The sequence below is a fragment of the Vibrio sp. LB10LO1 genome, assembly GCF_010092875.1.
In the GTDB taxonomy this organism is placed as follows: Bacteria; Pseudomonadota; Gammaproteobacteria; order Enterobacterales; family Vibrionaceae; genus Vibrio; species Vibrio campbellii.
On record NZ_JAADJW010000013.1, the window covers coordinates 57,672 to 115,342 of the forward strand.

Genomic DNA, 57,671 nt, shown 5'->3' on the forward strand with positions numbered 1-57,671 from the left:
TGACAATATAACCACCGAAGCAGAACCCTACCGCCCCCAACCTACCGTTCCCATCCTCGTGCTGTTTGATGAAATTAGCTGCGGCAATAAAGTCTTGTTCAATCTTGGCTCTGTCCATCTCTTTCTGCATGGCGCGACCCTCATCATCATTCCCCGGATAGCCACCAAGTGGGTATAGGCCATCTGGGGCAAAAGCAATAAAGCCGTCTTTCGCGAGTCGTCTTGCGACATCTTTGATATAAGGGTTCAGACCTCGGTTTTCATGAATCACCAACACGGTCGGCGATTTCAAGGTCTTCTTCTGTGGCATCACCAAATAACCACGCCCTTCTCCATGCCCATTTGGAGATGGAAAGGTTTCGTAAGTTGCTTTGATGTCAGGATCGTTAAACGAAACTTGTTCTGCGAGTGCGTAATTCGGGGTTAGTGCATCGACCAGTGCCGTCATGCTAAAACCCAGCACCGCAAGGCCACCCAGCCTATTAAGGAACTCGCGGCGTGAGATCTTTCCGTGAGCGTATTCATCGTACCAATCGAAGGCTTCTTGCGGGATAGGATGAGAAGCCTTTTGTTTGGGAGGGGTATGCTTTAGAACCATTATCCATGTCCTCTACGTCTTACCATATGTTTATTTCAAACTCTCAGCGGCGAAACGAAGTTGAACGCGACTGATTCTTGAACGGTGGTTTCACCCCTGATAAGGAACGCAGCGGTGAAACACACATTGGCGAGCTAGGATCTTTTACCTTCTTCAAACAATAGATAATGGATTCAGATTCAACAACTTTGCGTCGTTGGTTTTACATTCATTGACAATAGTACGTTATTGCTGGCCGCAATAGGCTTGCCAGTAAGAGAAGGCGCGTTCGAATGCTTTTTCTCTGTCGTGCATTTGTGCAAACAAGACCACTGTCATGGTAGCGAGAACCGTATTTGCCATTTGGTTCATGTCATCTTCTGACGTACCAAACGGGCAATTTACTGACATTGACACCTCAGACAACATTTGCTCCGTCCAGTAGTGCGATGTCACGCCGCTTGTTTGGCTTAACCATACCGTTTGGCTTACTTTCGGGTTGTATTCTGACTCACCCGATTGTCCTTTAAATGACACAACGGCGTGAGCGGTTTGACCAATCTCATATTCGACTTCAGCATGAAGTTGTTGGAATCCAGGATGGAAGCTACCACGAATACCGACGGTCGCCTGCCCCGGGTTCAGTGCTCGAACCACAGTATTAATCGGCGTTCTAAGCCCATAACGATTCTTCCAACCAATCATGGTTTCTGCTTGAGGTGCAAACGAACTCAGCGGCAGATACACAATGTTTTGTGTTTCTAACACACGCTTCGCGTCTTCTGCTGATTCCGCTTTGTTGATATCAAACTTGTCGAGGTAATCTTCTGCGTGTAAACGACCAGATTGACGATCGTGATAACCATGCATCAACACTTTATGACCATTATCGGCGAGGATCTTCGCTGCCAACAGGTGCCAAGGTTGACCTGCCGCTTCACGTTTGCCTGCGTAACATGGCCAATCAATGTCTGCACCAATAGCTGGCATGCGGGATTGGAATGCTTTAACAAAGCCAGCGATTTCTTGTTGAGTCTCGTTCTGTACGCGGATCAGCATCAACAGCATTGCCATCTGATCGTCGTCGCACTCACCGTTTAGGTATTCATCCATAACTCGAAACGCTTGGTCAAAGTTCAGTGGTTTTCTGCCACGTTCGCCACGACCGACTGTTCTAATACATTCCAAAATGCTGCTCATATTCCCTCGTATTCCGTCACTGACTGTACGGTTTCTATTAGTTGTTCGCGCAGTTTGACAACTTCTCCCATCACAATCAATGCTGGGCTCACGCCTTTAAGTGTAATCGATAAATCATTGAGCTGATTGAGTTGGGTAACATGAACTTGTTGTTGAGGACTGCAACCATGAGTGATGATCGCGACAGGGAAATCTACTCTCAAACCGGAGCCTAATAAACCCGTTTGTATTTGCGATGACTTTTCTAACCCCATATAGAAGACTAACGTTTGTCCGCTTTGCATCAGATTGCTCCAAGCCTCAAATGCGCCTGTTACCACTTGCCCTGTCACAAAGGTAACGCTGCGAGCAACGCCACGATGAGTCAGCGGAATCAAGCTGTTTGCTGAACATCCAATCGCAGCGGTAATGCCGGGAATGACTTCGTACGCGATTGAGTGTTTGACGAGCGCTAATGCTTCTTCGCCTCCACGGCCAAATACGAAAGGATCTCCCCCTTTTAAGCGCACAACTCGCTTTCCTTGTTGAGCGAGCGACACCATCAAATCACAGATTTCTTCCTGAGCAATGCTGGGTTGTCCGCATCTTTTGCCCACGTAAATCCAATCAGCTTGTGGCGAAGACAACTCCAAAATATCTTTGTTAACCAAACGGTCGTACAGCAGAACCTCTGCCGACATAATCGCTTTTACAGCCTTTACCGTTAACAAGTCAGGATCGTGCGGCCCTGCTCCGACAATCGAGACAAAACCTTTGTGGTTCGCGTCGAGGTCTACTGAATGGTCTTCTAAAAGTTGGGTCAGTTTGCTTGCTTGGTCATGCTTAGAAAAGCGAGACGAGCGTTCTTGATTCTGACTCGCTTGTCCTTTCTTAAACCAAGACTTTTGATAAGGCGCTTCCATGTGCTTATCCTCTTTATGACTTACTTTATTTGAATAGCCAGACTTTGCTGGCTCGCTTGCTGTTTGCCCTTTTGATGCTGATGGCTGTCGACCATTTGTTTGATTTGAGAAATGCACGAGCCACAGTTAGTACCGCATTTGAGTTTGTTTTGCAGTTGAGTCAATGACGTGCAATCTTGTTTCTCCATCGCGTCATGTATTTGTTTATCGGTGACGCGGAAACAACTACAAACCAGTTTGGCACTGCTTTGCGATTGAGTGATGGTAAGCAGTTGCGATAGCTCCATCGGTTTGCCAATCAAGCCGGTAAAGTTGGTGTAGTCGGTTTGAATCGGTTCACTAGACACCACCAAAACAGAGCGAATGATACGAACGTCTCCAACAAGGTCGTAATCCACCGCTAGCCAACCTTGGGCAATATCTATCGTAATTCTGCGGCTCTTTTCCGTTCGACAAAAACTCTGCTTCTTTGGCCGCTTATCGTGTGCAAAGCGCCAAATGCCCAAATTGCTTTCTGCTTGAAATGCGCTGTAGAGAAATTTACCGGAATCAAACTGTGTACCGATGAACATACCGTAGGTTTTTACCGCCGCATCTTGCACTTCAACATAAGACGACTTAAACGCAGGCTGCCCGGAAATAGGGTCTTTTGCGCTGTTTACTATCGCGTTAACACTGCTTTCACCGCCATATCGACCCGCCCAGTGCATTGACATAAATAGCTCTTGAAAACCTAAACCTTCATCAATGGCAACTTTGGCATAAATACTGGTGTTTGAAGTAGGCTGAAACAGCTTGGTGAGTTGTCCTGCTTTTAAGCGATTTTGAGTAGCAGAGAGTGTGTTCATGTACACGGTTGGTTCTAACTCAGAGGCGGCAAGGTGTGCGATATGACCTGTGCGCGTCATGGTATGCCATTGGTCGCGTTGTCTGCCCGTATTGAGCCACCAGCCTTTTGTTCTCTCTAAACGCGTTGGAGATTCACTGGTCACGACAAAACGCGCTTTACCATCTGGGTGCGAATAGATGCCATCAGCAAAAGGGCGCTCTCCTCCCCATTGTGTCGGTACCCACTCTTCGTATTCTTGCTCGGTTAAGTTCGCGTGTTGAGACAGGTCGAGCTTCAATGGCGAATCGGCATTCATGCCTGTCATCGCCGCATATTCCCTGAATACCGACCGCTCAGAAGTAAATGCAAAACCATTTTGTGTCTTTTCCAATGCACACAGAGCTTGTCCGACTTGGCTTATCGCCCACCAATCTGATTTTGCTTCACCCGGAGGCGTTTGAAACTGGCGCTGCCTTGAAAGTCGACGCTCAGAATTGGTCACCATGCCTTGCTTCTCCCCCCAGCCAGCGGCGGGTAGCAATAGGTCCGCGTAATGCGCTACATCCGAATCCGCTGTGATATCGGAAACAATCACAAACGGACAAATCTCTAGTGCTCGTTTTACCAATTGGTTATCTGGTAAAGAGACAACGGGATTGGTTGCCATGATCCACAGAACTTTAATCTCACCACGTTCTACCGCCTCAAACAGCTCAACGGCTTTTAAACCGGGCTGAGTGGCAATTTCTGGTGAATCCCAAAACGCCTGCACTTGCTTGATAGACTCTGCGTCAAAAGCACGATGAACCGCTAACTGATTGGCCAATCCACCTACTTCTCGTCCACCCATCGCATTCGGCTGACCTGTAATAGAAAACGGCCCGCAACCTGACTTGGCAATTTTACCTGACGCCAAATGTGCATTAATAATGGCATTGCCTTTATCGACACCATTTTCGGCTTGGTTAACCCCTTGGCAAAACAACGTGATTGCGGTTGGGCTTTGTGCGAACCATTGGAATAATGTCGTAAGTTTTTCTTCTGAAATACCAATGGAAGACGTTAGATTAGTGACATCGTAACGCAAATCATAAACTTCTTCTGCAAGCGCATCAAACCCGTCGGTATAGGAGTTTATGTATTCAGAATCAATACATTGCTGCTCGATAAGAAACTTGAGCAGCCCATTAAAAAGTGACACATCCCCATCGTTTTTAATCGGTAGATGCAAATCCGCTTGCTGCGCGGTGACCGTTTCACGCGGGTCAATGACCACCAGCTTGAGGTTAGGATTGTTTTCTCTCGCTTGTTGAATACGTCGAAATAAAACAGGGTGCGTCCAAGCGGTATTCGCACCGCAGATGATCAACAGCTCGGTATTATCAATGTCATCGTAATTGACGGGAACGACATCTTCACCAAATGCTCGTACATGAGCCGCAACCGCCGAAGACATACATAGACGGGAGTTAGTATCGATGTTTGCGCTGCCAACATAGCCTTTCATAAGTTTGTTGGCGACGTAATAGTCTTCCGTCAACAACTGGCCTGACACGTACATCGCGACGGAATCCGATCCAAACTCCGCTTTCGCTTTATGAATCTTTTCTGCAATTAGATCTGTGGCTTGTTGCCATTGTACTTCTTGCCCTTGAGGTCGCTGCTTGGTGACAAGCTTTGGATACAGCAAGCGCGAAGGCATATTCAAGCTCTCTGCCAGCGCGACGCCCTTTACGCACAGTGATCCCGCATTTGCAGGATGACACGCATCCCCAACGATTCCTTTCGCATTGACCTCGACACCACACCCAACACCACAATAGGGACAAGTGGTTTTTTTGCATCCTTGCGACATTCCGCCCCCTGATTCTTTCCTTAGAATGACGAGCTACAAGCGAAAAAAAACCTCTCCCGAAACGAGAGAGGCTGCATTGCCTATAAAAGCTCAAAAAAGTAATACCCTATCCGCTTAACCGCCTGCTAAGGGAAAGCGGCGCATCGAGTTAACGATGAACATAATCTAAGTTGCAAACCCGATGCCAATTTCATATTAATCTATATTTCAATAACTTAACAAAACCAGCTTTAACTTTATAATTGGCAATGCACTGATTAGGTGCGAGTTTGAATCACAGAAGTGCAAGATTAATGGGCTAGTGCCATGACTAGTCTCGGTTCTCCATCACCGAAATAATCTTCTTCTTTTTCCAGAACCTTAAAGCCTAGCGAAGTGTACAACTTGCACGCAGGCACATTGTTCGGGTCGACAGTCAGTTTGACAACAGAACCCGCGCTGGCTTTAGTTAGAACCGCTTGTACAAGTAAACGTGCAATCCCTTTGCCTCTATGTTGGCTATCAACCGCAAGTGACAAGATCCAATGTGTGTTTCGCTCATCGCTTGTCGCCATCAGTACATAACCCGTAATTTGATCTTCTTCTTTGGCAATCAACAAACCTTGCGGCCAGCAATCAAATGCTTGTCGAAAGAAAAAGTGAGGGTAAGCGTGATGACCAAACAATACGTGTTCAAGTGCGTGTACTAACGCCAAATCCTGTTTTCCTGCTGGGGTAATCTTCATTAAAACGGTTCCTTTTGAACTTAAGAAGCGGAATATAGTAGCGAAAAGCGATAAAACCTAATGATTTCATACCTTTCCTAGCAATCTGTTAGAATAATCACACTCAGTAGATTGGTAAGACCACTTCTCATTGATGAGAGGTAGTTTTGATTAATGGAACGTCGTACCAGTTTTTATTTGATTGTTGCTTGTTTTTTGTAGAATAATCGCCGCTCTCATAAGCAGAAACAATAACAACAATAAGGGCGAACTCGCCCACCATGAGCCATTGCGCTCCTTTAGCTAGGCGAATCATTATAAAAATGAGGCTCTCGCATTATTAGTGCAGAGACTTCAATTACGCTGTCATAATTAGAGTTGAATAATGTCGATGTCTGGACTCGAGCAAATCAGCCCTTTGCTCGATTATAAAAATAAAAAGTGGTGGCAGTTTTTAGGGACTCAGATCCTAATCTTTTGCGCAATACAAGTTAGCTATAGCCTCTCCAATTTCTATGTGATTGCGCAAGACCGCGTTCACGTGATCTCTTTTACGGCCGCTTTCGTTGTTGCAGTTACGCTCAGATACAATTTTAGGGTACTGCCCACGATCATCGTGAGCTTGCTGTTTTACTACACCATTTGCTCTGAACGCCCATTTGATATGGCGCTGATGTTCGCTCTGTTTCTTCCTGCGCTTCCATTATTGTTCTGCCAGCTCTATCGCTCGGCTTTGAAACATGTTGCGGCCTACAATTTTACTGTAAAGCTAAGCTATTTCGCTCTGTTTATCGGTATTCTTTACCCAATCGCCAATACGGCATTATTATTGTTAATCAGTGTGCTACTCGGCGGTAGCCCCAACTTTTCATTTGAATTTATCGCCTATTCGGTTTTAAGTGCGGTTCTGACACAGATGGTACTAACTCCCTTATTGAGTCTAGGGTTGAGTTACGTTCTCGATGGAGAAAATGCGCCATACCTAAAGCTCGACCGTGCAATGATGAACGCACACTCCAGTCCATTTCACTTTCGTATATGGGTGATGATTTGTGCATTATTCCTAGTCGGATGCATATCTACAAATAACCCACTCACACTGAACACGCTCAGTTTGATATTGCTCTGCTTGGTTGGTATGGGATTAGGTAAGTTTGGACTGATTCGCCCTATGTTAGTTGGTGCTGCAACATTGCTGATTTGTGTTTTTAGCATCATTAATCGTTTTAATGCCGAACTACTTTCACGTGAACAAGTTTATGCGATGCTTCTGGTGTTGTTCGTTCTCACCATGCTCACGTTTATGTTGGGCGCGCACACGATCAAAAACTATGTCACGACACGTAACGCCATTCGCAAAGAACGTATCGACAGCTTTACGGGTTTATATAATCTCGCCCAGCTAAAAGAGGATGTTGCCAAGCAAGCCAATGCAACCGTGATATATATCGACCTAGAACCAACGCTATCCAAACTCAACGGTCTAGGCCACCAAGGTAGGGCTCAGCTAATGAAACAGCTCAGCCAATATCTTGCCTCCAACACTGAGCATTTAAAACGCGCCTATTTACCTCCGTTTGCCAGCGGCTTGCTGTGTATCGCTCCGCGCCTACCTGATATGGACGCTGAGTTAGAAACCCTTATCGCTCTGTTAGATCGTTTTTACTTTTACTTTGATGATAAAGCGATAAGCTTGGTAAAACGTACCATACAGTGTGCTTCGGTTTACGGAGACAAAAGCCTAGATCCATTAATTTCTAAACTGTGCGAACAGCAAGGTCACGAACATCGCTGTGTGAACTGGATTACTCAGGATCAAGAGCAAAAAAATACACTTGATCAATTAAGTTTTATTCAGCAGTGTTTTCGCAAAAACGAGTTCGAGCTCTACTGCCAACCTTACCGCGCACTTAGTGAGGCACACCAAGCAGCGAACTTTGAGATACTTTTACGTCTTAGACCCTGCGAAGGTACGTTGATGTCACCGGGAGAGTTCTTTCCGCTGATTAACGAATTTGGTTTAGAACTTGAACTGGATAACTGGGTAATTGAGCACACCTTTCTCTCACTAAAAGCACAAATTCACGATTGGCGTTCAGTCGGTCGTTGCTCTATTAATCTAACGGCAAAAGCGCTCAACTCAGAAGGTTTGGCAGAGCAGATACAAACAAAAGCCACACTGCACGAAATTCCGATGAATAAGCTCTGCTTTGAGATCACAGAATCTGATGCCCTTTGTAATGAGCCGATCGCCATCCAGAACCTGAACTTACTACGCAAAGCGGGCTCAACTATCGCACTTGACGACTTCGGTACAGGGTACGCGAGCTTTGACTATTTACGTCGCCTTCCACTGGATGTACTAAAAGTGGATGGTTCTTTTGTCAAAGATATCGTTGCTAGTGAGAACGACAGAATTATCGTCCAAGCCATTAGCCAAGTAGCAAGGAGCATGAACCTCGTGACTGTTGCTGAATTTGTAGAGTCAGAAGCTCATATAGAGACATTAAGAGCATTAAATATCCAGTTTGCTCAAGGGTTTGGCGTTTCTAAACCGATTCCGCTCTCTGAACACCTTACAATGTTATAGAACAAAGCTTAACCGCAACATCTAAAACCATAAAATCATAAAATTTCGCGATATTATTTCAATTAATACACACCAAACTGAAACTATATATCGCTTTTTTCAAATTTTCATGGTTCGATAGTTTACACCACCGCCTTTTCACTAGCACGATTCACCACAAACTCAATGTGATAACAATCACTAAAACATATACCATCCGCGCGATTATTATTTTTATAAAAGCGAGTTTTAAGTGAAAGAATCTCGAGATACGTTAAATTTTAGTGAATTAAACACCACAAATACTTGGACAAAGCACGATACACACTGGCTATTAAGCTTGTTTGGTACTGCTGTTGGTGCAGGTATTCTATTTTTGCCGATTAACCTTGGTATTGGCGGCTTTTGGCCTCTAGTTGTCATGGCGTTTCTTGCATACCCAATGACTTACTTAGCTCACCGTGGTCTTGCCCGATTTGTCCTGTCCTCAAAGATCAAGAACGCTGATTTTACCGATGTGGTAGAAGAACACTTTGGCGCGAAAGCGGGTCGTTCAATTTCGCTACTGTACTTCCTCTCTATCTTCCCAATCCTACTAATCTATGGCGTTGGCATTACCAATACTGTCGACAGCTTTATGGTCAACCAAGCGGGTATGGAGCCATTACCGCGTGCTCTGCTGTCTGGCGTATTAGTGTTTAGCTTAATTGCTATCATGATGGCGGGTGAAAAAGTCATGCTGCGTGCCTTTGCCATCATGGTTTACCCGTTGGTGGCGATTCTGGCATTTCTATCATTCTACTTAATGCCAAACTGGAGCATGCCAGTAATGGACGCGCCAGAAATGTCGTCTTTTGCAAGCACCATGTGGCTGGCGATTCCTGTCGTCATTTTTTCTTTCAGCCACGCAGCAGCAATCTCAAGCTTTGCCAATGTTCAACGTCGTCACTATGGTGAGGCAGCGGATGCGAAGTCTGAGCTTATTTTACGTCGCACTAGCATCATGCTGATCGCTTTTGTGCTGTTGTTTGTCTTCTCTTGCGTGCTTGCGCTATCTCCGCAGCAGCTGGCAGAAGCAAAAGAGCAAAACGTATCTGTGTTGTCTTACTTAGCAAACGCTACGGACAATCCTTTTATTGCAACGTTAGGTCCACTTGTCGCATTTGTCGCGATCACCTCTTCTTTCCTTGGTCACTTCCTTGGTGCACGTGAAAGCTTGAATGGTTTGATCACTAAGCATTCTGATATGCCAAAGCAACGCGTAGATCGCATCAGTGTTGTTGTACTGTTTGTGTCTATTTGGATTGCTGCGATCATGAACCCTAGCATCTTGGGGATGATGGAAGCCCTGTCGGGACCTGTCATCGCAATGATCTTGTTCATTATGCCAATGCTAGCGGTATACAAAGTAAAAGGACTGCAGAAGTATCGTGGAAAAGCATCGACCTACTTTGTACTTATGACGGGAGTTATCGCAGTAAGTGCGTTGGTTTTTAGCTTGTTGAGTTAAGAATAGAGACTTAGATAGGATTTTCAGGGGAATACCTTATTTTTTGTTAAGGTAATTCCCTGAATTTTGCTATGTTTTCTTAGCAGTACTGATGAACTACCGTCTTATTACATAAGAGCGAAAACACCTGCGATCATAAGTACTGAAGCGATACAAGTACGACCGATAATACCAAAGCGAGAAGGTTGAATCATTTCGTTGTGCATAGGCAATCTCCTTTTTAGTTGGAACAGCCAGTTTTTCATGGCTTAATAACACTATGTCTAAAAAGATGTTTTTTCACAAGACATACCAATATTAAATATTTATGACAGCTAAATGAAATTTTAGAGATCGAAGGATTTTTTACGAGCTGTTACCCCATCGTTTATCCTCTTTATGAACAGAGTTACCTACTCATCTTTCCCCCTACTCTATTGTTAAGATTCTTATGGCAACAGCCTTTAACGAGAAAAGCTGAAAGACATCCGTCCAACCGGGTAATTTTGAGCATTTTGTGTTAAAAACGCCGGTATTTCAGTGGCCTATTTTCACTCATTGAACAGTTACTTTTAATGTACAGATAAAACAACTAAATCTGTGGTTATTCATAGATGAGAAATGATAGACTTCTTGCGTGTTTCACTTTGAAGAGTTCGCTTTTATCAACCGTCTAAAGCTTATACCGTTTAAAACGTTACGGTATCTATTTCCGATTGTGTTTGGCGCGATGTGTTCAACCAGCAGTTTCTCTGCAGACCACGCGAACAAAGAAAGTTACCTCAGACACCATATCTCGATAAAAGACGACCCGATGTTGGAATTTTATTTCGACTCTATCGGTAAGCCTCGCTCAATCAAATCAAGCGACTTCACATTACCCGCGGATGCGTCTCCGGATTCACAAGCACTTTATTACTTCGCACATATTTATCTTGAGCGTTACGAAGGCGTTCCAATTCCAGAGCTCCCTGACCTCGTTGAATTCGGCAAACAACATGATTTGCCTTGGGTGATTGCTGAAGCAAAGTTAAACCAAGCGGTCGAACTGATAGAAGCAGACGAAGTTTGGCAAGGCGAGCTTCTTCTGCACGATGTCATCAATATCTCTCGCCAGATTGGCTATAACTCTCTTCAAGGTCGAGCTTACCGCTGGCTTGGAAATGCAGAGGTTCAACGCGCTCAAGTACAAACCGGTTTAAAACATTATCGAACCGCTTATGATTTGCTTGAAGGATCTGAGTTTGAAATCCAGATTGCGATGACACTCAACAACATCGCCTCACTTTATATGGAACTGTCGGATTGGGATCGGGCAAAAACCTATCTCGACCAAGCGATTAACGGCTACTTAAACAGCGATAATAAGTATGACAACAGCTTGTTCCTTGCCATCATGTATGCGAACTTAAGTGTCATTAACTATGGCATGGAAAAGTACGAAGAATCAGAACGTTACTTTGAGCAAGCTGCCCAACTCTCCATGGCAACGGGCTCAGTCAGAATTAAGCATAACTCCGTTTCTAACTTATCCCAACTTCTTAGCACACTAGGTAAGATGGAAGAATCTTATCAACTTGCACAGGCATGTTTAGAACTTCCGAACCCGCAAAACTTAAAAGGCCTAAAAGCCGCCTGCCACGAAGCTTTTGCCGAAGCCTACCTTAAGGATGGGAAGTATGAGCAAGCAATTGAGAGTGCAAAAACTGCATTAGAAGGCCTAAGTGAAACGGCAAGTGCAGAGACTAAGCAGCAAATGGACCTGTATTTAGTACTCGTGCGCGCCAACCAAGAATTAAAACATTTTGAAAAAGCATTCGATAATTTGGGTCGTTTACGTAACTTAGAAAAAAGCTTTGATAGCCATGTTCATGGCGATGAGATGATCAATATCAAACTCGACTTAGAGGCGAAGCTGGCTCAGAAAGAATTGACCCTTCTCGAAGCGAAGAATGCGCTCCAAGCTTCTGAGCTTGAATCCCAACGCTACCGCGAAATCTTCTACTTCCTTATTGTTGCCGCTATCGGTTTTTGGCTTTTCCGTTACATTCGCCAAATGAACAAGATCAACGAAGAATTGGCGCAGCAAAATACCACTGACCCGCTAACGAAGGTACATAATCGTCGCTATCTGCCTAATTGGCTGGATCAAATGGCGCGTCGAAGCCCTGATCGTAAGTTCGCCCTTGCCGTTATTGATATTGACCACTTCAAAGCCTTCAATGACCAGTATGGCCATGACCTAGGCGATAAAATGCTGTTGCACGTTGCACGCGTCCTCGACGAGGCAACGCGCGCTGGCGACTTACTCGTCCGTTGGGGTGGCGAAGAGTTTGTGCTGCTGTTCGAAATTAGACACGCTGATGACTGTGCAAAAACGTTAGATCGTTTGAGACTTGCAGTTGAAAACAACAACCTTGAGGTTGACTCTGAATCGCTAGGCGCGACAATCTCACTCGGCGCAGTTAACGAGCTAAGTGCGCAAAGCATCAAACAGGAGTGGGATCAATGGTTCTTTGCCGCTGACCAAGCTCTGTACGATGCCAAACAATCTGGTCGAAACCAGTACCAAATTCACTCGACGTCATAGAAAAACACAATGAAAAAAACATGGATTCTCGCTGCACTGTCGCCCTTAGTATTGGCCGCGTGCAGCAATCAGCAAGCCGCGCAATTAGGAATGAGAAGCAGCAGTGTTAATGTGTACGCTCAGCAGATGAGCAACATGCAGTTATGTGAAACCCTGTATTACAACCGCGCATCAAATCAAACCCGCGTGGCAATTGGTGCCGAATTCAACCGTCGCGGTTTGAACAAGCGTTGGTGTGATAAGGAGTATAAGAAGTTTTATGTAGAAAAAGTGGTTGACGGTCTGCTGTCTCGTAAAGAACAAGCCCCTACAGAACCTGAGGCAACCATACAACCTGCCATATAAATCATCCCATTCCATAAAAAGCAGAAAAATTCTCTAGTTTTTCTGCTTTTTAAACATGCAATCTTTCCTGCAAATATCTAGATTCTAATGTGACTTCAAGCACTTATTGTCAAGAAAATGTCGTGCGTCGAAAAACAAAAGTAAATAAGATGTAAACAGTTTTCGTTTCCATTCTAAGCCGCTAGCTTTGTTTAGACCTGTTTAAAGGAGTATCGAACAGGGACAAAAATTCCAAACAAAGACATGAGGTCACAAATGGAAACACGCATTAATCGCCTATTCGCTGCAATGTTAGCAGTAGGCCTTTCACCTGCCGTCTCGGCTTATGATCCGCTCTACTCTGAGCAATGGCACCTAGACAACACAGGCCAAACTGCATTTGCAGCAAACCCTGCCGTTGCGGGTAATGACTTGAACACCAAACTGACACAAGCGATGGGCATTGCTGGTGTTGGTGTAAAAGTTGCCGTTATTGACTCTGGCGTACAGATCGATCACCCAGACCTTGCAGGTAACGTAGTCACAGGTAGTAGAAACTTCGTTGAAGACTCTTCATTCCCAGCCGATTACCCAGTTGATACAAATGGCCACGGTACCGCTGTTGCTGGCCTAATCAGTGCAGTTGGTAACAACGGTGAAGGCGTTCGCGGCGTAGCTTCTCGCTCTTCTCTAATGGGCTTTAACTGGCTCGCGAACCAAACACTGGAAGGTTGGTTGATTTCTCACGGCGTGGACGCTGCAACCAGCGATGTTCGCGTTTTCAACCAAAGTTATGGTTTTAGTCCAATCTACCCTATTCCATTCGATGAGAACGATCCGCAGTTCAAGCTTGAAATGGATGTAATGAAAGACGTCAGCGAAGGCAATGCTTGGGGTCGTGGTGCTGTCTTCGTAAAATCTGCTGGTAATGGTTACCGCTACTTCAACACTGGCCGTTTCTTCGTGCTTCCTAGCGACTTCTTCGCAGGCGGTGGCAATAAAGGCCTACCAATGCATAACGCAGCACAGTCTTACGACAATGCGAGTTACTACAACCTTGTAACCAGCGCACTTCGTGCTGACGGAACTCGCGCAAGCTACTCATCCGTTGGTGCTAACGTGTGGGTCGCAGCACCAGCAGGTGAATACGGTCAAGACTTCCCAGCAATGGTCACGACAGACCTAGTAGGCTGTGAAGAAGGTCAAAACACCAGTGCAGATTTAGGTATTAACGGTCTTCACGGCGGTACTGAGCAAGATCCGAACTGTAACTACACCAGCACAATGAATGGTACGTCTTCAGCGGCGCCAAACACTTCTGGTGCAATTGCGGCGATTATGTCAACCAACCATGCGCTGACCGCTCGTGATGTCCGTGCGTTACTAGCAGAAACAGCAAGCGTAACCGACAAAGACCACCCAGGTGTTCAACTTGAGTTCGTTAATAGCCAAGGAGACTTGGTAAGCTACGAAGCGATTTCACCATGGCAGACAAACGCAGCTGGCGTTGACTTCCATACCTTCTACGGTTTTGGCGCAGTCAACCTAGATGAAGCAATGAAACGTGCTCGTATGACAAACAAAGTTCTACCTGCACAAGTTATTACACCTTGGGCAAGCAATGGGACGGCAGTGAGTGTTCCAGACGCAAGCTTGGCGGGTGGTTCTTCAGCGATTGCTGTTACCGATGACATTACTGTTGAGTCAGTACAAGTGAAACTAACACTTGAACACTCGCGTCTACCAGATTTGGCAATTGAGCTGATTTCTCCATCAGGTACACGTTCAGTTCTGCAAACACCGCGTAATGGTCTTGTTGGCCAATCTCTTGATCCAACAGTAGCAGGTTATGAAAACCAGCTGATGCTTTCTAACCAATTCTACGGTGAAAACGCGAAAGGCGAATGGACATTACGAGCGATCGATACCAACGGCGATGAAGTGTTCTCATTCATTGCATATTTCAATTCTTCAGCTATCTATGATGTACCGATGGCTAACAACGCAAAACCAGGTGTTATCAAAAACTGGTCTATGCGTATCTTCGGTCACTAAGGAGTCATTCACATGAAATTTATGACATTTTCTATTCTGGCTCTATCGACAATGGCAGCGGCTGTACAAGCAGAGCAACAATTGGCTCAGCAGCCTACACCTGAACTGTTTGTCGCATCTGATGCCGTACAAATTAACGGCCAAGATTACCGTAAGCTTTCTGTTGATAGCCTTGCCGAAGCGGCAGAGCTACACGCTGGTGACGAGGTGTTTAAGAATGCGTTTAGTAACGTATCTAAAGCAACGGGCCTTATCTTTGTTACGGTGAAAAGCCCAGCCGATGCTAAGGCAGTAGCTAAAGAGCTCAAACTTGACGTCGTCTTTGCACAAGGTGAATCAGCCGTATTCAAAGCTGCGGAAGGTCAAGATCTACTGGGTATCAGCGATTACCTAAATGCTGACAGTCGCGTAAAAGCGTCTAAAATTGAACTAAACAGCGGTAAATACCGTGCACAATAATTCTCTAACAAGAGAAGTTGGCCTATAAAAAAATGCCTCAGCACATGCTGAGGCATTTTCTTTTCGCTTACGAGAAACGGACAGTTTAAATCTATGAAGTTGAGAGCCTACTGAATAAAACTGATTAACTTCTTCGCGATGTCAGTGTTATTTTGCGAACCAACAAACTTATCCGCACCTTGCCCATAAGCAAACACTTGGACGTCAACGGCAGTATGGCCTTTTGTCGTCCAACCGGTGTAGCTCTTCTCATTAATGATCGCTTTCACCTCCTTGTAGAGGGCTTTAGCTGGCTCTTCACTCAATTTAGCGTATGCCAGCTTTCGACCTTGCTCTTTAGATAATGGCCAATCGACCGACTCATTCCATGTCGCGATCATGTCGTGGGATTGCGCAAGAGACATCGCCAAAGGCCATGCCGTTTTGTGAACCCCCTTAATCACCTCAGTGTCCCACTGATACTGCCCATTCGCACCAATTGTTAAGCCGCCAGTTGAGTGATCAGCGGTGATCACCAATAAAGTATCAGGGTGAGCATCGACATACGCTTTAGCCAATTCAATTGACTTAGCAAAATCATTCATCTCCGCCATCGCACACGCAATATCGTTCGCATGCCCACACCAGTCGATCTGGCTACCTTCAATCATCACGAAGAAGCCATTGTCTTGACGTTGTAATAGAGAAAGCGCTTTGTTGGTCATCTCTTCTAGGCGAGTGGGGTTTTCATCTAGTGCGAACGGAAATGCCTTATCCGCGAACAAGCCTAAGGCGGGTAAAGTTTGTAGTGCAGGAAGCTGACCAAAGTCGGCAACGTATTGGTAGCCTTGCTGCTTGAACTCGTCAACTAAATTACGGTCTTCACGCTCGAAATAGCGAACACCACCGCCCAAGAGTAGATCGACTGGTAATTTCTCACCCACTTTATTGTCGATGTAATCATTGGCGATATCGTCATAGTTTCGGCGAGATTCATTATGAGCGGCAAAACTTGCAGGCGTTGCGTGGTTAATTTGCGATGTGGCCACCAAGCCTGTGGTCATGCCCTTCTCTTTCGCCATCTCTAACATCGTTTTGATCGGCTTCTTATCCGTATCCACCGCGATAGCACCATTGTAGCTTTTGATACCGGTACTCAGAGCGGTAGCACTTGCAGCACTGTCAGTAACGTAAGTCGCATCATCAGGATACGTCTTCGCCATACCAACCAAAATAGAATCAAAAACCGTCGGCTCTATTTCATCTGTGTTTGGATCATCATGATAATAGCGATAAGCGGTCGTAAAGGCTGGCCCCATGCCATCACCGATCATATAGATAATGCTCTTCGGCGCGTCACCTGCGTAAGAATGGGTAGCCAAGAGGCTCGCGGTAATTAGGGAGTATTTAAGTCTCATATCTCATCCATGACATAGTGCGATGGCACCATAAAGGCGCACATCAACTTGAGTATCGTTCTAATTTGTATGCCAATACTATCATGCACTTAGGATGAAACATGGCGTTGCTTCATAGTTTTACAACGCACATCATTTCTTGAACACAATCACCTCAGTCAACAAGTCTGCTTTGTCAGTGTCATTTGGGTTATTAAGGTAACGTTCGATGCCCAACGGTTTGGTCTTCACTTTGATGCCATTGTGCCGAGTAAGATTCATCGCATACGACCATGCATTCCCCAAAAATTGATACTCTCCCTTGTGTTCAATCACATAGGTGTCACTTTCAGGAATGGTTCCGGCAACAAACTCACCAGTCGCGACAACGCCAGCTTTGACAGGCAAACAAGTAATGAACTCAAAGTATCCTTGCTTCATGTCCATTGATAGGTAGTAGCAAAATAGCTCACCAGTGACAGGCAGGTTTTCTTGCTCTGCCATCTCATACAATCGCGCCACATGCGATTGCATCATGGGGCCAAGATCAGGAATCGTACCCGCACCGGATAATCCAATGTAGCTGACTTCATTTTGCTTTCGGGAACCCAAATCAGTCAGCAGGGATAACACTTGCCCTGTTTCCAACTGGCTTTTCAACATACGTAAGCCACGGTCATAATCCATTTCGATCATGGACTTAAACACGTTTTTAAGAAAAAACAAGAACCAAGGTACACGTGATTGCATTAGCCACTCGACGGTACAACCAGCTTGTGACGGCGTCACGATTAAAGTAACTTTCGCATGAGTTTTTAAAGGCCGAAAGAAGTGAAGTTCCATGTCCAATCGATGCTCTTGAGTACTTTCGAGAACCATAGCACCAGTACCAATTCGTTTTCCGTTCCATTGATAACCTGCCCCTACCACACCTTGCTCATCACTGTAAGTGAGTTCGCAGTCCGGCTCGAGAATGATCCACGGCGACCACTCAGGCCAACGAGTAAAGTCTTTTAGGTAGTTGATGATTTCACTTTGTGTTTTTTCTATCTCGATACTTCGATTGACCTGATATGAGAGCATAGCCACTCCTCTGAATTCACTTTGACTCTTTTGAGTCTAATCGATATCGAACTTATTTCTTGTTTCACTGGCAGTTAGATGCAAAAAAGCCAGAGTATGTTCTCTGGCTTTCAAAACATGCACACAAGGTTTAGGAATAAAAGTCGACCTTGGCAGTAAACCTCATACCATCATCATTGAGTTCAAACGACCAGCTCATGCGTTCACAAATACGTTCCACGATCACTAAGCCACATCCATAGCCGGCGTTGTAGGTCTCATTGCCATCGTGACGGTTCACTATGGTCAATTGAGTTCCATTAAGGACAATTTCGATATCTCCGATACTGTAACTGAATGCGTTCTTGATCAGGTTGTTGATCACGATCGTCACAAAGCTTTCAGGCGCATGCACCACACCGCTATTTAGCTCATCCAGTTTGTACTCTGCACCCTGTTTAGCAAATAGTGGTGCCAGTTCCGCTAATTGTTGATTCAAGCACCCTAGTAAAGCGTGATCCGCGTAATGTTGAGCTTCAACTTTCTCTTTGCCCAACAAGAGGAACGCTTCAGTTAACACTCGCATCTCTTCACAAGCCGTTTGCATGCGTCTCACCGCCTTTTGAGCCACCGGAGGCTGATCCGGCACGAGAGCTAAAATATCGGCAGAGCCTTTGATTACCATGATTGGCGTGCGTAACTCATGAGAGGCAAAGCGGCTAAACTCTTGTTCACGACGGAAGTAACCTGCAATCTCATTTTTGCTGTCGAGCAACGTCTGCTCAATATGGCGAGTCTCGCTGAACTTGGTATCAACATTAAACGTCGGTTGATCCGGGGGCATGTGACCAATTTTGTCTTCGATCTTAGCTAAAGGTCGAGACAAAATCCGTACCATGTATACGCCATACCCGACCATGATAATGGAGAACAAGCCCCCTAAGAAAAAGGTAAACTGATGCAACGAGCTTTCGTATTCATCCAAATAGTCGTCTGAGTCATCTTGGAAGACGATGTACATCAAACCTTTACCAGAAGGATGCTCAAACACCACGAAGTGCTTATCCTCTTCCCCTAAAAGATACTCGTAGAATCCAGGAAACTTAAACGACAACAACCAATCCGGCGTTGGCGCTTCACTCCAATAAGAATCAAACTCCAGCACATTGGGCAATGGTGCGTCCCACCCCTGTTTTTGGTAGTTTTCTTTATAAAGCTCAACTTCTGTGTCTAACCAATGGTGCAAGCTCAATACTTCAAGTTTGTTCTCAGCAACGTAGATCAACGACCAAAACAACGTAAACATCGCAAAGGTCATCAAGCCAAAACCCCAGCGGATCTTACGATATATGCTTGGGTATTCTTTATGCTTTGAGTCGGTAACCTTGTCCATGAATCGTCTCTAATCTGGAATCATCAAAACCCTTGTCGAGTGCCGTTCTTAAACCATAAATGTGGCTTCTCAGCGCATCACTTCCCGGCGGCTCATCACCCCACACGTTGTCAATCACTTCAGTACGAGAAACCGCTGAAGGAGCACGTTTCAATAATAGCTTCAGGATTTTGGTTTGAATGCGACTGAGCTTGATGTGTTTACCCATCCGAGTCACTTCATCAGTGCGGGCATCCAAGCTAATATCAGCAAACTTCAGCGTGCCGATGTCTTGTCTTGGGCCTCGATTAGCCAGCGCGTGAACTCTCAAGCTGAGCTCTTGCATCGCAAAAGGCTTCATCAAATAGTCATCGCCACCCGCATTAAAAGCAGCCACTTTGTCATCTAAGGTATCTTTGGCGGTTAAGAATAAAATTGGCGTTCCACATAAGAATTCTTGACGCAGTTTCTCAACCGTACTAATGCCATCGAGTTTTGGCATCATGATGTCCATAATGATGACATCATAATAATTTTCTTGAATTAAATTTAGCGCAGCCTCTCCATGGTAAGCGCAATCTATCGTCATCCCTTCCAGTTCTAGATAATCAGCAATAGTTTCTGAAACATTGTGATTATCATCGACAATTAATATTTTCATAAGCTCACGTTTCTTCACGAACACTTCACGATACGCGTCATAAGATACAACCAAATTCATAAATAAGCTTTCAAAAATAGGTCGATATCATGAAAAAATTAGCGCTTGTAGCGGCAGTGGGTTTGGCATTATCTGGTTGTGGCGGTTCTGGAGACGGTGGTAGTTCTTCACCTCAACCGGCGGCAAAACCAAGCTCTGCAATTGGTACGGTTGAATCAGTCAACGAAGCGAAAAGCACCATTACAGTAAACGGCTATACCTATCGTGTTTCTGAAGTCATGTATGGTTCAAAAGAAACGAATCTAGGTGCTGTTCAGCCAAATATGATGGTTCAAGTTGGTTCTGGAACAGAGAAATCGACAGAGGAACCAGTAGTCGTTACGCTAGAGCCAACCATGACTGGCACAGTGACGGCAATTGATCATGTAAGCAAAACCTTCACTGTTAACGGTGTCGAACTTCATTTTGAAGGTTTGAGTAATGAAATCGACCAAGGCGATTGGGTTATGGTGTCCTCACTACCAACCGCTGATGCTGGCTACAAAGTGCTATCCGTTGTGAAGTTTGACTTCGACTACAACGGTCCTGATGAAATCGAAGGCCGTATCTCAAGCATTGATGCAAATAACAGCACCTTCAAACTGGGTGCAAACACGACCGTTTCTTACGACCGTGTTGATGGCTTAGAAGTTGGTCAATGGGTTGAAGCTGAAGGCTCAATGCAAGGCGACCTGTTTGTAGCAACCGAAGTAGAAGTTGAAAACTATGACAGCCTTGTTGGCGATAATGATGTGGAAGGCATCGTAACATGGGTTGCGAACGATTACAGCCAATTCTCATTAAACTACCGTGGTAACTTCGCTGTCGATAACGCAACACGCTTTGAAGATGGTACCAAAGCAGATCTTAAACAAGGCCAAGAAGTTGAAGTGACATCAGTAATGAAAAATGGTGTTCGCACAGCGACAAACGTTGAAATCGACGGCCCTGATTTTGATGGCGACCACGACAGCAACTGGCAAGGTAAAGAGTTTGAATGTGAAGGTGTGGTATCCAACTACGATGTCAACACTGAGACTTTCCAAGTAACGCGTTGTGAGAATGACGCTGACCAAACTATGTCGAACAACACGGTTGTGATTGACGCTCAAACTCGTTTCGAAGGTTTAAGTCAACACAACCTAAATGGTTCTCGAGTTGAAGTGGAAGGTGTGATCATCAACAACCAAAACATCGCGCGTGAAGTGGAAGCAGAAGGCCACGACGACTAACGCAATGTAAATACACGCAAATATTTAAGAAGCATCACAGTTTGGTGCTTCTTTTCCTTCCGTATCGACTTTTCTTCTATCCTTTTTTAAAACAGATACGTATGACCAAATGAGGGATTAATAATGCGTAAAATAACACTACCTCTAATTATGCTTTTCGGTGCTTGTGTTTCAGCAAGCAGTTTCGCTGCGACAAATGCTCAGGATGCACCAGAACGACTAGAGTCTTTTGAGTGTACAGGCCTTGTAAACAGTTACGACGCAAACTCCCGAACTTTCGTACTGGCTTGCCAAAACGAACACGGACCAGACTTCCAAACCAAAACTGTCGTGATTGATAGCAATACTCAGATTAACGGGGTGCAAGAAGCGAACCTAGACGGGGCAACCATCGAAGTTGATGGCGTGGTTATGAATGATCAAAATATCGCAAGAGAAATTGAGCTCGCTAACGACTAAACTTCCGAAAATACAACAGAAACTCTCAAGTGTCGCGTCGGCGGCACTTTTCTTTTCCTGCAAACTCACATCACTCAGTTACACTTAATTCATGTTTACACGAAGACGGTAACTGTAATGAACAAACGTAACCTTGCCCTACTTCTTCTCCTATTCGGCGCAACCTCTGCGCACGCAGGTGTGTTGGGTCCAGACTGTGATGCAGAAAAAGCAGCTAAAGCAACAGCCACTAAAGCGGTTGTGGGTGTCGGTGGACGATGCACACCAAAAGAAGCCTTAAAAGACACGACGGTAGAAGCTGGTAAAAAAGCACTACCAGACGAAGGGCTTGCTGGGAAAGCCGTTGATGCAGCCATGCCAGAGAAAGAAAAAAAACCAATTAAAAACACGACCAAGAAGATCATCACAGATTAATCTCAGCCTGATGTGAATCGATTTGTGTCTACTTGTTTGAAGTGAATATAGGTATAAAGTGGCTGTTGGTTTAAAGTGACCATTAGTTTAAAGTAAATAAAAAGAGCGTCCATCTGGACGCTCTTTTGTTTTTCGTTCGCTATGCTTAAGCCGCTTCGGCCTGACCAATCCAGTGGTAATGGTGGTTGGCTTTCTTACCGACTAAACCAAGTTCGGCGAGCTCTTCAAACACTTTGTCGACTTCTTCTGCCGAGAGCCTGAACTGCTTTGCCACCGCTTTTTTGGTGCAAGTAATTTGGTGACCTTTTAACGCATCACTCACTTGCTCTAATAACGTTTTTGGCTCTTCTGGTTCAAGCTCTTGTTGCGCTTCAGGCTCAGCTTCCTCTTTGATATGAGGCAAGTATCCCGCTGGCTCTGGGTCAATATCTCGAACGTTTGCTAGCGTTATACCATCGTTACGACGGAAGAAATGGCGGAAGCGGTTCTCTTCACCAATCAAACCTACAAAGAAAGCAGCAAAGAAATCTAACAAGATAGATAAGAACACCACCAAGCCCAACTGCGCTTGAGAAGAGGTCGTTCCAAATGCTTTCGCTAAGCTGTCGATCAGACCAATTACAGAACCTTGTGCCACTGGCGGTAAGCTATCTCGCTCTGTTGCCAAACGTTGCTGCTCTTCACGTAGCTTTTTGTTCTGCTCTTGAATGCGCGTTACGCCAGTCGCGATACGCTCCATCTCGATGTACTTTTGCGCCGCCATGTTGTTCAGTTCAATCTGCTTATCGATTGACGCAATCTGACGGTTGTACGCTTCCACTTTCGCTTGTTCTACCGAGATATGACTTTGGGCACTGTTGGTCGCACTGTTGATGCCACCGATACTGCCGCCAATAGAAATAGCAGCGAGCACCAAATAGAACACTAACGCCGTTAGGGCTCCTGTGTAGTTTCTGTGTGCGCGACGCTCACCGTATTCATACCAAGCGTAAAACTTGCCCGCTTCAAAGATGATGGCCAGACCGCCAAATAGCGCCTGCATCATTGGGTTTTCGTCAATCGACAAAAACAGTAAAAGAGAAAAAATAGTCGATGCTAAAATCGCAGCGCCAGTAAACGCGTACACGCTCACCATAGCAAATCGACCTTTAGGATATCGATATCCGATCTGTTGTTCGTATTTCATTGGAGAAATTTCTTAAGATTCCGCAGCCCTTATATGACGGGCGCTTCAAGCAACTACAAAGGTGCGGAGAATACCGTATCCTTTATTAAATTACTGTCATAATTCCGTTAATGGAAAACAAGTGAGGAATAGATAATCAGTTTGAATTGAATCAGTGCGATTCTAGCACGCAAAATCACCAGCTCAATTTGCGACATTCAGCGCACCAATAGGTTTGAAAGCTTTCCGAACGATAAATCTTTGCGATATGTGTTCTCAGAATAAAAAACCGCAAAACAAATAAAACACACTCACATCACCGTTTTATAAACTCGCGATTACAATTTGATGTTCGTTTGTTACTATCCTGCGCCGAAACATAGTCTTACAGCCAATTGGCGTATCTCCGCTTCATAATAAAAAGTCGTATGGACACACTCAGAACACAGCATGGAAAGAAAGCGATAAGCGCAGTCATGATCATCATTGCTGTGCTGTTTCAGCTGTACCTAACGTCGACTGCGGCACTGAACCCTACGCAAATCCACAGCGAAAATTGGCTAAACCAAGTTCAAGATGAAAAGGTGTTGCTGTGTACCGCTGATGGCTTTAAATGGGTGGATATTAACGAACTGATTGAAGCCAACGCACTGCCCAATTCTGAATTTGTTCAAGACCTTAATCTGCACGATGGCTTTCAGTTTGAATGTCCATTATTACAAGCGGCGCAATTCTTTATCGCTATCGCGTTCGGTCTGTATCTGACTACGCTCTCTTGGTTAAGACGCACCAAGCACGTTTTCACTCCCTATCATTTCGCAGCTTGCGGAAGAAAAGTTTACAAGTACGTAGCGCCCAAGCAGTCTCCGCCGTGTGTTTTCCACGCCTAAATACTCAACGAAGTAGTCGGTAAATAAACATAACGTATTAATCCTATCGAATAATCGATAGAGAACAGCCAGAATTAAAAAGGAAAACACAAATGATCAAACTGATGAAAACCACAGCCATCGCCCTTATCGCTTTTATGCTAAGCCCACTCAGCCTTGCTCACGAATACGAAGCAGGCAAGATTCACATCGATCATCCTTGGAGCCGTGAAGCGCCACCAAATGCCCCTGTGATTGGCGGTTTCTTTCAGTTAAGCAACCTAGGTGACGCTGATGACGCGCTGATTGCGGCTTCAACACCGATTGCTGACCGTGTGGAGATTCATACTCACACGAAAGAAGACGGCATGATGAAGATGATTAAGATTGATGAAGTCGTGGTAGAGCCTCAGCAAAAAGTGGAATTCAAGCCAGGTGGCTTCCACCTAATGATCTTCAACCCAACCCAAACGCTAAAAGAAGGCGACCGTTTCCCTGTGACTTTGACGTTCAAAAAAGCAGGTAAAGTGGAAGTCGAAATGGCGGTTGAGAAGAAAGACCACATGGAAAAGCACACGCACCATCACTAATCGCTTAAACGAAAAGAGCTCGCTACTTCAGCGGGCTCTTTTTCTTTTGGTACCTATGATTCTAGCCGTGTGCACCTTTGGTTGTACTGATGTGCACTTTAGAGATTCCCTACTCGTTCGTTCCTCGCTCTAGGGAGTGACCCTATTTAGTCTTCTGTCAAAGTTTGAGTGGCTTAGTGCTCGCCACATCAGCCAAACTCCCCCCCTCGTCATTCCGACGAGCCTAGGCGAGATCAGGAATCTAACAACAGCTAACTCGGTCTTACTTAAAGCAAACCTCTGCCCAGCGCGCTAGACCAGCAGTGACCGAACCAAAGTAGTTGCCACTCACCACTGGAATGTTTGGCAATACTGTCTGCACTGCATCACGCAAAATAGGTGAACGTGCCGAACCGCCTGTCATAAAGATCGCATCCGGTTTCACACCTGCTTGCTCTACCGCTTCGGTAACCAAAGCCGTCATTTTATTCTTCGGTGATTCAATTGCTTCAATCATCTCATCACGTTGAACATCGACTTCAATCAACTCAGACAACAAGTTAATGCCCGCACGGTAAGACGCTTGGTCAGACAACGCGACTTTGGCTTCTTCTGCGCGACGCACGATGTTGTAGCCCAGTGACTCGTGGTAAACCTCTAGCAAACGAGCCAGCTTCTCAGGCTCTTGCGCTTGCTTGTGCAGCAGTTTCAACGCCGATAAGTTTTCACGTGAGTAGAAATCGCTCTGCGCTTCCACATTGTTGATCGCAATTGGGTTCCAGAACTGCGTGGTTGGCATCATGATGCCCGATTCCATCTTGCTCTCCATACCGAATGGGAACATCAATTGTTTGAACGCCAAGGCGATATCCAAATCGTTACCACCAATACGTTGACCACTGTGCGCTAACAGACTTGCGGTACGGTCGGCTTTACCTCGCCAAGATGGCCCCATCTGAATCAAAGAACAGTCTGTCGTACCACCACCGATATCGACCACTAGTATGGTTTTATCTTCGGTTAGCGTTGCTTCGTATTCCAGACCTGCGGCTACTGGTTCAAATTGGAATTCGATGTTCTGAAAACCAGCGCGTTTTGCTGCTCTTAAAAGAATGCCTTCTGCTTGAATGTTCGCCGTCTCACCGCCACGACCGTGGAAGTTGATTGGACGACCAATCACCGCATCAGTAATGATTTGCTGTGCGCTGTTCTCTGCTTGCGATTTGATGTTGTCCATCATGGCGCAAACCAGATCTTCAAAGAAACTCAGCTGAACATCACGCAGACCAGAAGCACCGAGGAAAGACTTTGGTGATTTCACATAGTAGATATCGCGAGGATCTTCCAAATAGCGATTCAGTGCCGCTTGGCCAAACGCCATGTCTTCTGGCTCAAGCTCAATACTCTCTTCACGATTGAGGTTGATAGCGCGACGCAAAACCTGCTCACCAACCTGATCGAAAGGTTTGATGCTGCGATGGCGGAACAAGTGTTCAGACACCGACTCACGCGTTGGTGCAGCAAGGGTGGAAGGAATGTAAGGGCTATTCCCTTCAAGGTTTAAAAGTTGCGGCTCACCTTGTTCCATTTTCGCCACCGAACAGTTCGCGGTGCCGTAGTCAAAGCCAATATACATAAGTCCTCCCACTGACGAAAAAAGGTCGGCGATCCTACCTCAACCTCAGTGGAATTACTACCGCAACTCAATGAAATAAGTGGTGCTTACTCTTTTTCAGCTGGTTCTTTCTTCACCGATGGCAACACAACCGCAAGCAACAAAGCCAACAGCAGAAATACCGGAGTGAGCGTAAGCCCGTGCCAAATGGAGTATCCGTCGTGGAACAGCCAGAAAATACCAACAGTCAACAAGTACGCAAAGTAACTGCAGAACACCAAACTGATCGCGACAAAGCGAGTACGATTGATGATCAAGATTCGCACCAAATACTGACTCATGATCCCGGCGCAATGCACCGCCATTTGCCAATTAATGATGAAACACGCCAGTGCGACAAACCCAGATACCACCAAGGCATCATGAGTATTGAGGATAAAATAGCTGCCAAAGCGGCTGATGATGATGGAATAGTCCCCTTCGTACACGATCGACCAAGAAATGGCGTTTGCTGCAGCCACAAAGTTGGCAAAATAGGCGATGGCATAAAAGGTGGTTTGAGAACTGAACGGCTGAAAGACTTCGGAACAATAGCCCTGCCATTCTTTTTGATTCGACGTGGGTCCAACCCAGTTACGCTTTTTGTTTGGCACTCGCTCAGCAAATGCAGGACCATTGCGAAACAACAGCCAAAAGATATACAGCGCAAGTGCAACTAAGAGTATTGTAAGCATACCCTTTCCCCTCCAGAGATGTCCTTTTCCACTGCCATTGGCGTTGGGGTCGTAAACTGCACTTCCCTGTTTTTGTGCTTAATCTTGTTTTAATGCATTGCTAAACATCACAAATATTTTCAAAACGGCAGTGACTACTTTATCACTACCGTTATTAAGGTTTAGCACACGATGGACGGAATTGCTGTATCTAGATAGGCCATTGGGAGGGAAAGCAGTGGCCTATACGAATGATTTATGCTTCGAGCTTTTCTTCAAACACGCCAAGTTCACGTCCCAACCAAATCGCACGCTCGGTATGATCACGTAGCTCATTGTCGCTGACTGGATGAATTAGGACTGAAAAGCCACCTCTAATGGTATCAAGCCAAGCAAGAAACTCATCACTGACCGATTCAATATGCAGTTCAAACATTGGCATCTTGTGCGGGCCGACTAATTTGCACACTAACGGAGATACTCGCAAAACATCTTGGCGCTCCTGACGAATGATCTCATTGAGCGCTTGAGCTTTATCTTGTTGTTGAAGCGGAAAGTAAACATGAACGTGGTACATAACTTCTCCATGTGTATCACAGGCTTTAATTTTTCGTCACACTACCTTCATTCTATGACATTGGGAAGTCACAAGTGTCGTTCGATCGTCAAAGCGTGACAACGAGATTAACGTGTTACGACATTATCGTCTCAAACTGCTGATAAATCGCGCAATGTGTAAAATTTCACAAAACAATTTTATTACAAATTTCATGTCAAGCTCAGTGAATCCCTTCAACTTTGAAATCGTACAATTCTTAAAAGCAGTATTTTATCCTAGAAAAGTACGGTGTAAGCGAAATTTTACTGATGAAGACAACTCAAATTAAAGCACAATTTAACAACTTGTTTACACTTACTATATCTGGTTATACCAAGATTCATCACTGGATTAGGCGGTGTAAACAGCAGTATTAAACGACGCCTTGTGTTTTACCAGAACACAGTTTTGCTAGAGAGACGGAAAAGAGGTGCGTCGATAACTAACAAAAACAACTGCAATCCTAGGTATGGCCTTTTGCGCTGATATCAAAGACTGAGTACCCATACAGACTTTGATTTAACAATAAGCAGCTGCAGTCCAAAAGACCCGCAGCTTCAAAAGGAGCTTGAGATGAACGTTCAGGCATTACCCATGCATCGGTTTATCGACCATGATGGGAACCTCGTCAGCCAACTACCCAACTGGGCTGACCTAGAAGTACTGGTCGGTTTTTACCAAGACATGGTATTAACTCGCACCTACGATAACAAAGCCGTTGCTCTGCAACGCACCGGTAAATTAGGCACCTACCCTTCACACCTTGGCTCGGAAGCCATTGGGATTGCGGTTGGCAGAGCACTAAAAGCCAGTGACGTCTTTGTTCCTTACTATCGCGACATGCCAGCGATGTGGTGTCGTGGTATTGGTATGGAAAAGAATCTGCAATACTGGGGAGGCGATGAACGCGGCAGCGACTTCGCACCAGAAGGCAGCCCATTCCCTAGCCGAGATTTACCTTTCTGTGTTCCTATCGCCACCCAATGTACTCATGCGGTGGGCGTTGCATCTACACTGAAGATCCAAGGTAATCATGAGGCAGCTTTAGTGATGTGCGGTGACGGAGCGACATCTAAAGGTGACTTCCTCGAATCCGTCAACTGTGCGGGCGCTTGGAACATTCCATTGGTCTTCATAGTGAACAACAACCAGTGGGCCATCTCCGTACCGCGCACCTTACAATGCGCCGCGGAGTTTTTATCAGAAAAAGCCAAAGGTGCAGGTATTCCTGGCATTACTGTAGATGGTAATGACGTCGTTGCGGTATTTGACGCAACAATGACTGCCCTCGACCGAGCCAGAAAAGGCAAAGGCGCGACGTTAATAGAAGCCGTAAGTTACCGCTTGAGCGATCACACCACTGCCGACGACGCGACCCGTTATCGTAACGAGGATGAAGTTCAAACGGCTTGGCAATATGAGCCAGTCCGTCGCCTTAAAACCTTTCTCACCAATCAAGGCGTTTGGAATAACGAGCAAGAACAAGAGTGGCAAGCCCACTGCAAGGAACAAGTTGAACTCTCCGTTGAACGTTATCTCAATATGCCGAATCAAGCGCCTGAAACGGGCTTCGACTTCCTTTATGAATCCCTACCCCAAGAGCTTCATGCGCAAAGGGATGAGCTAATCAACAAAGCAATGCGAATGCAGGGAGGGAAACATGGCTGAACTGACGTTAGTTGAAGCAGTGAACCTCGCACTGCACCATGAAATGGAACACGACCCGAATGTCATCGTCCTTGGCGAAGATGTGGGTGACAACGGCGGGGTATTCCGCGCCACTGTCGGGCTCAAACAAAAGTACGGCCTTAAGCGCGTTATCGATACGCCATTGGCCGAAGCACTTATCGGCGGTGTCACCGTCGGGATGGCAACGCAAGGCTTAAGACCTGTCGCAGAGTTTCAGTTCCAAGGCTTTGTCTTCCCCGCGCTGGAGCATTTAATGTGTCACGCAGCGCGAATGCGTAACCGTACTCGTGGTCGACTTACCTGCCCCGCAGTGTTCCGTGCACCTTTTGGTGGCGGTATTCACGCACCAGAACATCACTCTGAAAGTGTTGAAGCTCTGTTTGCTCACACCGCAGGTTTTAAGGTTGTGATTCCTTCCTCACCGCAACGTGCTTACGGTTTGCTCCTTGCAGCCATTCGTAGTAACGATCCGGTGATGTTCTTCGAGCCGAAACGTATCTATCGCACTGTGAAATCAGAAGTGATTGATAACGGAGAGGCACTTCCTCTGGATACTTGCTTTACCTTACGCAAAGGTCGCGACGTCACATTAGTGACTTGGGGCGCATGCGTGGTTGAATCACTGCAAGCAGCTCAAACGCTGTCTAATCAGGGTATCGAAGTTGAGGTGATTGATTTAGCCAGCATCAAACCCATTGATACCGCGACCATCTTCCGTTCACTTGAGAAAACCGGACGCCTCTTGGTGGTACATGAAGCCAGTAAAACCTGTGGTGTCGGCTCAGAACTGCTAGCCAGAACCGCAGAACATGCGATGTGCCTACTCAAAGCGCCACCAAAACGCGTCACAGGTATGGATACCATTATGCCGTACTACCGCAACGAAGATTATTACATGGTTCAGGAAGAAGACATTGTACTCGCCGCGCGCGAACTCGTGGAGGATTGGAAATGAAGACGTTTAATTTACCCGACCTCGGCGAAGGTCTCGCTGAGTCAGAAATTGTGAAATGGCACATTAGTGTTGGCGATATGGTCCAACTCGATCAAATAGTGCTTACCGTAGAAACCGCAAAAGCAACCGTGGATGTCCCTGCTCCTTATGGTGGTCGGATCGTCAGTCGCCACGGTGAAGAAGGTGATGTGATTAACATCGGTGCTCTACTTCTGGAAATCGATGAAACTGGAGCAGAACAAGCAGCTACAGAACAAAAGCAAACGGCTGATGCTGCAACCGTGGTGGGTAATGTCTCCCAGCACGCACATAGCGTGAATGTCGATGACTTCTGGATTGGCGGTGAACATAACCCCTCTCCCGATAATCTCATCAGCGCTCTCCCTTCGGCGCGTTTATTAGCGAATAAACTAGGAGTCGATTTAGCGTTGGTGAAAGGTAGCGGCCCCGACGGTTTGATCCTTGATTCAGATATCTATGACGAAGCTGGCAAACAGCGCCCAGGAACAGAGGTGCTGAAAGGTGCACGTCGAACCATGGTGTCGACAATGGCGGAATCTCACCATAATGTCGCAGCAGTAACCATTACTGAAGAAGCGGTCTTAGATGGTTGGAAGCAAGGCGAAGACATCAGTATTCGTCTCGTCCAAGCCATTGTGCATGCTTGTCAGGAAGAACCCGCCATGAATGCATGGTTTGATGCGGAAACCATGACGCGTTGTGTCCACAGTACAGTGAACATCGGTATTGCGGTCGACAGCCGACATGGTTTGTACGTGCCTGTACTTCGACACGCTGATGAGTATGAGCCGCAAGAGGTGCGCCGTTGGTTAGATCAAACCGTACAAGGCATACGCGAACGTAAGATTGGTCGTGATCAGCTACAACATGCGACCATTACGCTTTCTAACTTTGGCGCGATTGCAGGTATCTACGCAACGCCTGTTGTAACTCCTCCGCAAGTTGCGATTGTCGGTGCGGGTCGAATCATTGAGAAGGTCGTAATTCGAGACGGGCAAGCTGTAGCAGTGAAAGCCATGCCGCTGTCGATTACGTTTGACCACCGAGCATGTACTGGTGGTGAAGCAGCAAGGTTCACAAAAGTACTGGCAGAGCACTTGAGAAAACCGAGTGTTTAAGCAGCTTTTTCCATAATTAGCGAAGGGCTTCCAATCGGAAGCCCTTTTGTTGTTTAAAGTGCATTTAAAGAGAGATTCCCTACTCGCTCATTCTTCACTCTAGGGAATGACGCTGTTTGGCCTGCGATCAACAAATAGCGCCGTAAAAACCTGACACTTAAAGGAAATTTCAACGCGTCATTCCAGCAAGCCTAAGCGCGACTAGGAATCTAATGGCAAAGCGCACTGAAGGGCTTTCATATTAATGAACCCACAGCGCACTTTGATAACAGATTCTCAATCACGCTCGTTCCTTGCAACTCAGAATGACGACTTAAAGTAGTGAGCAAGAAAGAGATTCCCTACTCGCTTACTCTTCACTCTAGGGAATGACTCTTTTTGCTCCGCACTCAGCAAAAAGCGCCTTAAGAACCTGATTCTTCTTAGAAAACTCTAGCGCGTCATTCCAGCAAGCCTAAGCGCGACTAGGAATCTAAGAACAACGAACACCGCAGGGCTTTCATAGCAATGAACCCACAGCGCACTTTGATAACAGATTCTGAATCACGCTCGTTCCTTGCAACTCAGAATGACGCCCGAAAAGTGGTGAACTTACACCTTCTCTAGCAACTCCGGCATAATCTCAAAAAGGTCGCCAACTAAACCATAGTCTGCAACTTGGAAGATTGGGGCTTCTGGATCACTGTTGATTGCTACAATCACCTTGGAGTCCTTCATCCCTGCCAAATGCTGAATTGCACCAGAGATACCCACAGCAATGTACAGCTGAGGCGCGACAATCTTACCTGTCTGCCCAACTTGCAAATCGTTAGACACAAAACCCGCATCGACCGCAGCGCGAGACGCACCAATAGCGCCACCAAGCTTGTCAGCAAGTTGTTCCACCAGCGCAAAGTTCTCTTTGCTGCCCAACCCACGACCGCCGGACACAACGACGTTCGCCGCCGGTAGCTCTGGTCTTTCACTTTCCGCTTTTTGCTGTGAAACAAACTCACAGTGTTCTGCCTTAATTACCGTTTCTAACGTGGCGACATTCTCAACTACTGGAGAATCAGACACAGCAATTGCGTCAAACGCAGAGCTTCGAATCGTCATCACTTTGGTAGCATCGTCCGAGCGAACTCTGGCTAACGCATTACCGGCATAGATTGGACGAACAACCGTATCAGGCGATTCAATCGCAATCACATCCGACAGCTGCCCAACATTCAGCAATGCAGCGACACGAGGCATTAGGTTTTTACCAAAAGTACTCGCAGGAGCTAGGATATGAGAAAAATCCTTACCAACGTCGGCAATTAATGTCGACAGGTTTTCTGCCAACGGATGCTGATATTCGGCAGCATCAATCGCGATGATCTGCGAAATACCTTGTACACACTTCAACTCGCCCAATACAGAACTGCAATGATGGCCGATAAGCAACGCCGTTACAGGCAAAGGTGTACCGTCTTGTTGAATATAAGAAGCCGCACTCAATGCGCGTAATGTGTCCACTGAAAGTGATTGGTTATCGTGTTCCACAATGACCAAGGTTGCTAACGGTTTGTTTTCCATGATTATGCCTCCTAAATCACTTTCGCTTCGTTTTTGAGCTTGTCGACTAACTCGCTCACACTGCCTACCATTTCGCCCGCTTTTCGTGCAGGCGGTGTCATGACTTCAAGTACCTGTTGAGAGCGTTCAACACTCACATCAAAGAAGTCTGGTGTCATGACAGACAAAGGCTTCTTCTTCGCTTTCATGATGTTCGGTAGAGAGGCATAACGCGGTTCATTTAGACGCAAATCTGTGCTGATAATTGCAGGCAAATCCAGTTTGAGCGTCTCTAAACCGCCATCGATTTCTCTCGTAACTAAAGCCGTTTCCCCTTCGACTTTCACTTCCGATGCAAATGTCCCTTGAGGACGATTCGTCAATGCAGCCAACATTTGTGCAACTTGGTTGTTATCGGTATCGATTGACTGCTTACCCAAAAGCACCAGTTGAGCCTGTTCTTGCTCCATCACGGCTTTGAGCAACTTCGCTACCGCAAGAGGCTCTGGCGGCAGCTCAACATCGATATGGATCGCACGGTCTGCACCCAGCGCCAGTGCTAAACGTAATTGCTCCTGACAGCTAGCATCTCCAATAGAGACCACTAGCACCTCTTCCGCAACGCAGGATTCTTTTAGGCGTACTGCCTCTTCCACCGCAATTTCACAGAACGGATTCATCGTCATTTTTACGTTGTTGGTTTCCACGCCGGAACCATCCGATTTCACCCTAACTTTCACGTAAGGATCAACTACACGTTTAATCGCAACCAGTACTTTCACATTCCCTCCTAGCAGATCGCAATAGCGATACGCGTCCTAGCAATTGGGTCATACGTGACCAAGATTTTAATTAAAGCTAAGCATTTTCATCGTGTTGCTTGCAAAAAACATTTGGTGACATTGTCACTGAAAAATCTTATCACGCCCTTTGACGTTACCATTTGAGCTTAGTTTAGTTTACGTTTACGTCAACTGGACTATAGTTCTTTATACGAGCACTGCTTATTAAAAGAAGCACCTGAAACACGAAGAAAGGTTTTACACAAAGGAAGCAAGATGATGGAACGAGAATGCATGGAATTTGATGTGGTGATTGTTGGCGCAGGACCTGCTGGGTTGAGTGCCGCCTGTCGATTAGCGCAACTCAATCAAAAGCGAGAGGATGAGCCGCTTTCTATTTGTGTGGTTGAAAAAGGTTCAGAAGTTGGCGCCCACATTTTATCTGGCGCGGTATTTGAGACTCATGCGTTGGATGAACTCTTTCCAGACTGGCAGAGCATGGGCACGCCTCTCTCGGCATCCGTAAAAAACGACGCCTTCTTATACCTAACGACAGAACTTAACCACGTCCGCGTGCCTCACTTTCTGACACCAAACCCAATGCTTAACGATGAAAACAACTACGTTATCAGCTTGGCAAACTTGTGTCGTTGGTTAGCAGAGCAGGCGGAATCGCTCGGTGTCGAGGTCTATCCCGGCTTCGCGGCTTCCACCATAAACTACGACGAATCAGGTGCAGTAACCGGAGTAAACACCAGTGACATGGGTTTGGACAAGAAAGGAGAAGCCAAACCCAACTTTGAAGCGGGTATCGAGTTAAAAGCCAAATACACTGTATTCGCCGAGGGGTGCCGAGGCCACCTTGGTAAAGAGCTCATCCAAAGATTCGGCTTAGATGATGGTAAACAACCGCAACATTATTCGCTCGGGCTAAAAGAGATCTGGGAGTTACCTGCTGGCGCCAAAGATCAATCTGGCAGCGTGATTCATTCTGCAGGGTATCCACTGAGCGAATCGAACACCACAGGTGGCGGTTTTCTTTATCACATGGAAAACAATCAAATCGCCGTTGGGCTTATTGTCGACTTAAACTACAGCAACCCTTACTTGAGCCCATTTGACGAGTTTCAACGCTTTAAGCACCACCCTGCAATCGAAAAACACTTGAAAGGTGCTCAACGCATCGCTTACGGAGCAAGGGCTATTGCCAAGGGTGGACTTTCTTCTCTGCCGAAACAACAATTCCCCGGCGGTCTATTAATTGGTTGCGATGCAGGCACCTTGAACGTCGCCAAAATCAAAGGCAGTCACACTGCGATGAAATCTGGCTTGCTAGCGGCAGAAGCCATTATCGAAGCATTCACACAAACAAATCCAGAACCGGATTACCAAAGCCGATTTGAAAGCTCATGGTTGTATGAAGAACTCAGCGAGACGCGTAACTTTGGTGCGAACATTCATAAGTTCGGCAGTCTACTCGGCGGTGCACTTTCGACATTTGAACACAATATCTGGCAACCACTAGTCAAGAAACCAATACCGTGGACAATTGCCGATCCTTCGCTCGATCATGAACAGCTGAAACCAATTGATGAGTGCCAACCTATTCAATACTCGAAACCAGATGGTGTAATTAGCTTCGATAAACCTTCATCAGTGTTTTTGTCCGGGACACAGCACGAAGAAAACCAGCCATGCCATTTGCAACTCGCCTATCCTCATATTCCGATTCAAGTGCATTTGAAGAAGTTTGATGAGCCGAGTCAGCGCTACTGCCCTGCTGGTGTATATGAAGTAGTAGAAGTAGAGGGCGAGAAGTTATTCCAAATCAACGCCGCAAACTGTGTGCATTGCAAAACCTGTGACATCAAAGATCCGTCGCAGAACATCACTTGGAAGGCACCAGAAGGTGGCGGCGGACCGAGTTATCAGAACATGTAACCAATGAATGACTAGCGCAATGGCACAGCTGTTGCGCTAGCTTAATGTGTCGGCCAGTCTAAGAGTCAAACTCCTTACTCAAAAATTCTTTAAGCGGCATAGGCTTAGCAAACAAGAACCCTTGTAGATAGCTTACGCCTCTCTCCTTTAAGTACTCCGCTTGAAATTCCGTTTCTACCCCTTCAGCGACCACATCCAACGACAAGTCATGAGACAAAGTAATCATATTCTGTAGTAAGTGGCCGGTTATCGTGTCGACGCCAATATCTCGTACAAACGTTTGATCAATCTTAAGATAATCTAAATCGACTTTACGCAAGTTGACCAAAGAAGAATGCCCTGTACCGAAATCATCGATTGCGATTTTACAGCCCATACTTTTTATCTGAGTGAATATTTCATCGGTTAAATCGCAGTAATTTAACGCCTCTCTCTCCGTGAGTTCTAAGACCAAGGTAACGTCTTTAGAGTCAACAATATCGATGAACTCTTGGCAAGCGCTAACAAGCGTCCCTTTTGAGCAATGTTGCGGTGATATATTCACACCGACATGAAAAGGTTTTGGTAGCTTGTCTTTCCAAAGGCGAATTTCTTTCGCAGTATGTATCATCAATTGATGTGTGATCGGGAGGATCAACCCTGAGCGTTCAGCTTTAGGGATGAAAAGATCCGGTCTTACCGTCCCTTGCACTGGGTGCTGCCAGCGCAAAAGGATTTCAATTCCCTGAATCTCTCTGTTTGCACTGTTCAAAATAGGTTGCGCGTAAGGGACAAACTCTTTGTTTTCCATCGCCCTCTCTATCTCTAGATATAGGTTTGATGGACGTCTTGATAGCCACAGAAGGTAAAGCGCGAATAGCGTCTGAATGATTAAGATAACAACAATATATTGATTATCATGCTCCCAAAATGCAGAAATCATACTAGGGTAATCAAACCCCGAATACACACTGTAAGGAAAGTTCGCTGACGACACTTTATGCCAAGCGACCAGCTTGTCCGCTGGGTTAACTTTAAGCACAAGGTCTTTGTTATCGAGCCACTGTTCACCTACAGCCAAGTATGAGCGCAACTTGTCGTGAGGCTCTAACAGCTGCCTTAAGTACAGGCTGTCTATACCACTAAATGCGGTATCCTCACCCGACTCAGACCGAACCACAATAAGAGGATGTTTGGCATCGACTTTACTGCCATGCATTAAGCGTAAACGCCCGGAGCTGTAATCTGCTAGATCGTACTGGTAATGGCTGTCTCCCCAGATCGAGGTACAGTAAATCACATTATCTTTGGCTAAGTTGGCACTTCGTACATACGGCACTGTCGCAACCAAATGGCGCAAAGCCACACTGTGAGCCTCACAGCTATCGGGCTTCTCCAAAAGCATTAAGGATTGGTTGTTAGCCTCTTCACCATACTCCAGAATCTCATCGACCTCTTGAACCACACTCGACGCTTTTAACTGAGATAATTCATCAAGTGACTGACTAAAGCTGAAATACAAAAACGCCAGCGCGAAAAGACTCGGAAGAAAGGAGAGCAAAACTAGATTCGTTGAATTTTTCTTATTGTTTGCAAACATGAAAGGCCTAGTTAATGGGATAGATGTTTAGTTTGTAGCCTGCCTTCTCAGAAGTGATAGCACTCAACAAACTTATTGGAGCGATTTAATGTATAGATATCAGTATATAACGTGACTTCTACATACCATGTGAGAATAGCTTTCTTTTTGCGCATTATATTCTCAACTTTGAGAAATTGTAACATTATGATGTATTTTTGTATAAATAGCTCTTGATCTCGTTGAACACAAAGTTTAATTGCAGGAGCATGATTAGGACGTTAACTTACCTTCAGAAAACGATAAGCGTACTGTCAAATCTTCCCGTGACAGAGAGGAAATAAAGGGGGCTAAGAGAGTACACCACTGGAATCCACTAATGCGATTACACAGCCTGAAAGTAATAAAGCAGCGTTCATTAGTGGCAAGCAATGCAGAGAAATCATTTCGAGCAAACCGAAGTGGCTTAATACATGAATAGTAAGCATGAAAAGCAAGCAAGGTATTTTGAATAGAGCCTCACACTCGGTGAGGCTCTTAATGTTCGAACCCTTACCTGTCCCACCGAGACTAAGGCTCCCATATCGACAATTGTAATTCCTCAGCTTGCTCTATGAGCATCATTCCATCTTCAATCAAAAGATAGCGCTCAAAGATCAAAGACCATACAGATAGCACAACTCTTTGCACGTATGTTTGCTTGGTTGGATAAAGCATTAGCAATGTTTCGTCGTCATATTCTGAAAATGTCCCACCGTTAGCAAAGAAGATCCCAGGGCCTCCGGCATAGCTGTAATCAATACCGCCATAGATACCTAATGGAGCCCCCATCTTAGATGAGAATGAACTTTGCTTTGAACTAGGCATGTGAGGAAGACGTATCCCGCCTTCGGCGAAGCCATCTCTATTCGAGTCAGTGATGTATACCTGACCACCACTCCAACTCAATAGAGAGTCATCCCCTCTTAGATCCAAGAACGCAACGAAGGCCTGAGGATCCGGCTTTGAAAAAAGCGTACGACTTTTTGGTGTTGGGACGTCATCTTTCAGTTTCAAATACAGATTCCAAAACGCGGCTCTAACGGAAGGTGCAACAGAAACCGGGTTTTGCTTAAAGTTGAAGCCTAAACCACCAAACAACACTTCAAATGGCAGAAACTGCTTATCAATATGAGCGAGGCCAGCGTACTCATAAATACTAAAGTTCGACGTTGAGCTTCTTAACTTGCCATCTCCGCGAGCAAGTTCTGTTTCACTTTGTGTATTGTAAGCGACCGTCGGGACATGTTTCATAGGCGCTTTTGAGCAAGGTGCATATCGCCAAGGAAACACATCATTAATTAAATGACGACAAATGCCACCAGCGACACCAAGGAACAAGCCATCAAAGGCGGGATTTTCTATGCTCCCATTGAGCTCTTCCGTAAGCATGGTCGCTAGCAACTTACCAGTTTGCGACCAACCGAAACCAATCGTTTGTTTTATTTCACAGTCAGTTTCGAGCTGCAACATGGAAAGGACCTCATTCGTTTTTAAAAAATGAGCAAACTGTCGCAAGATGCTATAACCATCCGTCCCCTTGACGATCGTTCCACTCGTCTGGTCTACCACGTTTTTATCCCAAATAACGCTCGCATAAATAAAACTGTTTTCACCTCTCCCCGAAATGAAGTTTTCTCCGAGTATTATTTGTCCAATATTTAGCGTGATGTAACCAAGAGGTGTGGGTGGAAATTCAAAAAGCACGCTGTTCACAACATCAACAATCGCAACCTGATTACAGCTTTGCTTCGGAATCATTAAAGAGACAGGGACACTAAACGGTGAGCTTGTTTGGCTAGGCTCTTCAACCTCCCCCCCAAACACAGCGGAAATAACATAATACGGTTTATTCCCAACGTCTTGTTCTTGCATATCCACATCATTTAGCGTCGAAGCATGCGCCATGGATTGAACCATTAATAACAATCCAATAGCGATGTTCCTAAAAGTAAGTCGTCGCATACCAATCCTCCATCGAAGTAGATTTACTTTCGTTGACGTATCTATATTTTTATTTTTAACAACAAGATACGCCCAACCACCTCGGGATTGTGCTTATTACTCGGGATGCCACCTTTATGCCTGACATCTCTAATGATAGCTTGTTTCTGCAACAGCCATGCGAGTTCTGAAGCCACGAAACAATGTGGCTTCAATGCCCATATCGACCAACTACTTCTCACACACGATTTTTTAGACCTCTACCCCTGCTTCATCTTCTTCTACGATATCCGTTTCTTGGTTCGCCTCTTCCAACCATTGCTGTAAAGATTCACTTGCTAGTACCTTCTGTTGGTAGGCTTTGGCACCTTCCGATAACTCGATACCGTAAGTTTGGAAACGTAATGCCACCGGAGCATACATGGCATCTACAATCGACCACTCTCCAAATAGCCAACCGTTTGGATGCAGCTCTGATTGCTCTGCCCAAATGGCATCAATACGAGCAATATCTTTACGTACACCCTCCGTTAAATCGACTTTTCTGCGGGCGCGGATGTTCATTGGGAGTTCGTTTCTTAAATCAAAGAAACCCGAGTGCATTTCAGCGGCGATAGCGCGGGCTTTAGCTCGTTCTGCGGAGTTGCTTGGCCATGCTTGGCCTTGTAAGTATTGCTCGTTAACGTATTCCAAAATCGCTAATGAATCCCACACGGTTGCATCGCCATCCACCAAGGTCGGTACTTTCGCCGTTGGTGTAATACCTTCCAAGGTCTTGTAAAAATCTTCCGTGAACAACTTCAGCTTGGTGACTTCCACATTCAATTTGAATTGAGAAAAGATCAGCCATGCACGCAGTGACCAGCTTGAGTAGTTTTGGTTAGCAATAAACAGTTTCATGACGCCTCCATGCGGTTCGTGTTTTGAGTACCCATTCACAATATCTGATTGTGTTTAAGGGGACTAACGGATAGTTTTGATGGAACACTTCAACAAAAACGATGGATGAGTTTTAGATATGGATATCGATGCGTTACGCAGCTTTCTTGCTTTTGTAGAAACGGGAAGTTTCACTCGTGCAGCCAAGCAGATCAATCGCACCCAATCAGCGTTTAGTGCACAAATGCGTAAGCTGGAAGACGAACTCAGCGTCAGTTTGTTTGAAAAAGAAGGTCGTAACCTTGTCTTAAGTGAAGCGGGACTGGCACTTCGCTCTCATGCAGAGCAACTAGTCAGCTTGCACAATCAAGCGCTGAAACAAGTTAAACGTTATGAAAACAAGCGCCCTCTTCGCTTAGGTTGCCCTGAGGATTACAATGACAATATCTTGCCTAAAGTCATCCGCGTATTACAGCAATCTGAGCCCACATGTTCGATTCAAGTCTTTAGTGAGCCGAGCATCACCTTGAGAGAAAAACTTGATGAAGGAAAGCTAGACGCCGCTATTGTGACAAGAGCACCGGACAGTGAGGAAGGTTACTGGCTAGCAAGCGACAAAGGCGTGTGGATTGCTCATCCTGATTTTGACATCGAGCAAGCCCAACCTCTCCCTCTCGCCCTATTCCAAACCGACTGCAAATACCATGCGGCAGCGGTAGACGGATTAACCAAACGTGGTACTCCTTATCAACTACTGGCATGTTGCAATACGGCCTCTGCACAACGAGCGATTGTACGTTCAGGCATGGCTATCGGTGCGATGGGCAGTATTAGCGTTAGCGAGGATCTTAAGATCTTAGACGATATGCCATCGCTGCCTTCCGTGGATATCGTTTTGGTCACGGGCGTCGAGCCTCATCCGATACTGGATAAAGAATGCTTGGCGCAATTGGTTGAGTTAATGGCTTAACCGGATTCGCTAACCAATCACAAAGTTAAATTCGCCCGTTAAGCGACCGTCGATTCGTATAGTCTCAAACTGTAGATAATCACGGGCTTTGCCACCCCACCATTCATCACCAGTATTGCCTTTTAAGTATAATTGAGTGGTCAGAAGCTCTTGGTTCCCCCTCCACAACTTAACGTGAATGTGCGGCGGACGAGAAGCATAAGGCACAGGATACAAAGTCTGTAAAAAGTAACGACCATCCGATTGAGTTTCTGCCGCGCCAAAGCCTGCAAAGTGGGCATCAAACTTATCATTATTTGGCTGGTTAGGATGATCGTAAATCCCCTGCCCATCACATTGCCAGATTTCTACTTTGATGCCTGAAACAGGCTTTCCTGTTGTATCCACGACTTTGCCTTGCAACACAATAGGTTCACCGACCAAGCCTTCTGATTGCAGAATCAAGTTTTGACGAAGAGGAATGTCCACTACTGGATAAAATGGCCCTTCTGTTTGTGCTGGCGTCGGCCGCATTGGTGTTTTCGCTTTTAAAGAGGGGGCGAACAACAATGTCCACAGCGCTAAAAAGTGTCTTCTTTCCATAGTGCCACCAATACAATTACGTTGAATTAAGTTTGGGGGAACTTGAGGAATTTGCCATGACGAATATAAAAAATGCCCCTGCAAGAGAGTCATTTGCAGAGGCACTGTGGAACTAAATTGAGTGTTGATTGAAGGTTTATGCGGCTTCGAACGCCAATGCTTTCTTCTCTACCTGACGGAAAATGAGAGTTAGCACACCATTTACCGTTAAATAAAATGCACCTGCAATACCAAATACCGTCAACGTATCGTAGGTTTGTGCATTAATGCGCTGCGCGTAACCCATCAGATCCATGATCGTAATCGTGCTTGCTAGTGACGTGCCTTTGAAAACCAGAATCACTTCGTTCGAGTAAGCCGGAACAGCGCGACGAATGGCGTATGGCAGCAGCACTTTCAGTGTTGCGGTTTTGTTCATGCCTAATGCACGACACGCTTGCCATTGACCGGAAGGAATCGCGTTAAACGCTCCTTTGAACAGCTGAGTACTGTACGCCGCGGTATTCAACGCTAACGCCAACATCGCACAGAACCAAGGTTGGCTTAACCATGTCCAGAATACACTTTCTCTTACGGCATCAAACTGACCCGGACCGTAGTACACCAAGAAGATCTGCACCAACAAAGGTGTACCAGTGAACAAGGTGATGATGCCACGACTTACCCAATGCAAACCCGGAGTACGTAGGATCAGAGTCAGCGTCATCATCAAAGCTAAGAGACAGCCCACAACCAAAGAAGCGGCGGTCAATTGGAGGCTAGTGCCTAAGCCATCCAGCATTTGCCAAACGTGTTGTTCGTTCATGCGGTCGCCTCCTGTCCCATGCTCATGCCTTGAATTGAGAACTTCTTATCAATCAGTTTGACGGCACGTTGTGTAATCAAAGTAATGCCTAGGTAAATCGCCGCAGCGGTTGCGTACCATGTAAACGCTTCATGCGTCGCTGCAGATGTTAGCTGCGCTTGTTTCAACAAATCCGTCACGCCGATCAGTGATACAAGTGCGGTGTCTTTCAGCAAAACCAACCATTGGTTAGTTAAACCTGGCAGTGCGTGTCTTACTGCTTGTGGCAAAACAATGCGAACAAAAGCGTGTGCTTGACTGATGCCGAGTGCACTTGCTGCTTCTCTCTGCCCTCTTCCAACGGCTTTTAATGCGCCACGTAGAGTTTGAGAAGCATAAGAAGCGAAGATCAATGACAACGCCACCACGCCAGACAAGAACGGGCTAACTTCAATAAAGTCGCCGGTGATTAAAAACAGAACCTGAGTCGAACCAAAATAGATGAACAACACGACAAGGATTTCTGGCAAGCCACGTACAATCGTCACAAACGCCGTCATTGGCCATTTAACGAAAACGCGGCGAGACATTTCACCACTGGCGAATACCACTGCCAGAATCAAACCGACTAAAAGGCTTGTGAATGCTAGCTGGACAGTCATCCAACTAGCTTGAACAAGCGATAAAGAGTAACCCGTTAGTGCCATATTACTTACCGAAGTACTTGTTGTAGATTACGTCGTATTCGCCGTTCGCTTTCACTGTTTTCAGTGCCGTGTTCAGCTTGTTCACGAGCTCGTCGTTACCTTTGTTTACTGCGATACCGAAACCGTTACCGAAGTATTTAGGGTTAGTAACGTGCTCGCCCACGTACGCTAGGTTATCTTCTTTCTTGAACCATTCTGCTACGACTGCTGTGTCACCGAATACAGAATCAATACGGCCATTCTTCATATCGATGAATGCGTCTTGGTAGCTTGAGTAAGGAACCGCTGTTACGCCCGGCATTTGCTCAATCAGGTAACTTTGGTGTGTTGAACCGTTTTGAACACCAACACGCTTACCTTCTAGTGCTTTTTGATCAGCCACTTTTTCTTTGATAGAAACAAACGCTGCTGAGTTGTCGTAGTAAGGGTCAGAAAAGTTCACTTGCTCCAAACGCGCATCCGTAATATCCATTGCAGAAATAGCCGCATCGTAACGCTTGAATTTTAATGCAGGGATCAGGCTGTCAAAAGATTGGTTGTGGAAGGTACATTTTGCTTCCATTTCTTTACATAGTGCGTTCGCCAGATCCACATCAAAACCTTGGATTTGGTTGTTTTCATCCATGTATTCGAACGGTGCGTAAGTTGCTTCCATCGCGAATTTGATCTCTTCTTGTGCTGCTGCATTTGCTGAGACAAGACCGATTAGTGAAGCTAGTAAAATCTTTTTCATTGCAATACTCCGTGTGTACTTAGTGGGCTGACACTCGCAATGACAGCCGAGCTTATCTGTTAAATAGACTGAACTTTAAAAACGTAATTTAGTGATTTAGGTAATCAGCAAACTGAGTGGTTTGCGGATTAACAAATGCGTCGTGCGTGCCGTGTTCTACGATGTGTCCTTGTTCTAGGTATAGAACATGGCTAGCGATTTTCTTGGCGAAATCCACCTCGTGGGTCACAACGACTTGTGTAATTCCGGTTTCGCTTAAATCATTAATGATTTTGACCACTTGGTTCGTAATTTCAGGGTCAAGCGCCGCGGTAGGCTCATCAAAAAGCAAGACTTCTGGTTTCATCATCAGGGCACGGGCAATCGCCACACGTTGTTGCTGACCGCCAGAAAGTTGCATCGGCCATGCATCCGCTTTGTCTGCCAAATGCAGCGTTGCGAGAATTTGCATTGCCTGCTTCTTCGCTTCTTCTTTATCCATGCCAGAGACTTTTACTGGAGCCTCAATCAGGTTCTCCATCACTGTCATGTGTGGCCATAGGTTGTACTGTTGGAACACCATGCCCACTTTACGACGAAGCGCTAAACCTTGCTTCTCTTTGATTTCAGTTGAAAAGTCGAATGCGTCATCAGCGATGTTTAACTGGCCGTTATCCGCCCCTTCAAGAAGGTTAAGAACACGTAGCAGAGAGCTCTTCCCTGCACCACTTGGACCGAGTAACACCAGCGTTTCACCGCTTTCACAATTAAAACTGACATCGTGTAGAACTTGGGTATCGCCGTAAGACTTATTGATACTTTTAACTTGAATACTCATGCTGCCATACTGCATTAATTGTCACCTGAGACTTATACTAGCAAGAAAGAGATTTTATGCAATAAAAATGTATAAAAATTTAGATTGTTAATTTTTTGTATAAGAAACAACCAGCCAAGCAGAGTATCTGACTGGTGCAATGAGTAGAGTTTTAACCGTATTTGTTGATCAAAAAAGCCAGCGGTTAAGCTGGCTTATTCAGTCCAATAGAAACTCTATTTAGTGTAACCCACCAACGCTGATTGGGAGTGTTGTCTGGAAAGGGAGTAAGTGATTTTCATCATCGCACTTTCTCTCTCATTTTGAGAAAAAATCTCGCGTAGTATTTCCTCGATTATGCAAGGTTCAACCTTGAGACAAACAGGATTCATTTTGTAAAAATCTGATTTGCTTAGCGTATTAATCTTATAAAGAATTTATCAAAAAAGAGATGTTCTAGTACTTTCTTGAATTGGTCTGACCGATCGCCAATACTTTCTTCTAATTTGACTCGCAATTTGAGTAATCGAAGTTTTTGATTGGGACAACTCAATAATGAAGCCATATCGTTCTGCGCTGCTTGCGCTGGGTTCTTTGAGCCTGTTGTTTACACCTGTGACATGGTCAACCACAGCAATCGTTTTACCGGGACTGCATGAACAAGGTGTTGATCTACAAGATGCACCGGTTTCTGCAGCGGCAGCGCTTGAGTGGGAACTAGATAATGCCGATGTCGTTTTTGGCGCATATAAAAATAAAAGCGATAACGAACGCGTGAATGCGATTGGTTATATGTACAACCAAAAGCTGGAACTTAACTCAGGTTGGCTGGAAAACGATATACGTAACCAAGCAGAAATAAATAACATCGATTATGAGGACTTTTTTCTTCATTTTTCGGAAGACACTATCCTCGCTGAAGTCGACTCAAGCCATGGCGAGAATACCCTACTCAATCGAAAACCAATGATTGTTGGTTATACGGCTAGTGTTGACCACGCAGGCTTTTGGTTATATCAACAACCACCATGGGACGCTGACGTATTTGGTCAGACGAATAATGGTGGTGCTCTCTATGTTTATCACTCAGAGAAGTTCGACCGCTTAGCATTTACGTTCTCCCAGTTTGCTCAAGGCGGCAGCTTCACGATTGAATACCCTTCTGCCATAGACTCATTTGGTCAGGTATCGGAGTGGAAGCCGTTTGATATTAACAAAGATAAAACGCACGGCATGACCAAAGATCAAACCGTAGACTGGCATGTCCCATCGGATTGGGCTCGAGCCACAACGCACGATGGCAGCGGAAAAACCTATGGCGGCGGTCAGTACTTTGGTTCTACTTTTTTGCGCGATGGTGGTCGACTCTATGTAGCAAGAATTACTTGGCATGACGATAACATTGATAATCGCCCTCACCTCGATAACATCCAGCTTAAAGATAGCTTCCCTGTCGTGAATGTTTCTGGTGCCCCAACGGCGACACCAGAGGGACAGACTATTCAGCGCTGGCGACAAATTCGAGGTTTTGACGAATCGGCAGATCGAAACCAAGATAACTATCTTTCTTGGCGAGAGTTCAAGAGTCGCTCTAACAAGAATGCAACGGCGCGTTTTCGTTGGGAGTCACGAGTTATTCCATTTGGTCGCATGTGGAATCAATCTTCTTCGTGGGCACTGACCAACCTAAGCCACCCTGCCTTTGCAAGTGTAATGAATGACTATTACCAAGCGAAATGGGCAACACAAGGCTTAAACGGTGCATACAACGACGATACTAATAAGTTACTTGGAGCAAATCAGTTCTACGTTTATTCCGGTGGTACGGTGGATGAACTTGGTTTGGTGGCAGGCAGCCAAGCTGCTGACGATGCTTACAAAGCGCAATTCTCGGCGTTCTTAAACAAACTGGCAACGCTGGATGCGGATGCGTTAATTGGTCTCAACATAGGCACAGCGAACTTATTCGGTCGTAATGGACAAAACCACTTGGTTGACGCTGGATCTCTGTACTTACGTGAGCACTACCTTTTCCCATCTACTGGCTTTAGTGGCTATGCTGGCTTAGCGAAGTTTTGGGACAATTCTGCACTCGCCAAAGCGGGCCAAAAGGTAATTTACCAAGCGACGACACGTTATGGACGCGTTCAGTACTTTGGTAACACAGAAGACAATTGGAAAAAGGACCAATACTCTGCACTGGCGGCATTCTATTTAAACCACCATCCAGAGCGTAGCTTTTTTAATCAATGGAACAGTAGCTACTTATATGGCAGTAACAACACTACCGCCGACAACTTCTGGAAAGCTGGCGTACCAAAAAACATCGCTTATCAACCCAGTGCTTTACTCGCCGTCGACTTGGGCGAACCTGCCAATCTAATGCCTGTAGGTTCTGAAGCGGTACCACTTATGATGTCTACTAGCACACCGACAAAGTCCGATTATACAATCATTGGCGATTCCACCATGAATGAAGTCGTGCACGCTGATTTACCCGGAGACATTACTTATCTTTATCCCACCTATACATACTTTGCCTATCGTTCAAGCACAGATGTCGTCGCTCAAGGTCCATCAGAAATGGTGTTAGCACGTGAGTTCACCAACGGGCGTGTGCTATATCGCACCGACTTCTTCGGCAAAAGCGCAGACTATTTCTCCGCGCCCAAAATTACCATCACATTAGACAAACCGATGAAGCCAGTAGATAAGGAAGGCAACATTGGTGAATACGTGTCGCACATTGAAATCGGCGGTTATGAGGGGGTGTTCTTACTTTATTGATCAACATTCGGTGAGCGATTTCTTCCATCGCGTAATTTTTTCAACTGAAACTTTCTTTCAGTCTTGGCTTCCTTACCACAAAAACCAACAGTTTCACTTTTGAGACTGCAAGTATCCGGATTCAGGAATATTCATTGCAGTGAATATTTTGAACGCTCTTTTGGCTCGTGTTTCTCTCATATTGAGAAAATATTAGGCAATTTGAGAAGAGATGTGCAACTAAGTAACTGATAAGGAAAAAGTATGAAAACCATTTCAAAATTAGCACTCATCTTAGGTGCTCTGTCTTTCACTTCATATAGTTATGCGGTACCAGGTGCAGTTTGTAGTAATGGTAATCATGTTGGCAATCCGCATTGTACAGGTAGCTCGATATCCTCCTCTAGCGCACCAATGCCCAACCTGTCAGCTAACTGGTCAGGAGCAGGAATTCTGCTTAGCGCAACATTACTTGGCCTTTATATAAGAAGAAGAGACCTACACAATGCTTCAGAGAAAGAGCTCAAGTAACGTAGCAAGTGACTCGGAGAGAAGGAGTGTTTTTAACGAAACCTCCTTTATCTTATTGGTTTTAGCCACCATCGCGAATGGGCTCGCAAGCGATTTTGTCGTTTGGTCCAAAGACGCAGGCAATTTCCCTTTATCGCCATTAGTTGTGTTTACTCTGTTTGTCTTCGTCTATTTACACCAGAAAAATCAGAACCATACCGCAGCACTTGGCATTCCAATGGCAGTCTTGGCACTGTTTATGATGATCCCGAGTTCACTGGCATCATGGATAGGGCTGCTGCTCGCGAGTCTTCTTTACCGAATTCAAACCGACAGGTTCCACCAATCTCTCACTCTCTTGATTATGCTAGCGCTAACCTTCATCTGGCAAAACAGCATATTTAAGGTAGCCAGTGGTTTTATTCTCCATGCAGAAACTTGGCTCATCGGGGCATTCTTAGCGCCCTTTTACCCAGAAATGACGGTTTATACCAATCATCTCCTCTTTCACAATGGACATGACCTTTCCATCAACGTCGGTTGCTCTGTATTTTCCAACTGCTCTTTCGTCTTACTTGGCTGGGTATCAATGTATTTTCTGCTTGGGAATCGTTCACTGCCCATTAAGTGGCTGGCCATTTTATTCATCCTCTTAGCACTGACCAACGTTGTAAGAATTGGCGTAATGGCTATTGATTACCCAACCTACGTTTTCGTACACGAAGGCTTGGGTGCTGATATTTACAACACAATTCTTATTTTACTCTCAGTGACGCCACTTCTTTTCTCATTTTGCAAAAAGGAGAAAAAAGCATGCGATTAACAGCGCTCTCATTCGCGATGATCTTGGCGCTGGCTTTGATCAGCCTTTCTCTAAAAGTGGTGAGATATACTCAGGAAATGTCGACACTAGAACATGTCGCGCTAGAGCAACAGTTTATCGAAAGCGTGGCGCGGAGTGAGTGGCGTATCAAAAACAAAACACCAATGAACACCAACGAGAGTAGTTATATCTATATACTTCAAAACGAGTCTTGCTCTAATCCCGTCATGGTGAGTATTTTAGGTAGAGACGCAAGTGACAAATACCTACTTGCTCAATACCTTCAACAAGATGATATTGTTTTTCTCCTCAATGGTAAGGAAGTAAAACACCTATCGACGCCAAAGCTTTACATCATGAGCGTGCAAAGCAATATTGAGCGCCTCTATGATGAGAGCAAACCTCTTCCGCTCGCACTCTCTGTCTACAACGAAACCGATTCAGCTCAGTGCAACTTCGTACTTTGAGCGACACAGCGGGACTCCAACAGCACCAAATACCAACTCGGTTGCTTATGCTGTTTTGACAAGGCATTATAAAGACGACAATTTATAAAATAAAAATGGAGACGCTCAAGTGAGTGAAATAACGTCATTGGAAGCACTAGAAACCCTGTATGGTCAGCCAAGCCAACGAGCGAAAAACAAAGTAATGTTCGAGCTAGATGAATATGCCCAGACATTAATCAATCACAGTCATTTTGTCCTCTTTACAACCAGCGATGAACAGGGTTTTACTGATATATCCCCCCGTGGTGGACAGCCAGGATTTATTAAAATTTTAGATAATAAAACCCTGCTAATGCCCGACAGCTCTGGTAATAATCGACTGGACAGCTTTAAAAACATTCTTGCAAATCCAAAGGTCGGACTTTTATTTATGGTGAGCGGGATTGATGAGGTCGTGAGACTAAAGGGCGTTGCCAGTTTACACACAGATGAAACGTTAAAGTCAATGTGCCCTGATGGGAACAAAGCGCCTAAAATCGTCATCAAAATTCAAGTAGAAAGCTTGTACTTCCATTGCGCTAAAGCCATCATGCGTGCAAAGCTTTGGAGCGATGCGTACCGCGTCGATAGAAAAATCCTCCCTTCTCTTGCTCAAATCATGAAAGCACAGCAGAACAACCCAGATTTAGTGGCGGCCACTCAAGAAGAGATGGTCGAATATTACAAGTCAACGCTTTAACGAGTGCTTGTTTAAAAATGCCGCATCATGGCTTGATGCGGCATTTATCGTTGTATCAGAGTGTATTTAATCGAAAGCAATACCCAGCAAGCATTACTTCGCTCTGATGCGAGATACAAACATGGTGAGTACTTTACTCTGGTTTCGATACAACTCGCATGTTGTCCAGATAGTAATCGGGGATAGCACGGGGATAGAATTTATCGTCTAAGCAATCAAAATAGAACGCGTTTTTGTCTGATGATTCCGGGGCCAAACCACATACTTTTAGAGCACGTGTTTTGTTAATAAACTCTGGTTTTTGGTTATCAAAGATCTCCTCAACAAAATAGAATTTGTTGCCCTTAACCACACCGCCGTTGGCACGTTCAAACATGCTTTCCGTCAATGCAAAATTTGCGACTTCGTTGTCGTTCATATTGCTGTATATCTTCAATGTGTAGTGACTAACATCAGCATCAAATAGCTGATCTTTTGTCAGCACTAATTCTTGCTTGGCAAACATAATGTTTCGATACACGATTGCTCCACTGTTATGAGTGAGGATCACTCGGTACCCGCTCACATCCTGTCCAGCGAATTGCAAATCGGTATTAAGAATGGCTTGCGTATTATTGAAGAGCATCTGCCAAGGGTTAATCGCACCCGAAATATATTTATAAAGCACCATTAGAGGTGTTGTACCGCCGGTATTATCTTCTAACGTTGCTGTGCCTTTTGGTTGATCGAGCAATGAACCCACGGTAATCGGGAAAGCACGGTAGCCAAAATTAGGCACATAAACGCACTTTTCTTCCAAAGTAATGCCATTGGTGAACCCACTCCCGGCAATCTCATCGCTGTTACACAAGTAACGCTCCGACTCTCCAATAATGACTTTTGGTAAGTGTTTAATCACCGCGTTCACCGAGCTTGCCAGGTTGAACGTTTTCCCGATATGGGCGAGCTTAAAGTTGGTCGTCACCGCACTATTCATCGCCTGAGACGCCTGGTTAACGAAAGTCGCGCCAGTCGGGCCCGTTGTGATTTTAACAAGGGAGTTAAACAAGCGACGAATGTTCGGAACCATCGCTTTTTTCCAAATATCAGAGCTTAAGTTAACGCGCGACACACCTTTCTTCATGACTTCCCAAGAAGCTTGCTCAATATTGGCAGGTTTTGCATCAGCGCTTACTTGGTCTTTTGATACAAATAAGTAGGCCTCGTTTTGTTGGATATATGAGCGAAGGTTCGAAAGGAACTGGACAACAGAAAGAGTCTTATCTCCAGATTCAAAATACTCGACCGGGTAAAGTATCTCTGAATTTCCTGCTGGTAGCCCTTCCAATCCAAATAACATTACCTCTGCGAGGCTAATCTCTGCATAAGATGTATATGAATTGCTCACCGTTTTCACGATAGGTGTTGTCGTACATTCAGCGCATCTCACCAAGTCTCGGATAACATCCGTAAGAAGTTTGTCTAATTCTCTTTCTGCAGTTGTCATTGATAGCTTTTCCGCAAGGTAGAGTTCTGAGAAGAGTAATTCTTGGTAATGAATCTTCTCCGCCTTTGTTGGTTTAGGCGCTAAGAACTCAATTGGCTCCATTTCGGTTTCACGAAAGCGCCTTGTTTCGTCCTTGTACTGCACTAACAATTGCTTCTTAGCGCCAACAAAGTCTAGACCTGTTTTCCCACCGTTTTCCTTAAGCTCCTGCTGAATGATCTGATTTAACTGAGGTTTAAAACGTGTGTCCATGATTGCTTGAGTATCTGCGACGATTGGACTGAAATAGCCTTGATCGCCATGATGTACGTCAGCAAGAATGAAACCCATGTCATCGAGCATTTGGAGTTTAATATTAAGATATTGCTTTTTGACTGGCTCTTGTTCCGCAGACCAATCGGATACAACCGTCTTGCGCTTGTCATAGAGATAGCTGCTACAAGCCTCTTCATCAAGTCGGTAGTTTAGACAGTGTTTGGACATCACAAGCTGAAACAGGTACAGCGAATCGTGATATGTCGGGTCGACTTGATCATAATAAACCGTCTGGACGACCGATGAATGGTTAACCTCTTGAGCAAAAGAAACGTGAGATGAAAGCGCGCTTAACAGCATAAGCGGCAGAAACTTAGATATTTTCATGTATTTTTATTACCACTGCGATTTGATGTAATCGCTATTTATATTAATAACAACAGTCGCTGTTTTAAGTGAATCATGGTAATCAAATCGTTAGTTACTTACTGATAATACTAAAAATAAAAAAAGACCCCGCAATATTTATAAACACGCCCGCAATTAACAAAATAATAAATAAAAAGACAAAAGTTTAAAGCCCCAGTATTTATATGGATTTCACCTTTGTTTGTTAGAGGTCTTGCGGTGGAAAGAGAAGAGAAGAGAAGAGTAACAAGGCTGATGTCAGGAGGAGAATGAAGTTGAGGAGCATCAAAGGCTTTATCTCAGCAATAAAAATGCCGCTCACTATGGCATGAGCGGCAATTTAATCGAGGTCTAACCTAATAGAATTTAAACTTTCTAACCATCACTTTGCGGTTTTTTCAAAACTCGCAACAATACTCGTCTGGTCAAAATTACGGTAACCGCGAATCATGATGTTGAACATACCCGCAGGTTTGTTAAGAACACACTGCTCATTGCTACCATTTTGGAATGGGCGGCAGTCGAAATTCGTTACGGATACAGAGTCGTTGTACTTAACGAACAAGTCAGCATCACCACTTCTCGGGCCTGACATGGTGATCGTCACCTGCCCTGCTTCTTGTGTTTCAAAGGTAAAGAATTGCTCTTCGCCATACCCTGCCTGCAAATTGTCAACGGGTTCACCATCTTGTAATGGCGTCACACCCGATACGCTATCCATGCTCGACTCCACCAAATAAGCCACTGCAAGTTTCGCGAAATTGCTAGCATGAGTTGCCGTTGGATCCGCGTTTTCTAAAGTATCAAATTGGGTATGAATATTCGGGTTGTAGTCTTCAAACATACTCTCGAAAGGCATTGCAGCTGGGTAGCCAGCATTATGCCAAGATGCATGGTCAGAACATGCGTAGCCACATCGGTCAAAGGCGTAGGTGATTTCAGGCGCATACTCATCAATCAACTCAGCCAAAAAGGCCGTTAGGTTGCTGTCCGTATAGTCTGTAATGAACGTAATGTCATGAGCAGAGCCATTGTAGTTAGTCATATCGAGCTGCAAGGCTGAAAGAACGTTGGCTCCTCGGCTACTCAGCATTGATACCACGCCTTGGGATCCTCTTAAGCCAACCTCTTCCGCCGCATAGCCATAAAACTTAATCGTACGATCGGGCTGGACTCCACTGGCGATCATCAATCGAAGCGCCTCCGTTACGGTAGCAATACCCGATGCATCATCGTCCGCACCTGGAGAGATGGTGTGCTCTTCTGTCCAAGTCCCTGCCGTCGAGTCTAAATGGCCACCCACAACAATAATTTCTTCTGGGTACTTCGCTCCTAATAAGGTGACTTCAACTGACTTTTGAGGGAACCCAGCATGAGGAATTTGCACCGCAGATGCATAACTCACTCCCTCAATCTCTTTTATCCAGCGCTCTAACAACCAGTTTGAGGCTTCAATACCCGTCGGTGTCGTATAAAAACGGTTGGTGAAAGATGTCATGTCTTCAATCGTTTTCACCAAGTTAGTTGGCTCTACCTGATTGATGAGCGTTTCGACCGTTTCATGATGACTTATCGTGGGCTTGTTAAATGTTTTTATTGTTGTCGGCATCGCTGCCGCTTTCATAGCACTGGCTTTATCTGGGTGCACCATATAGCCACCACAACGATGTTTGTCATGGTGCATGTGACTGGATAACGTCGCTAACTTATCTCGAGGAATCTTAGCAACGATCGCTGGGCGTGCACCGAAAAAGTCAGAATACACCACTGCGCCGTGTTGAATAGCTAAGTGCTGAGCATCTGCGTCTGTTGTGATCCACACCTCTTCCTGCAACGGAGATTCACTCGCAGCAACAGTGCCGCTCAGTAATGCCATCGCTAATAAGCTCTTTTTCATTTGTTGTTTTTCCTTTTCTAGCCGTACATGACGAATTAGGGCTCCTTTGGGAGCCCTTTATATTGCGTTATTATTTATTTGGTTTTAGGAATCGGTAACGCTTCGTTTCAGAACACACATTTCCAGAGGTACACACTTGGTATTCCACGTCGATCGTGCCGTTGTGCTCAAACTGGTCAACGTAAGACTGGAAGTCCGTTGCACCTACGTTTTTACCATCACGCTTCACGATGAAGTAATCGTCAGTGCTGTATTTCCAAGAAAGTTTGACACGAGCTTTACCATTCGGGAATTTGTTACCAAAGTTCAGTTTCAGCGGGAACGCATCCGTTTGGCCTTCTTCGATCGTCACTGTTTGTGTCGTCGAAGTTGCACTACCTGCATCATCCGTTACGGTTAACGTTACCGCGTAGTCACCTGCCGCAGCGTAAGTGTGTGATACCGTTTCACCAGTTTGCGAATTACCATCACCTAGGCTCCATTGGTAAGAGACAATGTTGCCGTCACTATCACTACTTGTACTACGAAGTTGAACCGTTTTACCCGATACTGATTGGTCAAACGACGCTACTGGTGGCACGTTCGCACTGCTATCATCGTAAGTCGCCGATAGCTCTGCATTATCGTATGCAGCGTAACCGTAAACGTTGATGGTGTAGCGGCCTTGCTCTGGGTTTTCAATGACACACACTTCGTCTGATACTGAAGCGCTAGAACAAATGTTCTCCGTCGAGCTTGGCGCGTAATCAAAACCAACATAGATATCCGGATCACCATTTGGCGCTAACAGGTTAATCGTCAACTGTTGTTTGCCTTCTGGTACTTCAATATCAAAGTAAGTCTTCGAGCCTGTGTCACCATTCACGGTTACCGAGCTGCCATTCTCTAAGCGTTGGTATTCTGGCTCTGGCGGCAATGGTGGCTCCGCACAAGGCTCTACACCCACAATGCCAAAGGCATTAACAACCGCAGAAGCGTCGTAACCTAGGTCAGTGGCGGCACTTTTAACACCACATGCTCCTTCCCAGAAATCACTGTTTTGTGACCAGTAGATCTGGTTAGCAAGTACGAACAGTTCAAACGCTTTCTTAGTATCCCAGCCATCCGTTGTTGCAAGGTGGTAGAAAGCTTTGTTGAAGACGCCCGAGCTGTAGTGCACATTCAATCCATCGTAGTAATCTTGAGCATGGTTGATAGAAGAACCATCACGCGAAGGGTCATCCATGTAACGCAGGGCGCCATCTTCTTTAAAGATGTCTTTACCGACCATCCAGTCATTTTCGCCCTTCATGTAGTACTCTGCCGCTTCACCTGCGATATCCGAGAAGGCCTCGTTCATGCCACCAGACTGATTAGCGTAAACCAGGCCTGAGTTTTGCTCGGTAAAGCCATGGCTCACTTCGTGCGCTGACACATCAAGGCTAACCAGTGGGTAGAAGTAACTCTCACCATCACCGAATGTCATTGCCTGACCATCCCAGAACGCGTTTTCGTACCCAGTGCCGTAGTGAACGCGCATCATCAGCTTAAAGGTAAGCGGTGCCGTATCGAACCAGTTTTTATACATGTCGAATACAATGTTGCCAAAATAATGGGCGTCGTTCAGTGGCGAGTAAGCGCCGTTGATTTCTTGGAATTCATTGCGCGGACATTCGTAGCTGTATGGAGTAGAACCTTCAGTACCACCATTTAGGTTAACCGTGACAACGTTCTCCGACTCCATAACACAGTTAGTGCCATCCTCTTGCACGTCGAGGAAGTGGTAATCCGTACCGTACTCGTACATACCCGTTTTTTCATTACCACCAGGGCCTGTACCGATTTGTGCGTGTGCAATCCCTTCCCAACGATCGATGATTTCGCCACTGTGAGCATCTAGCATAGTAAACGGACGAGATGGTTGAAGGCTGTTCGCTAACAGATAAGAAACCACGTAGACCAAACGGGTCTTCTTGCCGTCTTGATAGATGAATAACTCATCTTCAACGTTTCGCAGGAACTTGACTGCGAAGCCTTTATCCTGAAGATTTTTAGACGCGACTTTTAATGCATCTGCACGGTTCAACTTCGGCTTAACAAAGCTACGATCCAAGTCATTCACACGAAGGTAGCTGCCCTGTACCGTTTTTAATGCACCACCCTTAAAGCTTTGCGTCGCATTCAGAGAATGCCCCCAAACAGGAACACCCCAAACGTTCTGCTGAATCTTAACTTTATAAACGCCACGTTTTTTAAGGTGGATACTTTTCACTTGTTTAAAGCTAGAAGCATTGTTAACACCCAGTTGTGAGTTAAGGCCAGAGAAGTTGGTGAAGTTAACTGGCTTGGTAAGTGTGACTGATTCACCTGCATGTACTGACATGGTCATTACACCTGCAACAGCGACTGCTATCAGACGTTTCTTGATTATCATTTATCTATCTCCTTGATGTATTCGAATCGAATCTATCAGAAAAAAACACATCAAAGTCGATATTTAAAACCAATAAAATAGTTGTGATACATCAATTCTATAAATCAATGAAACTGGCAAATCTAAAAGTTACAAAATTGTCACAAATGAATTTTTCATGGAAGAAGATCTCATTTATAAAATCTAAGAAATACATTTTTATCATTAGATATTTTTATTTAAAAATATTGTTTTCTTAAATTTCATTATGAACAAAAAATTTATTACACCCAGAAGAAATAGAGAGGACGCTTTTAATATCATTATTATCTAAGCTATAAAATTTAGCATATTAAGCCTTGTATTTTCAAATATAAAATATCTAAAACCATATATTAGATAAAAAATCAGAATGAATGCCATCCCGATTAAAATTCGACCACATAACGCAAACGTTTTCGTTGCAAGCGCCCTTTAAACTTAACTAGAAAACCCATACCACGACTTGATATAAACTGTCATAAAACCCACATAATACAAGGTTATTTATGAGATTATCGAGAAGAATAAGCATTTAAAATCAAATAATTTGAATAAATAAATGACATTTCACATTTTAAATTTGTTGTTTTAAACAAGAAAAGTATCACGTAAAAATCAGGATATAAATAAAGTCAAAGAACTCATTTATTAAGAGGTATAAAATAAAACAAATCAGTAAAGTTATAATAGACCACAACCATCATATTTGATGTTATTAATAGTTTTATTCCATTTTTAAATAGGCTCAAAGTTTAGGTAATAAAAAAGGCTACCCAAAGGCAGCCTCTTAGTAATTTGGTCAAAGGATCGGTATCAAGCTAATTCACCAGCACCTTGAATAGAACGCTCACTATTTTCGACAAGGAACACGGTGGCGGTCTGTTTTAAGGTTTCCCACTCAGCATCCTCCACAAATATACCCTCTGCCCATGATGCCTTTTGTGCACGGCTTAGCTCTTCACCTTCGATATGAATAGTGTAGCCTTGCGAACTCGCATCAAGGTTAAAATCGTTGGTGGAGAGTTCTATGATCATGTCGTGATAATCCGTATCGTGCCCTTCTACCACATCAGAAAAGAAGACTTCTGGTGCAATGTGACCTCGATTTAACACATATAAGGTGCGTTTCGGACTGGTACCATTCACCCATTGCGCACGGCAGGCTATCCCCTT

Annotated in this window: 48 protein-coding genes (2 of these 48 cut by a window edge); 21 read left to right on the plus strand and 27 right to left on the minus strand. The window is 45.2% G+C overall.

Features of this window, described 5'->3' with window-relative positions; genetic code table 11:
* The 5 genes from GXP65_RS11640 to GXP65_RS11660 form a co-directional block, all read right to left on the minus strand.
* A protein-coding gene (locus GXP65_RS11640; protein WP_162092868.1) for a dienelactone hydrolase family protein crosses the window boundary here: on the minus strand, nucleotides 1–598 show its 5' portion. 320 nt of this gene lie to the left of the window's left edge; only the first 598 of its 918 coding nucleotides appear in the window; its start codon is at nucleotides 596–598; its stop codon lies off the left edge, out of view.
* A gap of 225 nt (nucleotides 599–823) precedes the next feature.
* On the minus strand, nucleotides 824–1,777 hold the full coding sequence (locus GXP65_RS11645) for a glycosyl transferase family protein (protein ID WP_162092869.1): 954 nt from the start codon (nucleotides 1,775–1,777) through the stop codon (nucleotides 824–826).
* Nucleotides 1,774–2,679 carry a uroporphyrinogen-III C-methyltransferase gene (gene cobA, locus GXP65_RS11650; RefSeq protein WP_162092870.1) on the minus strand — a complete coding sequence of 302 codons (906 nt, stop codon included), beginning with the start codon at nucleotides 2,677–2,679 and terminating at the stop codon, nucleotides 1,774–1,776. Before cobA ends, GXP65_RS11645 begins: the two co-directional genes overlap by 4 nt.
* Before the next feature lie 20 nt (nucleotides 2,680–2,699).
* A complete protein-coding gene (locus tag GXP65_RS11655) occupies nucleotides 2,700–5,363 on the minus strand; it encodes a nitrate reductase (RefSeq protein WP_162092871.1) in 2,664 nt (887 codons plus the stop codon).
* A 290-nt stretch (nucleotides 5,364–5,653) separates the two neighbouring features.
* Nucleotides 5,654–6,088 (minus strand): N-acetyltransferase, encoded by a 435-nt coding sequence (locus GXP65_RS11660; protein ID WP_162092872.1) that lies wholly within the window; start codon nucleotides 6,086–6,088, stop codon nucleotides 5,654–5,656.
* Nucleotides 6,089–6,683: 595 nt separating this feature from the next.
* Here GXP65_RS11660 and GXP65_RS11665 point away from each other — a divergent pair.
* The 6 genes from GXP65_RS11665 to GXP65_RS11690 all read left to right on the plus strand — a co-directional run bounded on the left by GXP65_RS11665 (nucleotide 6,684) and on the right by GXP65_RS11690 (nucleotide 15,553).
* On the plus strand, nucleotides 6,684–8,657 hold the full coding sequence (locus tag GXP65_RS11665; RefSeq protein WP_346265904.1) for an EAL domain-containing protein: 1,974 nt from the start codon (nucleotides 6,684–6,686) through the stop codon (nucleotides 8,655–8,657).
* A 232-nt stretch (nucleotides 8,658–8,889) separates the two neighbouring features.
* A complete protein-coding gene (locus GXP65_RS11670; RefSeq protein ID WP_162092874.1) occupies nucleotides 8,890–10,146 on the plus strand; it encodes an aromatic amino acid transport family protein in 1,257 nt (418 codons plus the stop codon).
* Between the two features lie 793 nt (nucleotides 10,147–10,939).
* On the plus strand, nucleotides 10,940–12,715 hold the full coding sequence (locus tag GXP65_RS11675) for a tetratricopeptide repeat-containing diguanylate cyclase (RefSeq protein ID WP_205455508.1): 1,776 nt from the start codon (nucleotides 10,940–10,942) through the stop codon (nucleotides 12,713–12,715).
* Nucleotides 12,716–12,724: 9 nt separating this feature from the next.
* Nucleotides 12,725–13,060 (plus strand): hypothetical protein, encoded by a 336-nt coding sequence (locus GXP65_RS11680; protein WP_162092876.1) that lies wholly within the window; start codon nucleotides 12,725–12,727, stop codon nucleotides 13,058–13,060.
* Between the two features lie 255 nt (nucleotides 13,061–13,315).
* Nucleotides 13,316–15,094, plus strand: a complete 1,779-nt coding sequence (locus tag GXP65_RS11685) for a S8 family peptidase (protein ID WP_162092877.1) — start codon at nucleotides 13,316–13,318, stop codon at nucleotides 15,092–15,094.
* A gap of 12 nt (nucleotides 15,095–15,106) precedes the next feature.
* Nucleotides 15,107–15,553: a hypothetical protein gene (locus tag GXP65_RS11690; protein WP_045420611.1), complete on the plus strand. Its 447-nt coding sequence runs from the start codon at nucleotides 15,107–15,109 to the stop codon at nucleotides 15,551–15,553.
* 107 nt (nucleotides 15,554–15,660) lie between these two features.
* Here GXP65_RS11690 and GXP65_RS11695 read toward each other — a convergent pair whose 3' ends face one another.
* From GXP65_RS11695 to GXP65_RS11710, 4 genes are all read right to left on the minus strand, one after another.
* Entirely contained in the window at nucleotides 15,661–16,950 is a 1,290-nt protein-coding gene (locus GXP65_RS11695) for an alkaline phosphatase (RefSeq protein ID WP_162092878.1), read from the minus strand.
* A gap of 132 nt (nucleotides 16,951–17,082) precedes the next feature.
* The gene (locus tag GXP65_RS11700; RefSeq protein WP_005431475.1) at nucleotides 17,083–18,012 is read right to left on the minus strand and encodes an SRPBCC family protein; all 930 of its coding nucleotides are present in this window, start codon (nucleotides 18,010–18,012) and stop codon (nucleotides 17,083–17,085) included.
* Between the two features lie 130 nt (nucleotides 18,013–18,142).
* Entirely contained in the window at nucleotides 18,143–19,384 is a 1,242-nt protein-coding gene (locus tag GXP65_RS11705; RefSeq protein WP_162092879.1) for a HAMP domain-containing sensor histidine kinase, read from the minus strand.
* Nucleotides 19,356–20,024: a response regulator transcription factor gene (locus GXP65_RS11710; protein ID WP_162092880.1), complete on the minus strand. Its 669-nt coding sequence runs from the start codon at nucleotides 20,022–20,024 to the stop codon at nucleotides 19,356–19,358. The genes GXP65_RS11705 and GXP65_RS11710 overlap by 29 nt, the downstream gene beginning before the upstream one ends.
* Nucleotides 20,025–20,113: 89 nt before the next feature.
* Here GXP65_RS11710 and GXP65_RS11715 point away from each other — a divergent pair, with 89 nt between their 5' ends.
* The 3 genes from GXP65_RS11715 (at nucleotide 20,114) to GXP65_RS11725 (ending at nucleotide 22,168) form a co-directional block, all read left to right on the plus strand.
* Nucleotides 20,114–21,295 carry a DUF5666 domain-containing protein gene (locus tag GXP65_RS11715; RefSeq protein WP_162092881.1) on the plus strand — a complete coding sequence of 394 codons (1,182 nt, stop codon included), beginning with the start codon at nucleotides 20,114–20,116 and terminating at the stop codon, nucleotides 21,293–21,295.
* Between the two features lie 123 nt (nucleotides 21,296–21,418).
* Nucleotides 21,419–21,754, plus strand: a complete 336-nt coding sequence (locus GXP65_RS11720; protein ID WP_043883418.1) for a hypothetical protein — start codon at nucleotides 21,419–21,421, stop codon at nucleotides 21,752–21,754.
* 117 nt (nucleotides 21,755–21,871) lie between these two features.
* Nucleotides 21,872–22,168, plus strand: coding sequence for a hypothetical protein (locus GXP65_RS11725; protein WP_162092882.1), 297 nt, complete (start codon nucleotides 21,872–21,874; stop codon nucleotides 22,166–22,168).
* 145 nt (nucleotides 22,169–22,313) lie between these two features.
* Here the strand turns inward: GXP65_RS11725 and GXP65_RS11730 are convergent, their stop codons facing one another.
* Complete coding sequence (locus GXP65_RS11730) at nucleotides 22,314–23,354, minus strand: hypothetical protein (protein ID WP_054823857.1); 1,041 nt, start codon at nucleotides 23,352–23,354, stop codon at nucleotides 22,314–22,316.
* 407 nt (nucleotides 23,355–23,761) lie between these two features.
* On the opposite strand from GXP65_RS11730, the gene GXP65_RS11735 reads away from it, so the two are divergent.
* Both GXP65_RS11735 and GXP65_RS11740 read left to right on the plus strand, forming a co-directional pair.
* Nucleotides 23,762–24,223, plus strand: a complete 462-nt coding sequence (locus GXP65_RS11735; protein ID WP_043883420.1) for a hypothetical protein — start codon at nucleotides 23,762–23,764, stop codon at nucleotides 24,221–24,223.
* Between the two features lie 92 nt (nucleotides 24,224–24,315).
* The gene (locus GXP65_RS11740) at nucleotides 24,316–24,792 is read left to right on the plus strand and encodes a copper chaperone PCu(A)C (protein ID WP_005431498.1); all 477 of its coding nucleotides are present in this window, start codon (nucleotides 24,316–24,318) and stop codon (nucleotides 24,790–24,792) included.
* Nucleotides 24,793–25,054: 262 nt separating this feature from the next.
* On the opposite strand, the gene yegD is transcribed toward GXP65_RS11740, so the two are convergent.
* The 3 genes from yegD to GXP65_RS11755 form a co-directional block, all read right to left on the minus strand.
* The gene (gene yegD / locus GXP65_RS11745; RefSeq protein ID WP_005450128.1) at nucleotides 25,055–26,407 is read right to left on the minus strand and encodes a molecular chaperone; all 1,353 of its coding nucleotides are present in this window, start codon (nucleotides 26,405–26,407) and stop codon (nucleotides 25,055–25,057) included.
* Between the two features lie 86 nt (nucleotides 26,408–26,493).
* Nucleotides 26,494–27,120, minus strand: coding sequence for a hypothetical protein (locus GXP65_RS11750; protein WP_005431501.1), 627 nt, complete (start codon nucleotides 27,118–27,120; stop codon nucleotides 26,494–26,496).
* 235 nt (nucleotides 27,121–27,355) lie between these two features.
* Complete coding sequence (locus GXP65_RS11755) at nucleotides 27,356–27,676, minus strand: DOPA 4,5-dioxygenase family protein (RefSeq protein WP_045395611.1); 321 nt, start codon at nucleotides 27,674–27,676, stop codon at nucleotides 27,356–27,358.
* A gap of 594 nt (nucleotides 27,677–28,270) precedes the next feature.
* On the opposite strand from GXP65_RS11755, the gene pdhA reads away from it, so the two are divergent.
* From pdhA to GXP65_RS11770, 3 genes are read left to right on the plus strand one after another with little or no spacing between them, the layout of a single operon-like run.
* Nucleotides 28,271–29,365: a pyruvate dehydrogenase (acetyl-transferring) E1 component subunit alpha gene (pdhA, locus tag GXP65_RS11760; protein WP_162092883.1), complete on the plus strand. Its 1,095-nt coding sequence runs from the start codon at nucleotides 28,271–28,273 to the stop codon at nucleotides 29,363–29,365.
* Nucleotides 29,358–30,341, plus strand: coding sequence for an alpha-ketoacid dehydrogenase subunit beta (locus GXP65_RS11765; protein WP_005431463.1), 984 nt, complete (start codon nucleotides 29,358–29,360; stop codon nucleotides 30,339–30,341). Before pdhA ends, GXP65_RS11765 begins: the two co-directional genes overlap by 8 nt.
* Nucleotides 30,338–31,480 (plus strand): dihydrolipoamide acetyltransferase family protein, encoded by a 1,143-nt coding sequence (locus tag GXP65_RS11770; RefSeq protein WP_045374889.1) that lies wholly within the window; start codon nucleotides 30,338–30,340, stop codon nucleotides 31,478–31,480. The genes GXP65_RS11765 and GXP65_RS11770 overlap by 4 nt, the downstream gene beginning before the upstream one ends.
* A gap of 591 nt (nucleotides 31,481–32,071) precedes the next feature.
* Here the strand turns inward: GXP65_RS11770 and GXP65_RS11775 are convergent.
* Nucleotides 32,072–33,037, minus strand: coding sequence for an FAD-binding protein (locus tag GXP65_RS11775; protein WP_162092884.1), 966 nt, complete (start codon nucleotides 33,035–33,037; stop codon nucleotides 32,072–32,074).
* An 11-nt stretch (nucleotides 33,038–33,048) separates the two neighbouring features.
* On the minus strand, nucleotides 33,049–33,798 hold the full coding sequence (locus tag GXP65_RS11780; RefSeq protein ID WP_162092885.1) for an electron transfer flavoprotein subunit beta/FixA family protein: 750 nt from the start codon (nucleotides 33,796–33,798) through the stop codon (nucleotides 33,049–33,051).
* Between the two features lie 279 nt (nucleotides 33,799–34,077).
* Here GXP65_RS11780 and GXP65_RS11785 point away from each other — a divergent pair, with 279 nt between their 5' ends.
* Complete coding sequence (locus GXP65_RS11785; protein ID WP_162092915.1) at nucleotides 34,078–35,739, plus strand: electron transfer flavoprotein-ubiquinone oxidoreductase; 1,662 nt, start codon at nucleotides 34,078–34,080, stop codon at nucleotides 35,737–35,739.
* A 58-nt stretch (nucleotides 35,740–35,797) separates the two neighbouring features.
* On the opposite strand, the gene GXP65_RS11790 is transcribed toward GXP65_RS11785, so the two are convergent.
* The 3 genes from GXP65_RS11790 to GXP65_RS11800 form a co-directional block, all read right to left on the minus strand.
* Nucleotides 35,798–37,318: an EAL domain-containing protein gene (locus GXP65_RS11790; RefSeq protein ID WP_162092886.1), complete on the minus strand. Its 1,521-nt coding sequence runs from the start codon at nucleotides 37,316–37,318 to the stop codon at nucleotides 35,798–35,800.
* 549 nt (nucleotides 37,319–37,867) lie between these two features.
* Nucleotides 37,868–39,301, minus strand: coding sequence for an alpha/beta hydrolase domain-containing protein (locus GXP65_RS11795; protein ID WP_162092887.1), 1,434 nt, complete (start codon nucleotides 39,299–39,301; stop codon nucleotides 37,868–37,870).
* A 231-nt stretch (nucleotides 39,302–39,532) separates the two neighbouring features.
* Complete coding sequence (locus GXP65_RS11800) at nucleotides 39,533–40,180, minus strand: glutathione S-transferase family protein (RefSeq protein WP_162092888.1); 648 nt, start codon at nucleotides 40,178–40,180, stop codon at nucleotides 39,533–39,535.
* A gap of 118 nt (nucleotides 40,181–40,298) precedes the next feature.
* Here GXP65_RS11800 and GXP65_RS11805 point away from each other — a divergent pair, with 118 nt between their 5' ends.
* On the plus strand, nucleotides 40,299–41,129 hold the full coding sequence (locus tag GXP65_RS11805; protein WP_061008461.1) for a LysR family transcriptional regulator: 831 nt from the start codon (nucleotides 40,299–40,301) through the stop codon (nucleotides 41,127–41,129).
* A gap of 9 nt (nucleotides 41,130–41,138) precedes the next feature.
* On the opposite strand, the gene GXP65_RS11810 is transcribed toward GXP65_RS11805, so the two are convergent.
* The 5 genes from GXP65_RS11810 to artP all read right to left on the minus strand — a co-directional run bounded on the left by GXP65_RS11810 (nucleotide 41,139) and on the right by artP (nucleotide 44,752).
* Entirely contained in the window at nucleotides 41,139–41,711 is a 573-nt protein-coding gene (locus tag GXP65_RS11810) for a protocatechuate 3,4-dioxygenase (protein ID WP_162092889.1), read from the minus strand.
* A gap of 136 nt (nucleotides 41,712–41,847) precedes the next feature.
* Nucleotides 41,848–42,516, minus strand: a complete 669-nt coding sequence (artM, locus tag GXP65_RS11815; protein ID WP_005388569.1) for an arginine ABC transporter permease ArtM — start codon at nucleotides 42,514–42,516, stop codon at nucleotides 41,848–41,850.
* Nucleotides 42,513–43,202, minus strand: a complete 690-nt coding sequence (gene artQ / locus GXP65_RS11820; protein WP_005388570.1) for an arginine ABC transporter permease ArtQ — start codon at nucleotides 43,200–43,202, stop codon at nucleotides 42,513–42,515. Before artQ ends, artM begins: the two co-directional genes overlap by 4 nt.
* Before the next feature lies 1 nt (nucleotide 43,203).
* Entirely contained in the window at nucleotides 43,204–43,935 is a 732-nt protein-coding gene (locus tag GXP65_RS11825) for an arginine ABC transporter substrate-binding protein (RefSeq protein ID WP_005443853.1), read from the minus strand.
* A gap of 88 nt (nucleotides 43,936–44,023) precedes the next feature.
* A complete protein-coding gene (gene artP, locus GXP65_RS11830; RefSeq protein ID WP_086371358.1) occupies nucleotides 44,024–44,752 on the minus strand; it encodes an arginine ABC transporter ATP-binding protein ArtP in 729 nt (242 codons plus the stop codon).
* 534 nt (nucleotides 44,753–45,286) lie between these two features.
* Here artP and GXP65_RS11835 point away from each other — a divergent pair.
* The 5 genes from GXP65_RS11835 (at nucleotide 45,287) to GXP65_RS11855 (ending at nucleotide 50,018) form a co-directional block, all read left to right on the plus strand.
* Nucleotides 45,287–47,518 (plus strand): hypothetical protein, encoded by a 2,232-nt coding sequence (locus tag GXP65_RS11835; RefSeq protein WP_162092890.1) that lies wholly within the window; start codon nucleotides 45,287–45,289, stop codon nucleotides 47,516–47,518.
* Between the two features lie 243 nt (nucleotides 47,519–47,761).
* Nucleotides 47,762–48,028, plus strand: coding sequence for a hypothetical protein (locus GXP65_RS11840; RefSeq protein WP_077201821.1), 267 nt, complete (start codon nucleotides 47,762–47,764; stop codon nucleotides 48,026–48,028).
* Nucleotides 48,003–48,830 (plus strand): hypothetical protein, encoded by an 828-nt coding sequence (locus tag GXP65_RS11845; protein WP_162092891.1) that lies wholly within the window; start codon nucleotides 48,003–48,005, stop codon nucleotides 48,828–48,830. The genes GXP65_RS11840 and GXP65_RS11845 overlap by 26 nt, the downstream gene beginning before the upstream one ends.
* Nucleotides 48,821–49,297 carry a hypothetical protein gene (locus GXP65_RS11850; RefSeq protein WP_045395589.1) on the plus strand — a complete coding sequence of 159 codons (477 nt, stop codon included), beginning with the start codon at nucleotides 48,821–48,823 and terminating at the stop codon, nucleotides 49,295–49,297. The genes GXP65_RS11845 and GXP65_RS11850 overlap by 10 nt, the downstream gene beginning before the upstream one ends.
* Before the next feature lie 109 nt (nucleotides 49,298–49,406).
* Nucleotides 49,407–50,018 carry a pyridoxamine 5'-phosphate oxidase family protein gene (locus GXP65_RS11855; protein ID WP_162092892.1) on the plus strand — a complete coding sequence of 204 codons (612 nt, stop codon included), beginning with the start codon at nucleotides 49,407–49,409 and terminating at the stop codon, nucleotides 50,016–50,018.
* A 133-nt stretch (nucleotides 50,019–50,151) separates the two neighbouring features.
* Here GXP65_RS11855 and GXP65_RS11860 read toward each other — a convergent pair whose 3' ends face one another.
* The 4 genes from GXP65_RS11860 to GXP65_RS11875 form a co-directional block, all read right to left on the minus strand.
* Nucleotides 50,152–52,146, minus strand: a complete 1,995-nt coding sequence (locus GXP65_RS11860; RefSeq protein WP_162092893.1) for a hypothetical protein — start codon at nucleotides 52,144–52,146, stop codon at nucleotides 50,152–50,154.
* A gap of 403 nt (nucleotides 52,147–52,549) precedes the next feature.
* Nucleotides 52,550–54,064, minus strand: a complete 1,515-nt coding sequence (locus GXP65_RS11865) for a M28 family metallopeptidase (RefSeq protein ID WP_162092894.1) — start codon at nucleotides 54,062–54,064, stop codon at nucleotides 52,550–52,552.
* A gap of 70 nt (nucleotides 54,065–54,134) precedes the next feature.
* Nucleotides 54,135–56,477: a M4 family metallopeptidase gene (locus tag GXP65_RS11870; protein ID WP_162092895.1), complete on the minus strand. Its 2,343-nt coding sequence runs from the start codon at nucleotides 56,475–56,477 to the stop codon at nucleotides 54,135–54,137.
* Nucleotides 56,478–57,311: 834 nt separating this feature from the next.
* Nucleotides 57,312–57,671, minus strand: partial view of a DUF3726 domain-containing protein gene (locus tag GXP65_RS11875; protein ID WP_162092896.1) — the 3' portion only. Its footprint extends 372 nt past the window's final position; only the last 360 of its 732 coding nucleotides appear in the window; the start codon falls outside the window, past its right edge — the gene reads right to left on this strand; the stop codon is at nucleotides 57,312–57,314.

Excerpts from the sequence above, each read along its gene's own strand:
- GXP65_RS11715 (WP_162092881.1), top strand. The coding sequence starts at position 20,114 with ATGAAAAAATTAGCGCTTGTAGCGGCAGTGGGTTTGGCATTATCTGGT.
- GXP65_RS11805 (WP_061008461.1), top strand. The coding sequence starts at position 40,299 with ATGGATATCGATGCGTTACGCAGCTTTCTTGCTTTTGTAGAAACGGGA.
- GXP65_RS11785 (WP_162092915.1), top strand. The coding sequence starts at position 34,078 with ATGGAACGAGAATGCATGGAATTTGATGTGGTGATTGTTGGCGCAGGA.
- GXP65_RS11705 (WP_162092879.1), bottom strand. The coding sequence starts at position 19,384 with ATGGACAAGGTTACCGACTCAAAGCATAAAGAATACCCAAGCATATAT.
- GXP65_RS11675 (WP_205455508.1), top strand. The coding sequence starts at position 10,940 with ATGTTGGAATTTTATTTCGACTCTATCGGTAAGCCTCGCTCAATCAAA.
- GXP65_RS11800 (WP_162092888.1), bottom strand. The coding sequence starts at position 40,180 with ATGAAACTGTTTATTGCTAACCAAAACTACTCAAGCTGGTCACTGCGT.
- GXP65_RS11645 (WP_162092869.1), bottom strand. The coding sequence starts at position 1,777 with ATGAGCAGCATTTTGGAATGTATTAGAACAGTCGGTCGTGGCGAACGT.
- GXP65_RS11730 (WP_054823857.1), bottom strand. The coding sequence starts at position 23,354 with ATGAAATACGAACAACAGATCGGATATCGATATCCTAAAGGTCGATTT.
- GXP65_RS11795 (WP_162092887.1), bottom strand. The coding sequence starts at position 39,301 with ATGCGACGACTTACTTTTAGGAACATCGCTATTGGATTGTTATTAATG.
- GXP65_RS11865 (WP_162092894.1), bottom strand. The coding sequence starts at position 54,064 with ATGAAAAAGAGCTTATTAGCGATGGCATTACTGAGCGGCACTGTTGCT.
- GXP65_RS11740 (WP_005431498.1), top strand. The coding sequence starts at position 24,316 with ATGATCAAACTGATGAAAACCACAGCCATCGCCCTTATCGCTTTTATG.
- pdhA (WP_162092883.1), top strand. The coding sequence starts at position 28,271 with ATGAACGTTCAGGCATTACCCATGCATCGGTTTATCGACCATGATGGG.
- GXP65_RS11690 (WP_045420611.1), top strand. The coding sequence starts at position 15,107 with ATGAAATTTATGACATTTTCTATTCTGGCTCTATCGACAATGGCAGCG.
- GXP65_RS11775 (WP_162092884.1), bottom strand. The coding sequence starts at position 33,037 with ATGGAAAACAAACCGTTAGCAACCTTGGTCATTGTGGAACACGATAAC.
- GXP65_RS11700 (WP_005431475.1), bottom strand. The coding sequence starts at position 18,012 with ATGCTCTCATATCAGGTCAATCGAAGTATCGAGATAGAAAAAACACAA.
- artQ (WP_005388570.1), bottom strand. The coding sequence starts at position 43,202 with ATGGCACTAACGGGTTACTCTTTATCGCTTGTTCAAGCTAGTTGGATG.
- GXP65_RS11710 (WP_162092880.1), bottom strand. The coding sequence starts at position 20,024 with ATGAAAATATTAATTGTCGATGATAATCACAATGTTTCAGAAACTATT.
- GXP65_RS11655 (WP_162092871.1), bottom strand. The coding sequence starts at position 5,363 with ATGTCGCAAGGATGCAAAAAAACCACTTGTCCCTATTGTGGTGTTGGG.
- GXP65_RS11720 (WP_043883418.1), top strand. The coding sequence starts at position 21,419 with ATGCGTAAAATAACACTACCTCTAATTATGCTTTTCGGTGCTTGTGTT.
- GXP65_RS11770 (WP_045374889.1), top strand. The coding sequence starts at position 30,338 with ATGAAGACGTTTAATTTACCCGACCTCGGCGAAGGTCTCGCTGAGTCA.
- GXP65_RS11725 (WP_162092882.1), top strand. The coding sequence starts at position 21,872 with ATGAACAAACGTAACCTTGCCCTACTTCTTCTCCTATTCGGCGCAACC.
- GXP65_RS11765 (WP_005431463.1), top strand. The coding sequence starts at position 29,358 with ATGGCTGAACTGACGTTAGTTGAAGCAGTGAACCTCGCACTGCACCAT.
- GXP65_RS11870 (WP_162092895.1), bottom strand. The coding sequence starts at position 56,477 with ATGATAATCAAGAAACGTCTGATAGCAGTCGCTGTTGCAGGTGTAATG.
- GXP65_RS11750 (WP_005431501.1), bottom strand. The coding sequence starts at position 27,120 with ATGCTTACAATACTCTTAGTTGCACTTGCGCTGTATATCTTTTGGCTG.
- GXP65_RS11685 (WP_162092877.1), top strand. The coding sequence starts at position 13,316 with ATGGAAACACGCATTAATCGCCTATTCGCTGCAATGTTAGCAGTAGGC.
- GXP65_RS11790 (WP_162092886.1), bottom strand. The coding sequence starts at position 37,318 with ATGTTTGCAAACAATAAGAAAAATTCAACGAATCTAGTTTTGCTCTCC.
- GXP65_RS11660 (WP_162092872.1), bottom strand. The coding sequence starts at position 6,088 with ATGAAGATTACCCCAGCAGGAAAACAGGATTTGGCGTTAGTACACGCA.
- GXP65_RS11735 (WP_043883420.1), top strand. The coding sequence starts at position 23,762 with ATGGACACACTCAGAACACAGCATGGAAAGAAAGCGATAAGCGCAGTC.
- GXP65_RS11680 (WP_162092876.1), top strand. The coding sequence starts at position 12,725 with ATGAAAAAAACATGGATTCTCGCTGCACTGTCGCCCTTAGTATTGGCC.
- GXP65_RS11850 (WP_045395589.1), top strand. The coding sequence starts at position 48,821 with ATGCGATTAACAGCGCTCTCATTCGCGATGATCTTGGCGCTGGCTTTG.
- yegD (WP_005450128.1), bottom strand. The coding sequence starts at position 26,407 with ATGTATATTGGCTTTGACTACGGCACCGCGAACTGTTCGGTGGCGAAA.
- artP (WP_086371358.1), bottom strand. The coding sequence starts at position 44,752 with ATGAGTATTCAAGTTAAAAGTATCAATAAGTCTTACGGCGATACCCAA.
- GXP65_RS11860 (WP_162092893.1), bottom strand. The coding sequence starts at position 52,146 with ATGAAAATATCTAAGTTTCTGCCGCTTATGCTGTTAAGCGCGCTTTCA.
- GXP65_RS11755 (WP_045395611.1), bottom strand. The coding sequence starts at position 27,676 with ATGTACCACGTTCATGTTTACTTTCCGCTTCAACAACAAGATAAAGCT.
- GXP65_RS11825 (WP_005443853.1), bottom strand. The coding sequence starts at position 43,935 with ATGAAAAAGATTTTACTAGCTTCACTAATCGGTCTTGTCTCAGCAAAT.
- artM (WP_005388569.1), bottom strand. The coding sequence starts at position 42,516 with ATGAACGAACAACACGTTTGGCAAATGCTGGATGGCTTAGGCACTAGC.
- cobA (WP_162092870.1), bottom strand. The coding sequence starts at position 2,679 with ATGGAAGCGCCTTATCAAAAGTCTTGGTTTAAGAAAGGACAAGCGAGT.
- GXP65_RS11845 (WP_162092891.1), top strand. The coding sequence starts at position 48,003 with ATGCTTCAGAGAAAGAGCTCAAGTAACGTAGCAAGTGACTCGGAGAGA.
- GXP65_RS11835 (WP_162092890.1), top strand. The coding sequence starts at position 45,287 with ATGAAGCCATATCGTTCTGCGCTGCTTGCGCTGGGTTCTTTGAGCCTG.
- GXP65_RS11695 (WP_162092878.1), bottom strand. The coding sequence starts at position 16,950 with ATGAGACTTAAATACTCCCTAATTACCGCGAGCCTCTTGGCTACCCAT.
- GXP65_RS11840 (WP_077201821.1), top strand. The coding sequence starts at position 47,762 with ATGAAAACCATTTCAAAATTAGCACTCATCTTAGGTGCTCTGTCTTTC.
- GXP65_RS11810 (WP_162092889.1), bottom strand. The coding sequence starts at position 41,711 with ATGGAAAGAAGACACTTTTTAGCGCTGTGGACATTGTTGTTCGCCCCC.